Annotated in this window: 44 protein-coding genes and 1 pseudogene (1 of these 45 only partly in view); 15 read left to right on the top strand and 30 right to left on the bottom strand. The window is 69.5% G+C overall.

What is annotated here, in order from left to right:
- Positions 1-494: 494 nt before the first annotated feature.
- The 5 genes and pseudogenes from JTJ31_RS16570 to JTJ31_RS16550 form a co-directional block, all read right to left on the bottom strand.
- Positions 495-812, bottom strand: a complete 318-nt coding sequence (locus JTJ31_RS16570; protein WP_236020331.1) for a DUF2312 domain-containing protein — start codon at positions 810-812, stop codon at positions 495-497.
- A 143-nt stretch (positions 813-955) separates the two neighbouring features.
- Positions 956-1,108: pseudogene (locus JTJ31_RS16565) on the bottom strand (GapR family DNA-binding domain-containing protein); the annotation flags it as partial.
- A gap of 86 nt (positions 1,109-1,194) precedes the next feature.
- Positions 1,195-1,545, bottom strand: a complete 351-nt coding sequence (locus JTJ31_RS16560; RefSeq protein ID WP_236020329.1) for a DUF1244 domain-containing protein — start codon at positions 1,543-1,545, stop codon at positions 1,195-1,197.
- Positions 1,546-1,615: 70 nt separating this feature from the next.
- Positions 1,616-2,596, bottom strand: a complete 981-nt coding sequence (locus JTJ31_RS16555) for a tripartite tricarboxylate transporter substrate-binding protein (protein ID WP_207539831.1) — start codon at positions 2,594-2,596, stop codon at positions 1,616-1,618.
- Positions 2,597-2,627: 31 nt separating this feature from the next.
- Positions 2,628-3,701: a tartrate dehydrogenase gene (locus tag JTJ31_RS16550; protein ID WP_207539830.1), complete on the bottom strand. Its 1,074-nt coding sequence runs from the start codon at positions 3,699-3,701 to the stop codon at positions 2,628-2,630.
- Positions 3,702-3,745: 44 nt separating this feature from the next.
- Between JTJ31_RS16550 and JTJ31_RS16545 the strand changes: the two genes are divergently transcribed.
- From JTJ31_RS16545 to JTJ31_RS16515, 7 genes are all read left to right on the top strand, one after another.
- A complete protein-coding gene (locus JTJ31_RS16545) occupies positions 3,746-4,414 on the top strand; it encodes a GntR family transcriptional regulator (RefSeq protein WP_207539829.1) in 669 nt (222 codons plus the stop codon).
- Positions 4,415-4,507: 93 nt separating this feature from the next.
- Positions 4,508-5,773 (top strand): glycerate kinase type-2 family protein, encoded by a 1,266-nt coding sequence (locus JTJ31_RS16540; protein ID WP_207539828.1) that lies wholly within the window; start codon positions 4,508-4,510, stop codon positions 5,771-5,773.
- 6 nt (positions 5,774-5,779) lie between these two features.
- Positions 5,780-7,210, top strand: a complete 1,431-nt coding sequence (gene pyk, locus JTJ31_RS16535; RefSeq protein WP_207539827.1) for a pyruvate kinase — start codon at positions 5,780-5,782, stop codon at positions 7,208-7,210.
- A 7-nt stretch (positions 7,211-7,217) separates the two neighbouring features.
- Positions 7,218-7,571, top strand: a complete 354-nt coding sequence (locus JTJ31_RS16530; RefSeq protein WP_207539826.1) for a hypothetical protein — start codon at positions 7,218-7,220, stop codon at positions 7,569-7,571.
- Positions 7,572-7,698: 127 nt separating this feature from the next.
- Complete coding sequence (locus JTJ31_RS16525) at positions 7,699-8,973, top strand: O-acetylhomoserine aminocarboxypropyltransferase/cysteine synthase family protein (protein WP_207539825.1); 1,275 nt, start codon at positions 7,699-7,701, stop codon at positions 8,971-8,973.
- 116 nt (positions 8,974-9,089) lie between these two features.
- Entirely contained in the window at positions 9,090-10,100 is a 1,011-nt protein-coding gene (gene hemB, locus JTJ31_RS16520; RefSeq protein ID WP_207539824.1) for a porphobilinogen synthase, read from the top strand.
- Positions 10,101-10,102: 2 nt separating this feature from the next.
- Entirely contained in the window at positions 10,103-10,684 is a 582-nt protein-coding gene (locus tag JTJ31_RS16515; RefSeq protein ID WP_236020327.1) for a peroxidase-related enzyme, read from the top strand.
- Between the two features lie 7 nt (positions 10,685-10,691).
- On the opposite strand, the gene JTJ31_RS16510 is transcribed toward JTJ31_RS16515, so the two are convergent.
- From JTJ31_RS16510 to JTJ31_RS16500, 3 genes are all read right to left on the bottom strand, one after another.
- The gene (locus JTJ31_RS16510) at positions 10,692-11,531 is read right to left on the bottom strand and encodes an alpha/beta fold hydrolase (protein ID WP_328805760.1); all 840 of its coding nucleotides are present in this window, start codon (positions 11,529-11,531) and stop codon (positions 10,692-10,694) included.
- Positions 11,528-12,733 carry a CaiB/BaiF CoA transferase family protein gene (locus tag JTJ31_RS16505; RefSeq protein ID WP_207539822.1) on the bottom strand — a complete coding sequence of 402 codons (1,206 nt, stop codon included), beginning with the start codon at positions 12,731-12,733 and terminating at the stop codon, positions 11,528-11,530. Before JTJ31_RS16505 ends, JTJ31_RS16510 begins: the two co-directional genes overlap by 4 nt.
- Before the next feature lie 94 nt (positions 12,734-12,827).
- On the bottom strand, positions 12,828-13,325 hold the full coding sequence (locus JTJ31_RS16500) for a pyridoxamine 5'-phosphate oxidase family protein (protein WP_207539821.1): 498 nt from the start codon (positions 13,323-13,325) through the stop codon (positions 12,828-12,830).
- Between the two features lie 135 nt (positions 13,326-13,460).
- Here JTJ31_RS16500 and JTJ31_RS16495 point away from each other — a divergent pair, with 135 nt between their 5' ends.
- Positions 13,461-14,972 (top strand): aldehyde dehydrogenase family protein, encoded by a 1,512-nt coding sequence (locus tag JTJ31_RS16495; RefSeq protein WP_207539820.1) that lies wholly within the window; start codon positions 13,461-13,463, stop codon positions 14,970-14,972.
- Between the two features lie 12 nt (positions 14,973-14,984).
- Here the strand turns inward: JTJ31_RS16495 and JTJ31_RS16490 are convergent, their stop codons facing one another.
- Complete coding sequence (locus tag JTJ31_RS16490; protein ID WP_236020325.1) at positions 14,985-15,818, bottom strand: GNAT family N-acetyltransferase; 834 nt, start codon at positions 15,816-15,818, stop codon at positions 14,985-14,987.
- Between the two features lie 75 nt (positions 15,819-15,893).
- Between JTJ31_RS16490 and JTJ31_RS16485 the strand changes: the two genes are divergently transcribed.
- Positions 15,894-16,313 carry a PaaI family thioesterase gene (locus JTJ31_RS16485; RefSeq protein WP_236020323.1) on the top strand — a complete coding sequence of 140 codons (420 nt, stop codon included), beginning with the start codon at positions 15,894-15,896 and terminating at the stop codon, positions 16,311-16,313.
- On the opposite strand, the gene JTJ31_RS16480 is transcribed toward JTJ31_RS16485, so the two are convergent.
- From JTJ31_RS16480 to JTJ31_RS16380, 21 genes are all read right to left on the bottom strand, one after another.
- Positions 16,294-17,199, bottom strand: a complete 906-nt coding sequence (locus JTJ31_RS16480) for a DMT family transporter (RefSeq protein ID WP_207539818.1) — start codon at positions 17,197-17,199, stop codon at positions 16,294-16,296. The two genes, JTJ31_RS16485 and JTJ31_RS16480, sit on opposite strands and share 20 nt — an antisense overlap.
- Before the next feature lie 42 nt (positions 17,200-17,241).
- On the bottom strand, positions 17,242-17,748 hold the full coding sequence (locus JTJ31_RS16475; protein ID WP_207539817.1) for a cysteine dioxygenase family protein: 507 nt from the start codon (positions 17,746-17,748) through the stop codon (positions 17,242-17,244).
- Positions 17,745-18,428 carry a GntR family transcriptional regulator gene (locus JTJ31_RS16470; RefSeq protein WP_207539816.1) on the bottom strand — a complete coding sequence of 228 codons (684 nt, stop codon included), beginning with the start codon at positions 18,426-18,428 and terminating at the stop codon, positions 17,745-17,747. Before JTJ31_RS16470 ends, JTJ31_RS16475 begins: the two co-directional genes overlap by 4 nt.
- An 85-nt stretch (positions 18,429-18,513) precedes the next feature.
- Positions 18,514-19,509, bottom strand: coding sequence for a Bug family tripartite tricarboxylate transporter substrate binding protein (locus tag JTJ31_RS16465; RefSeq protein ID WP_236020321.1), 996 nt, complete (start codon positions 19,507-19,509; stop codon positions 18,514-18,516).
- A 401-nt stretch (positions 19,510-19,910) separates the two neighbouring features.
- Positions 19,911-20,654, bottom strand: coding sequence for a cold-shock protein (locus tag JTJ31_RS16460; protein WP_207539815.1), 744 nt, complete (start codon positions 20,652-20,654; stop codon positions 19,911-19,913).
- Between the two features lie 98 nt (positions 20,655-20,752).
- Positions 20,753-21,991 (bottom strand): NAD(P)/FAD-dependent oxidoreductase, encoded by a 1,239-nt coding sequence (locus tag JTJ31_RS16455; protein ID WP_328805759.1) that lies wholly within the window; start codon positions 21,989-21,991, stop codon positions 20,753-20,755.
- A complete protein-coding gene (gene hpxZ, locus JTJ31_RS16450; RefSeq protein ID WP_207539814.1) occupies positions 21,988-22,386 on the bottom strand; it encodes an oxalurate catabolism protein HpxZ in 399 nt (132 codons plus the stop codon). Before hpxZ ends, JTJ31_RS16455 begins: the two co-directional genes overlap by 4 nt.
- Before the next feature lie 38 nt (positions 22,387-22,424).
- Positions 22,425-23,219 (bottom strand): FAD binding domain-containing protein, encoded by a 795-nt coding sequence (locus JTJ31_RS16445; RefSeq protein WP_207539813.1) that lies wholly within the window; start codon positions 23,217-23,219, stop codon positions 22,425-22,427.
- A gap of 14 nt (positions 23,220-23,233) precedes the next feature.
- Entirely contained in the window at positions 23,234-25,606 is a 2,373-nt protein-coding gene (locus tag JTJ31_RS16440; RefSeq protein WP_207539812.1) for a xanthine dehydrogenase family protein molybdopterin-binding subunit, read from the bottom strand.
- A 57-nt stretch (positions 25,607-25,663) separates the two neighbouring features.
- Entirely contained in the window at positions 25,664-26,167 is a 504-nt protein-coding gene (locus JTJ31_RS16435) for a (2Fe-2S)-binding protein (protein WP_207539811.1), read from the bottom strand.
- A 69-nt stretch (positions 26,168-26,236) separates the two neighbouring features.
- A complete protein-coding gene (locus tag JTJ31_RS16430) occupies positions 26,237-26,545 on the bottom strand; it encodes a hypothetical protein (protein WP_207539810.1) in 309 nt (102 codons plus the stop codon).
- A complete protein-coding gene (locus JTJ31_RS16425) occupies positions 26,535-27,566 on the bottom strand; it encodes an ABC transporter ATP-binding protein (RefSeq protein WP_207539809.1) in 1,032 nt (343 codons plus the stop codon). The genes JTJ31_RS16430 and JTJ31_RS16425 overlap by 11 nt, the downstream gene beginning before the upstream one ends.
- A complete protein-coding gene (locus JTJ31_RS16420; protein ID WP_207539808.1) occupies positions 27,563-28,558 on the bottom strand; it encodes an ABC transporter ATP-binding protein in 996 nt (331 codons plus the stop codon). Before JTJ31_RS16420 ends, JTJ31_RS16425 begins: the two co-directional genes overlap by 4 nt.
- 46 nt (positions 28,559-28,604) lie before the next feature.
- On the bottom strand, positions 28,605-29,513 hold the full coding sequence (locus JTJ31_RS16415) for an ABC transporter permease (RefSeq protein ID WP_457852412.1): 909 nt from the start codon (positions 29,511-29,513) through the stop codon (positions 28,605-28,607).
- Positions 29,510-30,451: an ABC transporter permease gene (locus JTJ31_RS16410; RefSeq protein WP_207539807.1), complete on the bottom strand. Its 942-nt coding sequence runs from the start codon at positions 30,449-30,451 to the stop codon at positions 29,510-29,512. Before JTJ31_RS16410 ends, JTJ31_RS16415 begins: the two co-directional genes overlap by 4 nt.
- A gap of 22 nt (positions 30,452-30,473) precedes the next feature.
- A complete protein-coding gene (locus JTJ31_RS16405) occupies positions 30,474-32,066 on the bottom strand; it encodes an ABC transporter substrate-binding protein (RefSeq protein WP_207539806.1) in 1,593 nt (530 codons plus the stop codon).
- Between the two features lie 135 nt (positions 32,067-32,201).
- Positions 32,202-33,782, bottom strand: a complete 1,581-nt coding sequence (locus JTJ31_RS16400) for an ABC transporter substrate-binding protein (RefSeq protein ID WP_207539805.1) — start codon at positions 33,780-33,782, stop codon at positions 32,202-32,204.
- Positions 33,779-35,356 carry an ABC transporter substrate-binding protein gene (locus JTJ31_RS16395; protein ID WP_207539804.1) on the bottom strand — a complete coding sequence of 526 codons (1,578 nt, stop codon included), beginning with the start codon at positions 35,354-35,356 and terminating at the stop codon, positions 33,779-33,781. The genes JTJ31_RS16400 and JTJ31_RS16395 overlap by 4 nt, the downstream gene beginning before the upstream one ends.
- Positions 35,356-36,933, bottom strand: a complete 1,578-nt coding sequence (locus tag JTJ31_RS16390) for an ABC transporter substrate-binding protein (protein ID WP_207539803.1) — start codon at positions 36,931-36,933, stop codon at positions 35,356-35,358. The genes JTJ31_RS16395 and JTJ31_RS16390 overlap by 1 nt, the downstream gene beginning before the upstream one ends.
- Before the next feature lie 107 nt (positions 36,934-37,040).
- Positions 37,041-38,651, bottom strand: coding sequence for an ABC transporter substrate-binding protein (locus JTJ31_RS16385; protein WP_207539802.1), 1,611 nt, complete (start codon positions 38,649-38,651; stop codon positions 37,041-37,043).
- A gap of 153 nt (positions 38,652-38,804) precedes the next feature.
- Positions 38,805-39,011, bottom strand: coding sequence for a hypothetical protein (locus JTJ31_RS16380; protein WP_207539801.1), 207 nt, complete (start codon positions 39,009-39,011; stop codon positions 38,805-38,807).
- Between JTJ31_RS16380 and JTJ31_RS16375 the strand changes: the two genes are divergently transcribed.
- The 6 genes from JTJ31_RS16375 to JTJ31_RS16350 all read left to right on the top strand — a co-directional run.
- The gene (locus JTJ31_RS16375; RefSeq protein WP_207539800.1) at positions 39,012-40,367 is read left to right on the top strand and encodes a GtrA family protein; all 1,356 of its coding nucleotides are present in this window, start codon (positions 39,012-39,014) and stop codon (positions 40,365-40,367) included.
- Between the two features lie 82 nt (positions 40,368-40,449).
- On the top strand, positions 40,450-40,788 hold the full coding sequence (locus tag JTJ31_RS16370) for a hypothetical protein (protein ID WP_207539799.1): 339 nt from the start codon (positions 40,450-40,452) through the stop codon (positions 40,786-40,788).
- Entirely contained in the window at positions 40,785-42,512 is a 1,728-nt protein-coding gene (locus JTJ31_RS16365; protein ID WP_207539798.1) for a type I secretion system permease/ATPase, read from the top strand. Before JTJ31_RS16370 ends, JTJ31_RS16365 begins: the two co-directional genes overlap by 4 nt.
- Complete coding sequence (locus JTJ31_RS16360; RefSeq protein ID WP_207539797.1) at positions 42,509-43,900, top strand: HlyD family type I secretion periplasmic adaptor subunit; 1,392 nt, start codon at positions 42,509-42,511, stop codon at positions 43,898-43,900. Before JTJ31_RS16365 ends, JTJ31_RS16360 begins: the two co-directional genes overlap by 4 nt.
- Positions 43,901-43,948: 48 nt before the next feature.
- Positions 43,949-44,230, top strand: a complete 282-nt coding sequence (locus JTJ31_RS16355; protein ID WP_207539796.1) for a hypothetical protein — start codon at positions 43,949-43,951, stop codon at positions 44,228-44,230.
- Position 44,231: 1 nt separating this feature from the next.
- Positions 44,232-44,450, top strand: the 5' portion of a protein-coding gene (locus JTJ31_RS16350; protein ID WP_207539795.1) for an ankyrin repeat domain-containing protein. It continues 366 nt past the right edge of the window; the window shows 219 of its 585 coding nt (coding positions 1-219); the start codon lies at positions 44,232-44,234; its stop codon lies beyond the right edge, outside the window.

The following is a 44,450-nucleotide window of genomic DNA, read 5'->3' as shown; positions in this document are numbered from 1 at the left end:
CGATCCGTCCACTGCGGGGAATGTAGCGGCTCCCCCACGGCTCTTGCAAAGAGAGCAGCGCCTGATGATGCGCGGATGATGCCGCAAACACGACACTCCCGGCGGCAGCGGCGGTGGTCGTATCCCTTGTCGGCGTGGAGCTCGCCCGGACGACGGCGCGGGCGGCCCCGTCTTCTTGCGATGGGCCGCACCGCGTCGAAGGTCGGTGCCAGCACCCGGCTGTCGTGCCGGTTGGCCCCGCTGAGGGGCGGGCAGAGCCGGGTGGAGTTGGATAGATATCCTCGAAAGCCAAGCGCGGAAGTCTTGCGCAACGACTTTGGCAAGCTTCTCTCACGAGGCTGTGGCGCATCCCCTAAGGAGAGTGCGCCACAATTTCCGTTTCTTTTGATTGAGCCGCCGGAATTTACTTCAAGCGAGCAAATTCGTTGCATGAGCAGCTCAAACTCAGCCCCCCTCAGTGCAGGGTTATGCTGGTCCTGACAAAGAAGCTCCTGCTACATCCCCAAGGCGCGGCGGTAGAGATCCAGCAGCGTCTCCTGCTCCTCCACCTCGGCGGGTTCCTGCTTGCGGAGGCGGATGATCTGCCGCACCACCTTCACGTCGAACCCGGCCGACTTTGCCTCGGCGAAAATATCCTTGATATCGTCAGCAAGTGCTTTGCGCTCTTCCTCGAGACGCTCTACGCGCTCGATGATGGAGCGCAGCCGGTCAGCGGCAATACCACCGACATCAGATTCTGGGTCAGCCGCCTGCCGCGCGCGGCTCTCAGCGGCAGCGGCCTTGTCTGAGGTGTCAAAAGGTGCGTCAGACATCTACGCCTCAATGGTTAAATGGGTGGCAATCAGGGGGGCGTGAGCACAGGTGTAATCTCACGGGCGGCTCGCGCCTAGGGATACAGCGAAATCCGTTAACCCACCGGACCTACGTACACACTACAGTTCGACAGGGGCATCTAGAACCCGGCCGACTTCGCCTCGGCGAAGACGTGCTTGGAGTCGTCGGCGAGGGCCTGCCGCCCCTCTTCCAGGCGCTCCACACGCCCGATGATGGAACGCAGGCGGTTGGTGGTAATGTCACCGACCTCGGTGCCTTCTTTGGTCCCTGACATGGGGCTGTTTATAGAACATTTCCGGGCCAGGCGGTATCGCCCGGCGCCGGGGAAAACACATGGCGGGCCGGCGTGGCCCGGACGCATCAGCCGTGCTTGGCCACGGCCTCGGTGAAGGCGGTCTTCTGCTCGGCGCTGGCCTCCTTCTGGTGAGCCGCCTGCCAGGACTTGTAGTCCATGCCGTAGACGATCTCCCGTGCCGCCGGCGTGTCCAGTGTCGTGCCGGCGTCAGCGGCGGCCTCCTGGTACCAGCGCGACAGGCAGTTCCGGCAGAACCCCGCGAGGTTCATCATGTCGATGTTCTGCACATCCGTCCGGTCGCGCAGATGAGCGACCAGCTTGCGGAAGGCCGTGGCCTCGATGCGCTGGCGCGTCGCCTCGTCCATCGCGGCGGCGGCGCCGAGGGCGAGATCGGCTTCGGGCTGTGGGGTGGGCATCGGATCGGCTCCTCCGGTTCGGGGGCAGAGATGCCCCCGCCCGGCCAGGGCTTCAATCCTCCCCTCCGCCTCAGTCGGCGAACTGGCCCGCGGCCAGGATCAGCGGGCGCAGCCGCTCGATCTCCGAGTTGAGGAAGCGCGTGTGGTAGGCGGGGTCCGCCTCCTCCTCCCGCGCCACTGTGGTCAGCGTCTCGGCGTAGCGGGTCCGCAGCCTTTCCTCACGCAGCGCCACGCGAATGGCCTGCGACAGCCGCGCCACCACCTCCGGCGGCGTGCCAGCCGGGGCATAAAGCCCGTGCCAAGCGGACATGATGAGGTCGATCCCGGCCTCCCGGCTGGTCGGCACGTCCAGCCCGGGGACGCGCTCCGGCAGGGTGACGGCATAGCCCTTGATGCGGCCGTCGCGGATGAAGGGGGCTGCGACCGTCGCCTGCTCGCAGGAGATGTCGAGGCGGCCCGCCATCATCTCCGTCATGGCGGGGGCGCTGCCGCGGAAGACGATCTGCGTCGCCGCCCGCCCCGCCGCGTGCTGCACCAGCATCCCGCAAAGCTGGTTGGAGCCCCCCAGGCCGGAATGGCCGAGGTTCAGCTTCTCCCCTTCGTCGCGGATCGCGGCCAGGTAGGCGCGGGCATCGGCCGCCGGAAAATCCGGCCGTGCCACAAGCACCATCCCCGTGTGCGACACGACGCCGAGCGGCTGCAGCCCGCGCTGGATGTCGAAGGGTAGGCGCCGATAGAGCGTGGCGGCGCTGGCCAGCCCGATATGGTGGATCAGCAGCGTGTGCCCGTCGGGCCGCGCCTGCGCGACGCGCGCCGCGGCGATGGTGCCGCCCGCGCCCGTCACGTTCTCCGCCGCCACGGGCTGACCGAGATCCTTGGACATCCCCTCGGCGAGGAGGCGGGCGATCATGTCGGTCGGCCCGCCCGCCGCGAAGGGAATGAGCAGCGAAAGGGCGCGGTTCGGGAAGCCCTGTTGCGCCACCGCCGGCGCGGCGAGAGGAAGCAGGGGCAGCGCCAGCGCGCCGCGGCGGGTCAGCCGGTTCCGGGTCATGGGACGTTTCCTCTCGTTGTGCGTCGTTGCGCTACTGATTATCGCCACGGATAGCGGCGATGACCGCCTCCGTCACGTCCTTCGTGTTGGCTGTGCCGCCCAGATCGGGCGTCAGCACGCCCTTGGCGGTCGCCGCCTCGATGCCGCGCATCAGCCGAGCGCTCGCCGCTGCCTCGCCCAGGTGGTCCAGCATCATGCAAGCGGTCCAGAAGGTGGCGATGGGGTTCGCCACGCCCTTGCCGGTGATGTCGAAGGCCGAGCCGTGGATGGGCTCGAACATCGAGGGGAAGCGCCGCTCCGGATCCAGGTTCGCTGTCGGCGCGACGCCGAGCGAGCCGGTGAGTGCGCCCGCGAGGTCGCTCAGGATGTCGGCATGGAGGTTGGTGGCGACCACCGTATCGATGCTGCCCGGCTTGCGGACGAAGCGGGCGGCCATGGCGTCCACCAACTCCTTCTCCATCCGCACCTCCGGGAAGTCCTTCGCCACCTGCGCGGCGATCTCGTCCCAGAACACCATGCCGTGGCGTTGCGCGTTGCTCTTGGTGACGACGGTCAGCAGCTTGCGCGGGCGGGAGGCGGCGATGCGGAAGGCCGTGCGCATGATCCGCTCGACGCCGACGCGGGTGAAGATGCTGGTCTCTGTCGCGACCTCGATCTCCTGGCCGCGATGCGCGCGCCCGCCATGGCCGGCATACTCGCCCTCCGAGTTCTCGCGCACGATGACCCAGTCGATGTCGCCGGGCTTCACCTCGCGCAGCGGCGACTGGAGGCCGGGCAGGACGCGCGTCGGGCGGATATTCGCGTATTGGTCGAAGTTCTGGCAGATGTTGAGACGCAGCCCCCACAGCGTCAGGTCGTCCGGCAGGTGCGGGTCGCCCACAGCGCCGAAATAGATGGCGTCGAAGCGCTTCAGCGTCTCCAGCCCGTCCTCCGGCATCATGCGCCCGGTCTCACGGTAGAAGTCGCTGCCCCAGGGGAACTCCTCCACCTCCAGCGCGAAGTCGCCGCAGCGCTCCGCCAGAGCCCGCAGCACGGCGAGGCCGGCCGGGATGACTTCCTGTCCGATTCCGTCCCCGCCGATGGCGGCGATGCGATGTTGACGCATGGGGGTTTCTCCTTCCGAGAGGCTTGCGCCTATGCTGGCGCACGATGAATCCGAATGGGAGCAGCCGGGCCGAGGCCGTACACCGCGCGCTGCGCGGGCAGATCCTCGGCGCGGCGCTGCTGCCCGGGGCGATGGTGACCGAGCAGGAGCTGGCAGATCGGCTCGGCGTGTCCCGCACGCCGGTGCGCGAGGCGCTGCAGCGCCTGCGCGACGAGGGCTGGGTGGAGATCCGGGCGCGGCGCGGCATCCGCATCCGGCCCGTATCGCCGGACGACATGCGCGACCTCTATGCCGCGCTGATGGCGCTGGAAGGCGCGGCGGCGGCGGCCGTAGCACGCCATCCCTCCCGCGCCGAATGGGCCGAGCGCATGGAGGCCGAGACCGAGGCCATGCGAACCGCCCTGGCCCAGGATGACCTGTCCGGCTGGGCGGCGGCCGATGCGCGCTTCCATGACGCGCTGCTGGCCGCGGCCGGCAACTCCCATATCGCGCGCCTCGCCGCTGGCTTGGCCGACCATGCGCATCGTGCCCGGGTGCTGACCGTGAAGCTGCGTCCGCGCCCGACGGCGAGCCTCGCGGAGCACGACGCCGTCACCCAGGCCCTGCGCGCCGGGGATGCCGAGGGCGCGCGCGCGGCGCTGACCCGCCACCGCGAGCGCGCGGCCAGCGAGATCCTGGACGCGCTGCGGCACCTGCCCCTGCCTGACCGGTGAGCCTTGCATGCGCCGCGTTCTTGCATACCATCTTGCATACAAGCAAGAGGAGTTTCGGTTGACGCACCCCCGTCCCTGGCCTTGTGTGGCGCCGTGATCCCCGCGCCCGACCTCCTGCAGTCCCTGTTCCGCGCCGCGGTGCGTGCCGCCGACCCGCGCGCCGTGCTCGCCGCGCACCTGCCCGAGAAACCGCGCAGCGGCCGCGTCGTGGTGGTGGGCGTGGGCAAGGCCGCGGCGCCCATGGCCGCCGCGGTGGAAGAAGCTTGGCCCGACGTGGAGCTCTCCGGCCTCGTCATCGCGCCGCACGGCGCGGGGCTGAAGCTAGAGCGCATCGGGCTGCGCTTCGGCGCGCATCCGGTGCCCGATGCCTCGGGCGCCGAAGCGGCGGCGGAGATGCTGCGGCTCTGCGAGGGGCTGACGGAGAATGACCTCGTCCTGGCGCTGATCTCAGGGGGCGGCTCTTCCCTCGCCACCCTGCCGGCGCCGGGGCTCTCGCTGGACGATCTTGTCGCCACCAACCGCGCCCTGCTCGCGAGCGGCGCGAACATCCATGCCATGAACTGCGTCCGCAAGCACCTCTCCGCCTTCTCGGGCGGCCGGCTCGCGGCGGCGGCGCATCCGGCGCGTGTTGTCACCCTCGCCATCTCCGACGTGCCGGGTGACGACCCGGAGGTGATCGCGAGCGGCCCGACTGTCGCCGACCCCACCACCTTCGCCGAGGCGCGGTCTCTCGCCGCGCGCTTCACCCTCGCCCTGCCCGATGCGGTGACCCGCCACCTGGAATTGGGGGCTGAGGAAAGCCCCAAGCCCGGCGACCCACGCCTGGCACGCGCGGAGTTCCGCCTGATCGCGACGCCGATGATGGCGCTGGAGGCCATGGCGGCGGAGGCGCGGCGGCACGGGCTGGAGCCGCTGATCCTGGGCGACGCGATCGAGGGCGAGGCGCGCCATGTCGGCACCGCCCTGGCCGGCATCGCCCGCTCCGCCGCCCTGCATGGCCACCCGCTGCGCACCCCCTGCGTGCTGCTCTCCGGCGGAGAAACCACGGTCACCCTGCCCGCCGGGGCGCAAGGGCGCGGCGGGCGCAACACCGAATGCCTCCTTGCCATGGCGCTGGCGCTGGAAGGCGTTCCCGGCGCCTGGGCCCTCTGCGCCGACACGGACGGCATCGACGGCAAATCCGACGCCGCCGGGGCGTGGTGGGGGCCGGGCGTGCTCCCGCGGGGCAGCGACCCGGCCGGGGCGCTTTCCGCCCATTCCAGCTATGACGTGTTCGAAGCGGCCGGGACGCTGATTCGCACCGGTCCGACCCTCACCAACGTGAACGACATGCGCGCCATCCTGCTGGCCGGAGGCTGACCCACGATGCGTATTCCGCTGCGGCGCCACCGCCGCACCAAGATCATCGCCACGCTCGGCCCGGCCAGCAGCACAGTCGAAGTGATCGAGAAGCTGTTCCGCGCCGGAGCGGACGTATTCCGCCTCAACTTCTCGCACGGCTCGCACGAGGACCATGCGGCGCGCATCCAGATGATCCGCGAGGTGGAGAAGCGCACCGGGCGGCCCGTCGGCATCCTGGCCGACGTGCAGGGGCCGAAGCTGCGCGTGGGCAAGTTCGCCGCCGGGCGCGTCCAGCTCACCCAGGGCCAGCGCCTCCGCCTCGACCTCAACCCGACGCCGGGCACCGTTCAGCGCGTCCAGCTTCCGCACCCCGAGATCATCAACGCCGCGCGCATCGGCACCACGCTGCTGCTGGATGACGGCAAGCTGCGGCTGCGCGTGGTGCGCGCCGTCGCCGATGACCACCTGGAGACGGAGGTGCTGGTCGGCGGCCCGCTCTCCGACCGCAAGGGCGTGAACGTGCCCGACGTCGCCCTGCCCATCCCCGCCCTGACGAAGAAGGACCGCGAGGACCTCGACTTCGTGCTGCCGCTGGGCATCGAGTATGTCGGCCTGTCCTTTGTGCAGCGCCCAGAGGACGTGGCGGAGGCCAAGGCCATCGCCGATGGCCGCGCCTGGGTCATGGTGAAGATGGAGAAGCCCCAGGCGGTCGAGAACCTGGACGGCATCCTGGCGCTGACGGATTGCGTCATGGTGGCGCGCGGCGACCTGGGCGTGGAGTTGCCGCCGGAGGAGGTGCCGCTGGTGCAGAAGCGCATCGTCCGCTCCGCGAAGCAGCTGGGCAAGCCGGTGGTGGTGGCGACGCAGATGCTGGAAAGCATGATCACCGCCCCCTCCCCGACCCGCGCCGAGGCGAGCGACGTGGCGACGGCCGTGTTCGACGGCGCCGACGCGGTCATGCTCTCGGCGGAGACGGCGGCGGGGCAGTACCCGTTCGAAGCGGTGAACATCATGGATCGCATCGTGGCGCGGGTGGAGCAGGATGAGGGCTGGCGGCAGCTGACCGACGCCAACCGCCCCGCGCCCGAGCGGTCCAGCGCGGGCGCCATCGCCGCCGCCGCCCGGCAGGTGGCGCACACCATCGGCGCCGAGGTCATCGCCACCTTCACCACCACCGGCTCCACCACGCTGCGCGTGGCGCGGGAACGGCCGGTCTGTCCCATTCTGGGACTGACGCCGCAGGTCGAAAGCGCCCGGCGCCTTGCCGTGGCGTGGGGGGTGCATCCGGTCGTGGTCCCGGATATCCACTCCATGACCGAGATGGTGGGCCGCGCCACCCGGGCCGCGCAGCAGGAAGGCTTCGCCGGGCCAGGGGAGGAGGTGGTGGTCACCGCCGGCGTGCCCTTCGGCACCCCGGGCGCCACCAACGCGCTGCGGGTGGCGAGCGTGAAATGAGGATGCGATGAGACGAGTTTTCCTGGCTGCGCTGCTGGCCCTTTCCCTGGCCCTGCCGACCGCCGCGCAGCGCAGCGGCACCTACGATGTCACGGGCCGCAACCCGGATGGCACCGACTACACCGGCACGCTGATCCTCACGCAGATCGGCCTGTCCTCCTTCCGCGTGCAGTGGGTGATCGGCCAGGACGAGATCGAGGGCGTCGCGATGGTCAGCGGCCTCACTCTCGCCACCGCCTTTGCCCTGGGTGAGCAGACAGGGATGGGCATCTACCAGCTCCAGCCCGATGGCTCGCTGGTCGGCGTCTGGACCACGGCAGGCGCCTTTGCCCAGGGCGAGGAAACGGCGCGGCCGCGTTGATCCTTGGTCTGCGCAGGCGAAGCGCCGAAGCGGTGGAGCAGCTTCACGGAAGCGGCGCGCCGGCGCCCAGGCTATCGCGCGCGTAAGCCCAGTGGCATCCTCCCGGCCCGCGCACCGGGAGAAACCCATGAAGCCCGAAACCATCGCCCTGCATGGCGGCAGCCATCGCGCCGATCCCTCCACCGGTTCGGTCGCGGTGCCCATCCACCAGACGACCTCCTTCCAGTTTCAGGATACGGGCCACGCCGCCCGTCTCTTCGCCCTGCAGGAGCTGGGCAACATCTACAGCCGCATCATGAACCCCACCTGCGATGCGCTGGAAACGCGGCTTGCGGCGCTGGAGGGGGGCGTGGCGGCGCTCGCGGTCGGATCGGGCCAGGCGGCGACGACCTTCAGCGTGCTGAACCTGTGCGAGGCGGGGGACAACATCGTCTCCTCCACCGACCTGTATGGCGGCACCTGGAACCTCTTCGCCAACACGCTGAAGCAGTTCGGCGTCGAGGTGCGCTTCGTGGACCCGGCGGATCCGGAGAACTTCGCCAAGGCGTCGGATGACCGCACCCGCTGCTGGTATGCCGAGACCCTGCCCAATCCCAAGCTCCAGGTCTTCCCGATCGCGGAGGTGGCGACGCTGGGCCGCAACCTCGGCATTCCGCTGATCATGGACAACACGGCGGCGCCGATCATCTGCAAGCCCTTCCAGCATGGCGCGGCGGTGGTGATGCACTCCACCACCAAGTGGATCGGCGGCCACGGCACCTCCATCGGCGGCATGGTGATCGATGGCGGCAATTTCGACTGGGCGCGGCATGGCGACCGCTTCCCGACACTGAACCGCCCCGACCCCTCCTATCACGGCGCGGTCTGGACGGAGGCGGCGAAGCCGCTCGGCCCCGTCGCCTATATCCTGCGGATGCGCACCTGCCTCCTGCGCGACATCGGCGCGCCGATGAGCCCCTTCAACGCCTTCATGTTCCTCCAGGGGCTGGAGACGCTGCCGCTGCGCATGGAGCGCCATTGCAGCAACGCACTGCGGGTCGCCGCCTTCCTCAGCGGACATGACCAGGTGACGAGCGTCATCCACCCCTCCGTCGCCGAAGGCGAGGCGAAGCGCCGGGCCGATGAGCACCTCGCGGGCGGCTACGGCTCGCTGATCGGGTTCGAATTGAAGGGCGGCAAGGAAGCGGGGCAGCGCTTCATCGAGAAGCTAAAGCTCTTCTACCACGTCGCCAATATCGGCGATGCGCGCTCGCTGGCCATCCACCCGGCCACCACCACCCATTCCCAACTGAATGAGGAGGAGCAGGCGGCGAGCGGCGTCACGCCCGGCTATGTGCGGCTATCCATCGGCATCGAGCATATCGACGACATCCTGGCCGATCTGGAACAGGCGTTGGGATGATCCGCGCCACCGATTCAGCTCTCCGCGCCCTGCGGGCGCTTCGACCATCGGAGGCCTAGTTTGCGCCGCCGATTCAGCTCTCCGCGCCTGTCGGCGCTCCGACCATCGGAGGCGTGATGCACTTCGCCGGTTCCTTCCCCACCACGCGCATGCGCCGCAACCGGCGCGATGCGTGGAGCCGCACCTTGGCCGCCGAAAGCCGACTGACTCCGCAGGATTTCATCTGGCCAATCTTCCTCACCTCCGGCACCGGGCAGCGCGTGCCGGTCTCCTCCATGCCCGGTGTGTTCCGCGTCTCGGTGGACATGGTGGCGGAGCATGTGGCGGAGGCAGTGAGCCTCGGCATCCCGGCCGTGGCGCTGTTCCCCTACACGCCGATGGAGGAGCGCGACGAGGACGGCACCGGCGCGCTCGACCCGGAGAATCTGATGTGCCGCGCCGCGCGGGCGCTGAAGAAGGCGCATCCGGAACTCGGCCTGATCGGCGACGTGGCGCTCGACACCCACACCTCGCACGGCCATGACGGGGTGGTGCGCGACGGGCACGTCCACAACGAGGAATCGGTCGAGATCCTGTCGCGCATGGCCGTGCTCCAGGCCGAGGCGGGGATGGATTGCGTCGCCCCCTCCGACATGATGGACGGGCGCATCGGCGCGATCCGCGCTGCGCTGGATGCGCGCGGCCTGACACACACGCGCATCATGTCCTACGCGGCCAAGTATGCCTCGGGCTTCTTTGCGCCGTTCCGCGACGCGGTGGGCTCGCTGGTCGGCCCCGACCGCGCCGGGCCTTCGGACAAGAAGACCTACCAGATGGACCCGGCCAACAGCGACGAGGCGCTGCGCGAGGTCGCGCTCGACGTGGCCGAGGGCGCGGACATGGTGATGGTGAAGCCCGGCCTGCCCTATCTGGACGTGCTGTACCGCGTACGGAAGGAGTTCGGCCTGCCCACCTTCGTGTACCAGGTGAGCGGCGAGTATTCGATGCTCATGGCGGCGGTGGAGCGCGGCTGGCTCGACCATGACCGCGCGATGATGGAGGGGCTGATGGCCTTCAAGCGTGCCGGTGCGAACGGCATCCTCACCTATTTCGCGGTCTCCGCCGCGCGCCTGCTGAAGGGGGGATGAGCATGGAACGACCGATCAGCCGCTATCCCATCCCGGAAGTCGCCACGCTGCCCGAGGATTTGCGCCTGCGCATCGAGGCGGTGCAGGAGAAGGCGGGCTTCGTGCCCAATGTCTTCCTGACGCTGGCGCATCGCCCGGACGAGCTGCGCGCCTTCATGGACTATCACGACGCGCTGATCCTCCGCCCTTCCGGCATCACCAAGGGCGAGAAGGAGATGATCATCGTTGCCACCAGCGCGGCCAATCAGTGCCTCTATTGCGTGGTGGCGCATGGCGCGATCCTGCGCATCTACGAGAAGGCGCCGCAACTGGCTGACCAGTTGGCGGCGAACTGGCGCAAGGCCGACATCACGCCCCGCCAGCGCGCCATGCTCGCCTTCGCCATGAAGGTCTCGCGCGAGGCGGAGCGGGTGGAGGAGGAGGATTTTGCCGCGCTGGAGGAGCACGGCTTCACGCGCGAGGATGCCTGGGACATCGGCGCCATCTCCGCCTTCTTCGGCATGTCCAACCGATTGGCGAACATGACCTCCATGCGGCCCAATGACGAATTCTACCTGATGGGGCGCATCCCGCGCACCAAGTAGGCGCGGCTCAGGACAGGAAGTCCGCAACCAGCGCCACCTGCGACGCCTCCATCAGCGCGGGGGCGTGGCCGCAGCCGGGAATGGTCTCGACCCGGACGCGCGCGGCCATGCGCGCGGCGGTCTCGGGCAGCAGCAGATCGCTTGCCTCGCCGCGCAGCACCAGGGTGGGGCGTGCGGAGGCGGCCTCCCAGAGCGGCCAGATCTCGATATCTGCCGGAGCGCCCGCCATCATCGGCCCGCCAATCGCCGGGTCGTAATGCAGCACGGTCCGGCCTTCCGGCGTGATCCGCGCCGAACGTTGCGCCAGATGTGCCCATTCCGCGTCCGAGAGCGCGCCGAAGGGCGCATGGACACGGCGCAGATATGCCTCCAGCGCCGCGAGATCGGCGAACTCGGTCGGCGCGCCGGCCATGTAGGTCTGGATGCGGGCGATCGCCGCTGCCGGCACGAAGGGGCCGATATCGTTGACGACGAAGCGCCGCATCGTCGCGCCCGGCATCGCCGCCATTGCCATGCCGATCAGCCCGCCCATGGAGGTGCCGACCCAGTCATGTGGCCCCAGCGCCGCCATCAGCGGGGCGAGGCACTGGGCATAGACCGGCACGGCGTAAAGCTCGCGGCGTGGCAGCCAACCCGACACGCCGCGCCCCGGCACGTCCACGCACAGCACGCGCCGGCCCCGGGCGGCCAGTTCCCGCGCAAGCACGTCGAAGTCGCGCCCGTTGCGGGTCAGCCCATGGACGCAGACCACCGGGAGCCCGCTCGTCGGACCCCATTCCCACCAGCGCAGGATGACGTCGCCCTCGCCGGTGGGTGCCGCCATCTGGCCGAGGCGGGGCTCCGTCACACCACGCCCTTTTCGCGCAGCGCCGCCACTTCTTCCGCCCCCATGCCGAGCAGGCCCGAGAGCACCGCCTCGTTGTGCTCGCCCAGCACGGGCGGGGCGGAGCGCAGCGTGGGCGGGGTGGCGGAAAGCTTCACCGGGTTGGCGATCACCGTCACCTCGGCCCCGCTGCCGTGCCGCATGGTGGCGACCATCTCGCGCGCCTGCACGTGCGGATCGGCGAAGACATCCTTCAGCGTGTTGATCGGGCCGCAGCCGATCTTCTCCGCCTCCAGCGCCTCCACCCACTCCGCCGTGGTCTTGGTCTTCATCACCGGCGTCAGCGTCTCGGTGACGAGGTCGCGGTTGGCGACGCGCTTCGGGTTGGTGCTGAAGCGCTCGTCCTGCAGCAGGTGCTCCTGGCCGAAGGCTTTGCAGAAGCGCTCGAAGGTCGGGTCATTGCCCACGGCCAGGATGATGTAGCCATCCTTGGTCGGGAATTCCTGGTAGGGCGAGATATTGGGGTGCTGGTTGCCCAGGCGCGTCGGGTTCTCGCCGGTGGCCAGGAAGTTCATGCCCTGGTTCGCCAGCCACGCCACATGCGTGTCCAGCATCCCGATATCCACCTGCTGCCCCTCGCCAGTGCTGTTGCGATGATTCACCGCTGCCAGGATGCCGATGCAGCCATAGAGCCCGGCGAAGAGATCCGCCACGGGAACGCCGACCTTCTGCGGCGATCCGTTGGGCTCGCCGGTGAGGGACATGACGCCGCCCATGGCCTGGATCAGCGCGTCATAGCCGGGGCGCGGCGCATAGGGGCCGGTCTGCCCGAAGCCGGTGATGGAGCAGTAGATCAGCCGCGGGTGCTTCGCCTTCAGCTGCTCCCAGCCCAACCCGTACTTTGCCAGGGCGCCGACCTTGAAGTTCTCCACCAGGATGTCGCAATGCTCCAGCAGGCGGTGGATCACCGCCTGACCCTCGGGCTTCGCGATATCGAGCGTGACGCTTCGCTTGTTGCGGTTCACGCCAAGGAAGTAGGCGCTCTCCTCCGTGCCGGGCCAGAAGGGCGGCGCGAAGCCGCGCGTGTCGTCGCCGGCGCCGGGGCGCTCGATCTTGATGACGTCGGCGCCCATGTCGCCCAGCATCTGGGTGCAGGTCGGCCCCGCCAGCACGCGGGTCAGGTCGAGCACACGGAGGCCGGTCAGCGGGCCGGGGCGGTCGGTCATCGGTCTTGCATCCCTTGGGCGTCTTCCGCTCAGGGATTACAAGCCCGAGGAAGCCCCGGCAACCGGCCGGGGCCCCGCACGCATCACGGGCGCGTCAGAAGGAAACCTTCTTGTTCTCGCCGCCCGCCGGGCGCTCGCCCGTCGCCAGCGCCTTCACGTAGCCATAGGCGTGCAGCGCCGTGGAGGAAGGACTGTCCCAGTATTCCGCACCGGTGATGGAGACGGAGATCAGCTCCAGTTCCGGATCCTCGGCGCCCTTGGGGAACCAGACGCGGGCCCCCTCGCTCCAGATGGCCTTGGCCTTGGCGGGGTCCTTCAGCGTACGCGCCGTGCCCTTGGCCGAGACATAGTTCTGGGACGAAGGGTCGGAGGCGGCGAGCAGTACGTCGCTGTCCTGCGCGATCTCCTGCGCCTTCGGCGTGCCGGCGACGTGGTAGAACCAGACCGTGTCGCCCTCGATCTTCTGGATCGCCATGGGCCGGGCATGGTGCGAGCCGTCGGACCGCATGGTGACGAACATCACCACGCCCACCTTCTCCAGCATCTCACGCACCTTGGTGCGGGCTTCGTCGTCGTTCGTGGCGGTGGCCATGCTTCCGTCTCCTGAAACTGTCCGGGTCGGGAACGGCGGGAGGCTTGCGGGGTTGCGGGCATCCGGCGCATGGTCCGGCGACCCAGGCGGGGGCCCAGGCTTCCCGCGCCCGGAACCGAACAGGGAAATGCCCGGATGCTCGACACGCCGCACCCCACGCCCGCCGCCCCGTGCCTCGACCAGCAGAAGCTGGCCACCGCCCTCTCGGGGCTGCATTTCATTGGCGGCCGCTACGTTCCGGCCCGCTCGGGCAAGAGCTTCGCCGTGGTGAACCCTGCGACGGGCCAGGAAGTTGCCCGCGCCGCCGAGGGCGACGCGCAGGACGTGGACGCGGCGGTGCAGGACGCCGCCCGCGCCCAGAAGGAATGGGCCAAGGTGCCGGCGCGCAAGCGCGGCGCGCTGGTGCATCAATGCGCCGCCCTGCTGAAGGAGCACGCGGAAGAGCTGGCGCGGCTGATCGCCCTGGAGACGGGCAAGGCGCTCCGGACCGAAAGCCGCGTCGAGGCCAATGTGGTCGCCGACGTGTTCGAGTTCTTCGGCGGGCTGGGCGGCGAGCTGAAGGGCGAGAGCGTGCCCTTCGCGCCCAACGTGCTCTCCGTGACGGTGCGCGAGCCGCTGGGCGTGGTGGGCGCCATCATCCCCTGGAACGTGCCCATGCTGCTGATGGCGCTGAAGGTCGCGCCGGCGCTGGTGGCGGGCAACACGGTGGTGGTGAAGAGCGCGGAGGAAGCGCCCCTCGCCGTCCTGCGCATCTGCGAGCTGATGAACCGCGTCCTGCCGCCGGGCTGCTTCAACATGCTCTCCGGCATGGGGCCGGAATGCGGCGCACCGCTGGTCGAGCACAAGCTGGTGAAGAAGGTGACCTTCACCGGCTCGGTCGATACGGGCAAGATCGTGGCCAAGGCCGCGGCCGAGAAGATCGTCCCGGTGACGCTGGAACTGGGCGGCAAGTCGCCCATGATCGTCTTCGCCGATTGCGACTTCGCGAAGACCGTGCAGGGCGCGCTCACCTCCATGCGCTTCACCCGCCAGGGGCAGAGCTGCACCGCCGCCAGCCGCATCTACGTGGAGCGTCCGGTCTTCGACCGCTTCGTGGAGGAGATGCGCAAGGCCGTGGACGCCATGGTGATGGGCGACCCGCTGGACGAGAAGACCGATATCGGCACCATCATCTCGCCGGGCCAGTTCGAGAAGGTCCAGGGCTTCATCGAGGAAGGCAAGAAGACGAAGGGCGCGGTGGCGCTCGAGTGCTCCGCCCTGCCCAAGGATCCTGCTCTGAAGAAGGGGCTGTTCCTGCGTCCGGTGATCTTCACCGGGCTGACGCGCGACAGCCGCCTGGTTCAGGAAGAGATCTTCGGCCCGGTCACCGTCATCCAGCCCTTCGACGATGCCGAGGCGGTGCTGCAGGAGGCGAATGACAGCGAGTACGGCCTCGCCGCCTCGCTCTGGACCAACAATCTGAAGGTCGGGCTGGACCTCGCGCACCGGCTGGAGGCGGGGCTGGTGCAGATCAACCAGAACCTCGTGGTGCAGGCCAATCTGAGCTACGGCGGCGTGAAGTCCTCCGGACTTGGCAAGGAAGCCTCGCTGGAGGCGATGCTGGAGCACTTCACCCACAAGAAGACCATCATGGTGAACATGGGCTGAGGGGCCTCCCTCTCACCCCAGTTCGAAGCTGGTGATGCCGAACACGCCTTCCCGCCGCATCGGCGGGGGCGTGTCGGTGTACATGCGGGCCGTTTCGAACACCTTCTCCATCCCCGCCTCGCGGGCCAGCCTCACCGCCGCTTCGTGATCCTCCGCCACGTCCAGCACCAGCTTCCCCTCCGGACGCTCCGCCGCCAGGGCGGTGAGGAGGGAGCGGGCGTGGCTGGCATCCTCGGCGAAGAGGGGACCGATCTTCGACCCCTCGCGGCACGGGCGCAGCACGCCGAAGCCGCACAGCGTGCCGTCCCGGCCGCGGATCACCCGCGCCACGTGGCTTGGCGCCTCGACCCAGGCGCGCAGGAATTCCGGCCGCGCCACACCGGTATGCAGCGCGTCATAGGCCAGCAACTCGTCGCCGAATTCCGCGAGGCTCACACGGTGCTGCGCCGCTTCCAGCATCGGGCGCGCCGCCTCGTAGCGCGCATTGTTCCAGGCGAAGACGAAGCCGGACTTCCGATAATTCGCCTGCTGCGCCACCACCCCATCCAGGCCGATGCAGCGGCCGCGCAGATGCTCCATTCCCGCGCGCCACAGCGCCATGCCATGCCCCTGCCCGCGCGCTTCAGGAATGGCGATGTAGAGTCCGATGAAGCCGAATCCCTCGCCCATCCGCACTGCCGAGATGGAAGCCACGGGCTGGCCCTCTGCCTCAGCGAGGAGGAAGCCCTCGGGGTCGGCAGCGAAGAAGCACGTCGCATCCTCCTGCCCCGGATTCCACCCCTCTGCCGCCGCCCAGTCGAGGGCGCGTTCGAGGTCACGTCGCGTCATGCGGCGAATGGTGGTCAAGCGCGGTGTCTCCCTCTCGGCCGGCGGTCTTCCGCCCGGCCGGGCGGCCGCTAGCATCGCGGCGAAATGCGAGACATGTCCAGAATGACCCCCGGTCAATACGAGGCCATCATCCATCGCGGCGTGCCGCTCGCGGGCGAATGGGGCATCCGCGTCCTTTCCGCCGAAGCCGGCATCGCTCGGCTGGAATTGCCGCACGACCCGCGCCTCCTGCGGCCGGGCGACACCGTCTCCGGCCCGGCCATCATGGGCTTCGCGGACGTGGCGATGTGGGCGGCGCTGCTTTCCGTGAGCGAGGGGCGGGACGAGAGCCTCACCGCGACCATGAACATCGCCTTCCTGCGCCCCTGCGGCCCCGGCCCCCTGCAGGCCGAGGCGCGCCTCATCAAGGGCAGCGGCCGTTCGCTCTTCGGCGAGGTGGTGATCACCCGCGTGGATGACCCGCGCCCCTGCGTCCACGTCACGACCGGTTGGGTCAAGCCCTCCGCCCGGTGAACAGCACCGCCACCAGCATCGCCCCCACCGCCAGCGCTGCGCCCCCTGCCTTCACCCAGCCGATCGGCTCCCCCAGCACGAGGTAGCTGGTGGTCAGCCCGGTCGCGGGAACGAGGACGGAGAGCGTGGCCGCACGGGTGGCGCCCAGCATCTCGACGCTGCGGGCGAAGAGCAGCATGGAGACGGCGCCGAGCGCGACGCCCTGCGCCAGCAGCATCCAGCCCCAAAGGCGCCAGTCCAGGCTGAAGAAGGGCTCCGCGCGGAACAGCAGGAAGGGCGGCAGCACGAAGGGCAAGGAGGTCAGCGTCACCGCAGCGCTGGCCGGGATGGCAGCAACGCGCCAGCGACGCAGCAGCACCGTGAACACGCCCCAGGTTCCCCCGGCGCCCACAAGCAGCAGGTCGCCGCGCCAGGCGCCCGGATGCCCGCCCAGCCCGTCCCAGCCAATCAGCAGCACCCCGGTCACCATGGCAGCCAGCGCTGCCAGGCGCCCCGCCGTTGGACGCTCGTTCAGCAGCCACCACGCGGCCAGCGCACCCACCACCGGTCCGGTCATGGGCGCGATGGTGCCGCCATGGCTCGACGGGGCGAAGCGCAGCGCCGACACGAAGAGCAGAAGGTTGAAGCATCCGCCGAACAGCGTCAGCAGCAGGAGGCGTCGCAGTCCGAGTTCCGCGAGCGCCCTGCGCTCCCGCCAAGCGAGCGGCGCGAGGATCAACGCCGCAGGCAAGTAGCGGCAGAACATCATGTCGAGCACGGTGATGCCCTGGCCGGTGAGCGCCAGTCGCGCGACGACAGCATGCCCACCCCAGATTACCGAGGCCGCCGCCCCGAGCAGCAGGCCGAGCAGCAGCTTCGGGGCAAGGACCATGCCAGACACTGGCATGTTGCCTGCCGCCTGCCTATGCGCGCCGGCGCATGGGAGGGGTCAGGCCAGGATGTGGTTCAGCCCTTCCGCGAAGCGTGCGAAGGGCAGGCCATAGGCATGGATGGAAACCGACACCTCCGCCGAGCAATTGGCGAGGCGGTGGATGAGACGCGGATCGGCGCCGCCATGCGAGGTATCGCCTTCCCGCCGCAGCACCGCGTCCACCGGGCGCGGAGGCACCGTGCCCAGCTCGAAGAAATGCTCGGTCAGGATGCCGCGATGCACCCCCAGCGCGCACCAAGCGCGGTGGGCATGGACAGGCGACATCTGCATGGGCCGCCACACCAGCGCAACCACCGCGTAGCCATCGCCTTCGTCCAGCAGGTGCCGCGTGTAACGCTCGGGGCAGGAAGGGCAGTCGCGCCCCTCCAGCAAAGTCGGGTCGCGCAGGAAGGGCACCATGGCGTCGGCCACCGCCCCCGGGCGTTCGTCTTCCGGGGTGCGGGCAGCGCAACGAATGGCACCGAGCATCGCCTCGAGCGCGAGGCCAGGACGAAGGACGTTCATATCGCGATCCCCGCATCGGGCGCGGTGAGCGCGTCCAGCACCATGCGGCGGCTTTCTGCCACCTGCCCATGCATGATGCGCGCCGCCTCCTCGCCCTGGCCCAGGGCCAGCGCCTCGACCAGGGCGTGGTGCTCATGCGCCATCTCGCCGGTGCGGTCGCGGCGGGACAGGCCCATGACCAGCATGCGCGTGCTTTCGTCCAGCAGGCGATCCACCTGACGCGCGAGGCGCGCATTGCCCGACAGCTCCGCCACCGCGACGTGGAAGGCTTTGTTGGCCTGGAGGAAGCCCATGCAGCTTTCCGGATCGCCGCATTCGTAGCCGGCGGCGCAGACCGCATCGAGGCGCGACAGCATCGCCGCATCCACCCGCCCGGCCGCGCGCCGCGCCGCCTCGGGCTCCAGCATCAAGCGGAGGTCGAAGACCTCGTGGATGTCGCGGATGGTGACCAGCGACACGACCCATCCGCGCCGCGGGACGGAGGAGACCAGCCCTTCCTCGGCCAAGCGTGCCAGGGCGGCGCGGATCGGTGCCTTGCCCAGTTCCAGCCGGTCCGCCGCCATGGCCTCGCTGATCACCTCGCCCGGGGCAAGGCGCGTGGCGAGGATGTCCGCGCGCAGGCCGGCGACGGCGCGTTCCGTGAGAGAGAGCGGAGCCTCGAAAGCGGCGACCAGAGACATGGGCCTGACCTTGTCTTGACATGTCAGACCTAGCGCAGCGAAGTCCCCGCCGCAAGAAGTTTGCGCGGCGGGGGTCTGAGTGCTCTCAGTCCACCGTGGCGCCCGAGCGGCGAACCACCTCCGCCCAGCGGGCGATGTCGCGGCGCTGGATCTCGGCGAATTCCTGCGGCGTCTTCACCGGCGGTAGGCTGATCCCCTGCTCCATCACCAGCCAGCGCTGGAAGGCCGGGTCGGCGAGGACCTTGTTCACCTCCTCCGACATGCGGTTCACGATGGCCGGCGGGAGGTTGGCCGGTCCGAACAGCCCGTACCAGGTGGTGCTGACGAAGCCCGGCAGGTTGCAGGCCTCCGCCACGGTGGGGATGTCGGGCAGGCTCGGCAGGCGCTCAGCGGTGGTGACGGCGAGGCCGCGTATCTGCCCCTGGCGGATCGCGCCTATGGCGGGGCCGGTCTGGTTGAAGAAGAAATCCACATCCCCTGCCAGCAGCGCGGTCTGCGCGCCGGGCTGGCCGCGATACGGAATATGGGTCACGTCCACGTTGGCCGTGGTCGCGAATTGCGCCCCGGCCAGGTGCGTCGAGGCGCCATTGCCGGTGGAAGCATAGTTCAGCTGGCCCGGATTGGCCCGCGCCGCCTGCAGCAGCGCCTGGCAATCCGTGTATTGCGGGCGCCGTTCCGGGTTGACAGTCAGGACGTTCGGCACGTCGCCGAGATGCGCGATGGGCGTGAAGTCCCTCACCACGTCGAAGGGCAAGGTGCGGTAGAGGCTGGCGTTGATGGCGTGGGTGCCGGCCGTGCCGAAATAGAAGGTGTAGCCATCGGGCCGCGCCTTGGCGACGAAGTCCGAACCGATATTGCCGCCCGCGCCGGTGCGATTGTCCACCACGATGGTCTGGCCCAGCGCCCGCGATAGCGGCTCGGCGAGGCGGCGCTGGTAGATGTCCACCCCGGACCCGTTCGGGAAACCGCCGATCAGCGTGATCGGCCGGTTGCTAGGCCAAGCGTCCTGCGCGGTGGCAAAGCGCGGGGCGAGGGCCGGCAGGGCGAGGGGCAAGGCAAGGAGGGCGCGGCGCTGCATCATGCCCAGTAGGATAAACTCCTAGCGGGGCGAAGGGAAACCGCGTGACGGCCCGTTCATGAAAACCTGCGGGGGCGGAATGTCAGGGGCCCAGGGCGATGGGGTTGCCGCCCGTTCCCGGCAATCAGGACGTAGCGGGCCGCAATCCCAGCGGAACCCTTCGGGGCGGCCGGAAAGTTGGCCGCCGCGCTCCTGCCGGCACAGGCACAGCCGCGTCTCGAAGCAGATAGCTATGCCGTCGCGATAGGCATTGCAGACCGGAAGCTGGGCGGCGGCCGGTGTGGCGAGGAGCAGCGGCGGGAGGAGGCATCGCATGGCGCAAGGCGGCGCCGCCAATGGTGGAGAAACAGAAAAGGCCCCGGAGCCTTCGCGCCGGGGCCTCGAACCTTCCGAAGCGGAAGGGCTTACTTCATGCCGACGGCCTGACGGCCGCGCTGCCCGTCCCGCACATCCAGCGAGACCTTCTCGCCCTGCTGCAGGTCAGTGCGGCCGGCGCGGTTCAGGACGGAGGAGTGCAGAAACACGTCCTGGCCGCCATCCTCGGGCGTCACGAAGCCGAAGCCGCGCACCGAGTCGAACCACTTCACCGTGCCGTTCAACGGGTAGACGGGGCCGGTGCCCTCGTCGAAGTTGCGCCGGGGTCCGCGATCGCCGCCGCCGAAGCCACCGCCGCCGCGCGGGCCGCCGAAGCCGCCGCCGCCACCGAAGTCACGCCGGGGCGGACGGTCGCCGAAGCCACCGCCGGGGGCGCCGAAATCGCGCCGGGGCGGACGGTCGCCGAAGCCACCACCGCCGAAGCCACCGCCGCCGCCGAAGTCGCGACGCGGGGGACGGTCACCGAAGTCACGCCGGGGCGGGCGATCGCCGAAGCCGCCGCGCGCACCACCGCCGCCGCCGGGGCCACGCTTCAGCTCGGTGATGCGGGTCACGAGGCGGCGGCCCGTGCGGTCCGTGCCGATCTCGCAAACCAGGATGTCGTCGGTGTCCGGCTGGTCGATGCCGGACTCGGTCAGGGCCGAGGCGTGGAAGAACACGTCCTGCCCATCAGGGCCGAGGACGAAGCCGAATCCCTTGCGCCCGTTGTACCACTTGACCTTGGCCTCGATCAGGCCGTCGCCGCCGCCCGCAGGCGAAAAATCGTCAGACACGTTTCTCTTCAATCCACTAATCGAATGCCGGATCCGCACGATGCGGCGCCGACAGGCTCAGACTGGCATTGTCACGCAACAAATGCACGAAAAAAGATTCAGCCGAAGCGCCGTGGCGAATAGGCAACGGGTGCCGATTCGCCCTTCATCATCCCGACTACCAACTCGGCGGAGCGCGGCGCAGCCACCAGCCCGACATGGCCGTGGCCGAAACAATGCAGGATGTCGGCGCTGCGGCGGGAGGGGCCGAGCACGGGGAGGCCATCCGGCGTAGAAGGGCGGTGGCCCAGCCAGACCTTCACCTCTCCGCCTTCCAAACCGGGAAAAAGGCGGCGCAGATGGTCGCGCAAGATCTCGGCCCGGCGCCAGTCGGGTGCGGCCTCCAGTCCTGCGATCTCCACCTGCCCGGCCGCGCGCAGCCCGGTATCGGTCAGGGTGACGCCCATCTTGCCGTCGCTCGGCATCAGGGGGATGCGCGGGGCGATGTTGGGCGCCGTGACCACGGCGTGGTAGCCGCGCTCGCTTTCCAGGGGGATGCGGTCGCCCGCCTCCCGCGCCAGCCCGGCCGAGCGGATGCCGGCGGCGATCACCGCCTTGTCCGCCGCCACCTCCTCGGACTCGGTGCGGACGGCACGCAGCGCGCCATTCGCCACCCGGAAGCCTGTCGCACGGGCGACGACGCGGCGTGCACCCTGAGCCTCGGCCAGCGCCACCAGCGCGGCGACATAGGCGCCGGGATCGGTGCAATGCCCGCCCTCCTCCACCAGGATGCCGAAGCGGAAGCGACGGTCCAGCGCCGGCTCCTGCTGCCGCAGCGCGTCCTCGTCCAGTTCTCGCCAGCGCACGCCCGTCTCAGCGCGCAGCTTCCAGGCCAGGGCCTCCGTCTCGAAGGCGGCGCGATCGGGAAAGACGTAGAGCAGCCCGGTGCGGCGGATCAGCCCGCCTACCCCGGCACGCTCCGCCAGCGTCGCGTGGCGGCGCGGCGCATTCTCCAGCAAGGCCCGCAGCGCATGCGCGGTGCCACGCACCTTCTCCTCGGTCCAGCCGGCCCAGAGGTAACGCAGCAGCCAGGGCGTCGCGGCAGGCAGCCGGGCCGGCCGGATGGCGAGCGGGCCGAGCGGATCGCGCAGGAACTTGGGCAGCTTGCGCCAGAGCCCCGGGATCGAGGGCGGGATGACGCTGGCGGGGCTGAGCCAGCACCCATTGCCATAGCTCGCCGCCTGCTCGCCGCCCGGTTGCTCCGGCTCGATCAGCGTGACCTGGAATCCCGCCGCCTGCGCCTCCAGCGCGAGGCAGGCGCCCATGATGCCGCCGCCGATGACAGCGAGGCGCGTCACTTCCGCAACGTCTCCGGGTCGGGCTGCAGCAGCGACACATGCGCCGAGACGACGCGCCAGCCAATGCCGGGCAGCCGCGCCATGATCTTCGTTTCGCGCCCGATCGCGCCGCTTCCCAGCCGCTCATACTCTAGGTGGGTGCAGGCGAAGTCGCGGCCGAAGCTGGTGATATGGATCTTGCGGGCGCGCCGCGCGGCATAGGACTGGACGCTGGCGCGGAAGGCGCGGATCGCGTCGTGCCCGTAGAGGATCTCGCTGGTGCCGAAGCGCACGGTGCGCGGGTCGGCCCAGAAAATTTCGTCCAGCACCTCGGTGCGGTTATTGGCAATCGCGTCCTCGTAGCGGTCGAAGACGGCGCGGACTTCGGCAATGACGCCGGGATCGTCGAGTTCCATGGCGGGAAGAATGCCCCCCGCCATGGATCATGGGAAGGTCAGCCCGCGGCCTGGACGGCCCGCTTCGCCATCACGGAAACCAGATGCGCGCGATACTCGGCGCTGCCGTGGATGTCGCTGTTCAGCCCATCCGCCGATTGCTTGATGCCGGCCACCGCTTCGGGCGACCAATTGGCAGCCAGGGCCGCTTCCATCGCGGCTTGGCGGAACACGCAGGGACCGGCGCCGTTGATGGCGACGCGCACGCCCATCTTGCCCTTGGACACGAAGGCCCCGGCCATGACGTAGCGGCTCGCCGGGTTGCGCATCTTGGCGTAGCCCGCCTTCTCCGGGATCGGGAAGGCGATGGCGGTCAGGATCTCGTCCGGTTCCAGGGCGGTGGTGAACATGCCCAGGAAGAACTCGTCAGCTGGGATCTCGCGCCGGCTGGTCCGCACCGTGGCGCCGAGGCCGAGCACCGCCGCCGGGTAATCCGCCGCCGGGTCGTTGTTGGCCACGCTGCCGCCGATCGTGCCGCGGTTCCGGACCTGGGTGTCGCCGATGTGCTGCGCCAGATGGACCAGCGCCGGGATGGCCGACTTCACCTCGGAAGACCGGGCCACCGCTTCGTGCCGCGTCAGCGCGCCGATCACCAGCGAATCGCCCTCGCGTCGGATGCCCCGCATCTCGGCGATGCCGGACAGGTCCACGAGGGAGGAAGGACGGTTCAGCCGGTGCTTCAGCGCGGGCAGCAGGGTGTGGCCGCCGGCGATGGCCTTCGCGTCCGGATCGGCGGCCAGGAGCCGCGCGGCCTCCGCGAGGCTGGAGGGCTTGTGGTAGGCGAAGTCGTACATGGAGCGGGACTCCCTCAGCTCTGCTGGCGGTGGAGGATGGACCAGATCTTCTGCGGCGTCGCGGGCATCTCCACATGCTCGACGCCGTAATCGCGCAGCGCGTCCACCACCGCATTGATCACGGCGGGGGGCGAGCCGATCGCCCCCACCTCCCCGCAGCCCTTTACCCCGAGCGGGTTGTGGGTGCAGAGCGTGGTGTGCGTGGCGACGGAAACCGGCGCCAGATCCTCGGCGCGCGGCAGGCAGTAATCCATCATGGAGGCGGAAACGAGCTGCCCCGCCTCGTCATAGACGCAGGCTTCCAGCAGCGCCTGGCCGACGCCTTGCGCGACCCCGCCCTGCACCTGCCCCTCGACGATCATCGGGTTGATGACGCGGCCCACATCGTCCACGGCGGTGAAGTTCACCAGCTGCACGCGGCCCGTCTCCGGCTCGATCTCCACCTCGGCGATGTGGCAGCCGCCTGGGTAGGTGAAGTTCTTCGGATCGTAGAAGGCAGTTTCCTCCAGGCCCGGCTCCAGCTCCTCGATCGGGTAGTTGTGCGGCACATAGGCGGCGAGGCTGACCTCGGCGAGGGCCTTGGTCTTGTCCGTGCCGGCGACGCGAAAGGTGCCGCGCTCGAACTCCACGTCCTCGACGCTGGCTTCCATCAGGTGCGCGGCGATGCGCTTGCCCTTGGCGATGATCTTGTCCATCGCCTTGTCCATGGCCGAGCCGCCCACGGCAAGCGACCGTGAGCCATAGGTGCCCATGCCGAAGGGCACCTTGGCCGTGTCGCCATGCACGATGTCCACATTCGCGACCGGCACGCCCAGCTTGTCGGCCACGAGCTGCGCGAAGGTCGTCTCGTGCCCCTGCCCGTGCGAATGCGCGCCCGTCAGCACGGTGACGCTGCCCGTCGGATGGACGCGGATCGTCCCCACCTCGTAGAGCCCCGCCCGTGCGCCGAGCGAGCCGACCACGGCGGAGGGCGCGATGCCGCACGCCTCCAGATAGGTCGAGATGCCAATGCCGCGCAGCTTGCCGCGCGCCTTGGCCTCGGCGCGGCGCGCCTCGAACCCGGCCCAGTCAGCGGATTGCAGCGCCTGGTCCAGCGTCGAGAAATAGTCGCCGCTGTCATACTGGAGTGCCACGGGCGTCTGGTACGGGAAGGCGTCCGTCGCGATGAAGTTCTTCCGCCGCAGCTCCACCCGGTCGAAGCCGCATTGCTTCGCCGCCACATCGACCAGCCGCTCCAGTAGGTAGGTCGCCTCCGGCCGCCCGGCGCCGCGATAGGCATCCACCGGGACGGTGTGGGTGAAGACCGCCTTCACCTCCGCATAGATGGCGGGGGTGCTGTAAACCCCGGCCAGCAGCGTGGCGTAGAGATAGGTCGGCACGCAGGGCGCGAAGGTGGACAGGTAGGCGCCCATATTAGCCTGGGTCTGCACGTGAAGCGCAAGGAACTTGCCGTCCTTGTCGAGCGCCAGCTCCGCCCGCGTCACGTGGTCGCGCCCATGCGCATCCGACATGAAGGCCTCGGTCCTGTCGGAGGTCCACTTCACCGGGCGTTCCAGCTTGTGCGCCGCCCAGGTGACGATCGCCTCCTCGGCATAGTGGTAGATCTTGGAGCCGAAGCCCCCGCCCACGTCGGGCGCCACCACGCGCAGCTTCGCCTCCGGCAGGTTGAGCACGAAGGCGCCCATCAGGAGCCGGATAACGTGCGGGTTCTGGCTGGTGGTCCAGAGCGTGTGCTCGCCCGTCGTGGCGTCATAGTCGCCGATGGCGGAGCGCGGCTCCATCGCGTTGGGGACGAGGCGATTGTTGGTCGTCTCGAACACCACGCGATGCGCAGCCTGGGCGAAGGCCGCATCCACCGCCGCCTTCTCGCCGATGTGCCAGTCGTAGCAGAGATTGGCTGGCAGATCGTCGTGCACCGCGGGCGCGCCTGGTGCCTGTGCCTGGGCGAGGGTCGCTGCGGCGGGCAGCACGTCGTACTCGACCTCGATCGCCTCGGCGGCGTCGCGCGCTTGCTGGCGCGTGGCGGCGATCACCACCGCCACCGGGTCGCCCACGTGGCGCACCTTGCCCTCGGCCAGGACGGGGTGCTTCGGCTCCGCCATTGGCGTGCCGTCCTTGTTGTGGATCTGCCAGCCGCAGGGGAGCCCACCGATCCCTGCCATGTCGGCGCTGGTGTAGATCGCCTCCACCCCCGGCATGGCGCGCGCCGCCGTCGTGTCGATGGCGCCGATCCGCGCATGGGCATGGGGCGAGCGGAGGATATGGGCGTAGAGCTGGCCGGGGCGGTTGATGTCGTCGGTGTACTGGCCGCGCCCGGAAAGGAAGCGACGGTCTTCCTTCCGCCGGACGCTGGCCCCGATTCCTTCGAACGGATGCACCACGTTCATGGCTGAACCCTCCCTGTCTGCTTGACGCGGGGCGGCGTTGGCCGCCGCTCCCGACCCTTATTCTGCTGCGGCGGCGAGGCTCTCCCGGCGGCCGTGCATCACGTCCTGCGCGGCCGCGATGGCCTTCACGATGTTGTGATAGCCGGTGCAACGGCAGAGATTGCCTTCCAGCCCCTCGCGGATCTCCTGCTCGGACAGGCCCTGCGGGTTCTTCTGCACGAGGTCTACGGCCGACATCACCATGCCGGGGGTGCAGAAGCCGCATTGCAGGGCGTGGTACTCACGGAACGCTTCCTGCATCGGGTGCAGCGTGCCGTCTGTCTTGGCGAGACCCTCGATGGTCGTGACCTGCGCGCCGTCGCACATCACCGCGAGGGTCGTGCAGGACTTCACCGATTCGCCGTTCATGTGGACGACGCAGGCGCCGCACTGGCTGGTGTCGCAGCCCACATGCGTGCCGGTCAGGCGCAGCTTCTCGCGCAGCAACTCGACCAGCAGGGTCCGGCCTTCGACCTCCACCGTGTGTGACTTTCCGTTCACGCTGAGCGTCACTTGCGGCATCGCGCCCTCCCTGGAATTGCTGCGGGAAAGGTCGCGTTTCGTCCGCCCGGCGTCAAGCATGCCGGCGCCTCAGCGCGGCGGCGCCTCCAGCACCATGCGCCGCCCGCGGGTCAGCCACATCAGCAGCCCCAGGACCACCGTCCCGAGGGGCCAGAGCAGGAAGACCCCCATGCCCAGCAGGGTGGCGAACATCCCCGCCCCCATCGCTACCTCGGGGTCCTCGCTGCCCAGATAGGGCAGCACTAGCGAACAATTGCCCAGCGCCGCCGCCAGCATGAGGATCTGGAAGATCCAGAACGCCCATTTCACCGCCTGCCCGAAGGTGCTGCGTGGCGCGCGGGCGGTGAAGCGGACGGTCTGCGGCGGGTCAGGCGGCACGGAAAGCCGTGGGCGGTGCCTTGTTCAGCAGCGGGTTCGCCGCCGCGGGCCGCTCGTTCAGGTGACAGGCCGCCAGATGGCCCCCGCCCGTGTCGGCGAGCGGCGGCTCCTCCACCCGGCAGCGGTCGAAGGCATAGGGGCAGCGCGTGTGGAAGCGGCAGCCCGGCGGCGGGCGGATCGGGCTGGGGACGTCGCCTTGGAGCACGACGCGCTCCCGTGCCGCGCCGGGCACGGGGACCGGCACGGCGGAGAGCAGCGCCTCGGTGTAGGGGTGGCGCGGCTGGCCGAACAGGGTGCGGCGATCCGCCACCTCGACGATCTTGCCGAGATACATGACCGCGACCCGGTGCGTCATGTGCTCCACGATGGCGAGGTCGTGCGAGATGAACAGCATGGCGAGGCCGAGTTCCGTCTGCAGGTCCTGCAGCAGGTTCACGATCTGCGCCTTCACCGACACGTCGAGGGCGGAGACCGCCTCGTCACACACGATCAGGTCGGGCTCGGCCGCCAGGGCGCGGGCGATGCCGACGCGCTGGCGCTGTCCGCCGGAGAATTCATGTGGCCAGCGATTCACCGCGTCGCGCGGCAGGCGCACCTTGTCCATCAGCTCCGCCACGCGGCGGTCCAGGTCAGCACCATCCTTGGCGAGGCCGAAATTGCGGATCGGCTCGGCCAGGATCTCCTTCACCCGCATGCGGGGGTTCAGGCTGCTGAACGGGTCCTGGAACACCACCTGCATCTGTCGGCGCAGCGGCCGCAGCGTGCCGGAGGGCATGTCGTCGATGCGCGTTCCGTTCAGCACCACTTGGCCCGAGGTCAGCGGGAAGAGGCGCAGCACTGCCTTGCCCACGGTGGACTTGCCGCAGCCGGACTCGCCGACCAGCGACAGCGTCTCGCCCTTGTCGATGTGGAAGCTCACCCCGTCCACGGCATACACATTGCCGACGGTCGTGCCGAACAGACCGCCACGGATGGGGAAGTGCTTCTTGAGGTCAGTGACCTGGAGGATGCGCTGGCTCATGCCGCTTCCTTTTCCGCGTAGTGGCAGGCGGCGACGTGGGCGGGCGCCTTGAGCTCCAGCCCCGGCGCGACGGCGACGCAGAAATCCGTCGCCTTGGGGCAGCGCGAGGCGAAGACGCAGCCGGGGATCTTCTGCTTCAGGCTCGGCACGAGGCCGGGGATCTCCGCGAGGCGCGATGTTTCCCCGGTGAGCGAAGAGCCGAGGCGCGGCACGGAGCCGAGCAGCCCCTGGGTGTAGGGGTGCTTGGGGCGACGGAACAACTCGCCGACTGGAGCCTCCTCCACCTTCTTGCCGGCGTACATGACCACCACCCGCTCCGCCACCTCGGCCACCACGCCGAGGTCGTGGGTGATGAGGACGATGGCCGCGCCGACGCTGGTCTTGAGGTCGCGCATCAGGTCGAGGATCTGCGCCTGGATGGTCACGTCCAGCGCCGTGGTCGGCTCGTCCGCGATCAGCAGCTTCGGGTTGCAGGCCAGGGCGATGGCGATCATCACGCGCTGGCGCATGCCACCCGAAAGCTGGTGCGGGTATTCGCGCACCCGCCGCCCCGGCTCCGGGATGCCGACGAGGCGCAGCATCTCCACCGCGCGCTCCTCCGCCTTGGCCGCGCTCATGCCTTGGTGCAGCCGCAGCGTCTCGCCGATCTGGCGGCCCACGGTGAGCACCGGGTTCAGCGAGGTCATCGGCTCCTGGAAGATCATGCTGATCTCGTTGCCGCGGATCTGCCGCATCTCCCGGTCGGAGAGCTTCAGCAGGTCGCGCCCGCCGAAGCGGATGGAGCCAGCGATCTTGCCCGGAGGCTCCGGGATCAGCCGCAGGATGGACATGGCGGTGACCGACTTGCCGCAGCCGGACTCGCCGACCACGGCCAGGGTCTCGCCTGAGCGGACGGAGAAGGACACCCCGTCCACGGCGCGGTTCACGCCATCCATGGTGCGGAAATGCGTCTGGAGGTTGTCGATCTCCAGCAGCACAGGGCGGTTGTCCATGGAGGCTCCTTCGCCGGGCGGGGCCAGGGTCTCGCTTGCGCTCATCTCAGAGCCTCTTCGCCAGGCGCGGATCGATCGCGTCGCGCAGCCCGTCACCGACCAGGTTCACGGCCAGCACGGTGAGGGACAGGAACACGGCCGGAAAGAACACGATGTAGGGCTTCACCTGCCACAGCGCGCGGCCCTCGGCCATGATGTTGCCCCAGGAGGGGATGATGGGCGGCGTGCCGGCGCCGATGAAGCTCAGGATCGCTTCCGTGATCATCGCCGCCGCGCAGATATAGGTGGCCTGCACGGTCAGCGGTGCGAGCGTGTTCGGCAGGATGTGCTTGAAGATGATTGCCGGCGTGCGCGTGCCAGAGGCCACTGCCGCCTCCACATAGGGCTGCTCGCGCAGGGACAGCACGACGCCGCGCACGAGGCGGGAGACGCGCGGGATCTCCGCGATGGTGATGGCGACGATGACGTTCTGCACCGAGCCGCGGGTCAGCGCCATGAGGGCGATGGCGAGCAGGATGGAGGGGATGCTCATCATCCCGTCCATGATGCGCATGACGATGCTGTCGGCGATGCGGTTGAAGCCCGATGTCAGCCCGATGAACAAGCCGATCACCGAGGCCAGGATGGCCACCGAGAAGCCCACCATCAGCGACACGCGCGCGCCGTAGAGTACGCGCGAATACACGTCGCGCCCCAGCATGTCGGAGCCGAACCAGAACTGCGCCGAAGGTTCCCGCGTCCGCAGGGCCGGGGCGAGCGCGGTCGGGTCGCGCGTCCAGAGATAGGGGGCGAAGATCGCCACGCACAGCATCAGGATCAGCAGCACGCCGCCGATGGCGATGGTGGGGTGGCGCCGGAGGAACCCCGTGAAGCCGCGCTTCGGCTTCACGTTGGGCAGGATGTCCGGCATCGGCGGCGCGACCGCCGTGCCAGGGGGGATGGCCGTCGCGCTCAATAGCGGATCCTCGGGTCGAAGAGGGTGTAGAGGAGGTCGATCAGCAGGTTCACCAGCACGTAGACGAAGGAGAAGAGCAGCACGACGCCCTGGATCACCGGGTAGTCACGCCGCAGGATAGCGTCCACCGTCAGCCGGCCGAGGCCGGGGATGGCGAAGACGCTCTCCGTCACCACCGCCCCGCCGATCAGCAGCGCCATGCCGATGCCCACCACGGTGACGATGGGCACCGCGGCGTTCTTTAGCGCGTGGAGGAACAGGATGGAGCGCTGGTTGGCCCCCTTGGCACGGGCGGTGCGGATGTAGTCTTGGCTCAACACCTCCAGCATGGTGGCGCGGGTGATGCGGGCGATCAGGGCGATATAGACGCCGCCCAGCGCGATGGCCGGTAGGACCAGGTTCTCCAGCCAGGGAAGCACGCCCTCGCTGAAGGGGGTGTAGCCCTGCACCGGGAACCAATCGAGTTCCAGCGCGAAGACATAGGCGAGCAGGTAGCCCACCACGAAGACCGGCACGGAGAAGCCGAGCACGGCGAAGCCCATCACCGCCCGGTCGACCAGCGTGCCCTGCTTCCAGGCCGCCACCACGCCCAGCGGCACGGCGACCGAGACGGCGAGGACCAGCGTGATGAGGCAGAGCGACAGCGTCGGCTCCACCCGCTGCGCGATCATGGTGCTGACGGGCAGGTTGGTGAAGATGGAGATACCGAGGTCCCCACGGGCAATGTTCCACACCCATTCGCCGAAGCGGACGAGATATGGCCGGTCGAGGCCAAGCGAGGCGCGGATGCGTTCCACGTCCTCCGGCGTCGCCTGGTCGCCCGCGATGACCGCGGCCGGGTCGCCCGGCGCGAGGTAGAGGAGCGAGAACACGAATAGGGCCACCACCGCCATGACGGGGATGGTGGCCAGGATGCGTCGGACGATGTAGGCCCACATGGCGGCGACTATCCCTGAGCCGTCACGACTTGGAAACACCCCAGACGAAGGGAATCGGTCCCTTCACCACGCCGGAGACATTGCGCCTCCAGGCCTGGTAGCCCAGGAAGAAGCCCGAGGGGACGTAGACCACGTTCTCGAGCGCCACGCGGTTCAGCTGGCCGATCACGCGCTTTTCCTCCTCAAGGCTTGGGGCGTCGAACCATTCGGCGACCTTCTGCTCCACTGCGGGAATGTTGGGCCAGCCGAACCAGGCGCCGTCGCCATTGGCGCGGATGCCGTTATAGGCGGCGGGATTCGTGCAATCCGCCCCCGCGTGCCAGGAGAAGAAGATGTTCCAGCCGCCCTGGCCCGGCGGGTTCTTCATGGCGCGGCGCTGTCCCACCGTGCCCCAATCCGTCGCCACGAAGTCGAGGTTCATGCCAAGCCGCCGCAGGAGGTCGGCCGTCACGTCGCCCTGCGCCTTGGTGATGGCCTGGTCCTGCGCCGCCAGCACGGTGATGGGCTGGCCGGAATAGCCGCTCTCCTGCAGGAGGCGCTTCGCCGCGTCCAGGTTGCGCGGACCCTTGAGGATCTCGCCCCCCTCCTCGGTGTAGAGGGGCGTGTCGGGGGTGAAGTAGCCGGGCAGGCGCTTCCACAGCGCATCGTCGTTGCCGACGATGGCGCGCATGTAGTCCTCCTGGTTCATCGCCATGAGGAGGGCACGGCGCGCTCGGACGTCGTTGAAGGGCGGGTGGAGGTGGTTCAGACGGAAGGAGCCGATGTTGCCCAGCGGGTCGGCGATGTCCACCTGGACGTTGCGGTTGCGCCGCAGCAGCGGCACGAGGTCGGTGATTGGGTTCTCCCACCAATCCACCTCGCCATTCTGCAGGGCGGAGGCGGCGGTGGCCGCATCGGGCATGATGTGCCACTCGACGCGCTCCACCATCATGCGCTTGCCGCCCGTCATCCAGTTCGCCGCTTCCTGGCGCGGCTGGTAGCCGGCGAAGCGCTCGAAGGCGGCGCGGGCGCCGGGCACCCATTCATTGCGGAGGAAGCGGCAGGGGCCCGAGCCGATATATTCGCTGATCTGCTGGAACGGGTCGGTGCGCGCGATGCGCTCCGGCATGATGAAGCAGATCGGCGTGTTGGTCTTGCCCAGCGCGTAGATCAGCTTCGGATAGGGCTTGCTCAGCACCCAGCGGAAGGAGCGATCATCCACCGCAACCAGCTCTTCCTGGATGGCGCGGATCATCAGCCCCATCGGGTCGCGCGCCATCCAGCGCGTGATGCTCGCCACCACGTCGCGGGCGCGCACCGGCTCGTTGTCGTGGAAGCGCAGCCCCTCACGCAGGCGGAAATTCCAGGTGAGGCCGTCGCTGCTCGCCTCCTCCGCCTCGATCATCTGGCGCTGCGGCTCGAGCTTGTCGTTCAGCCCGTAGAGCGTGTCCCACACCAGGACGGAGGCGTTGCGGACGACGTATTGCGTGCCCCAGATCGGGTCGAAATTGGCGAGGTTCGCCTGCGGCACGAAGCGCAGCGTGCGGGCATTGGCCCCCTGGCTCAGCGCGGGGGCAGCAAAGCCCGCGCTGGCCGCAGTGGCGGCGGTGGCCTGGAGGAAGGTCCTGCGGTCCATCGTTGAAGCACTCCCGTTATCGTGCCCGGAGTTTAATCCGGATTTCGTTTATCATGCCGGATTTGTGGGCAGCTTCGCATGGCGAAGCGCCCAATCTCCGGCTCTGGCGTGCTGCGTTGCAGCATCCGTGCCAGTTCACGCGCGGCGCACACCCCAGAACAAGGCGGGGCCACCCTTGACCACCCCGGTCAGGTGGCGGCGATAGGCTTGGCGCGGCAGAACGAGGCCGAGGGGGATGAAGGGCACCTCCTCCATGGCCACACGCTGGATGCGCGCCGCGATCGCCTTTTCCGCTTCCTGGTCCGGTGCGTCGAACCATTCCTCGCGCAGCGCCTCCAACCGCGGCATGGTGGGCCAGCCCGACCAGGCCTGCGCCCCATGCCCGCGCAAGGGCTGGTGGGAACCGGGGACGGACACGTCCAGACCCTCCCAGGTGGTGCAGAAGACGGACCAGCCGCCCTGCTCGACCGGGCCGCGATTGGTGCGGCGCTGGATCTGCGTGCCCCAGTCCATCGCCGGCATGTCCACGTTGAAGCCGATGCGACGCAGGAGGTCCGACGCCACTTCCGACAGGTTCTGCAGGATCGGCAGGTCGGTGGCGGACATCATCACGATGCGCTCACCGCGATAGCCGGACTCACGCAAGGCCCGCTGCGCGGCGGCGAGGTCGCGCAGGCCGGTCAGCGGTTCCAAACCTTCGGTCGTGGCCAGCGGCGTGCCAGGAGTGAAGACCCCGGCCGGGACGCGCGACAGGGAACGGTCGGTGCCGATCGCCGCGTCCATGAAGGCGCGCTGGTCCAGCGCGGGCAAGATGGCGCGCCGCACCTCCACCTTGTCGAAGGGCGGATGGAGGAAGTTGAAGCGCAGCACGCCCAGATTGCCGGCCTGGTTGACCAGATCCACCACGATGTCGCGGTCGCGCTGCAGGCGCGGCAGCAGATCGGCGAGCGGCGCTTCCCACCAATCCACCTCGTTGCGCTGGAGCGCACCATAGGCGGTGGAGGGATCCGGCAGGATGCGCCACTCGACACGGTCAAAATGCACCTGCTTGCCGCCGGCAAGGAAATCCGGCGCCTCGTCGCGCGGGCGGTAGCCGTCGAAGCGTTCATAGATCGCCACGTCGCCGGGGCGGAACAGATCCTGCCGGAAGCGGAAGGGGCCGGAGCCGATGGCCTCGCCCACCTGCGCGAAGGGATCGGTGGCGGCGAGCCGCGCCGGCATGATGGCGCAGATATTGGCCGAGGGCTTGCCCATCGCCCAGGCAAGGCCGGGCCAGGGCTTCTTGAGCCGGATGACGATGTCACGATCGCCGCGCGCCGCGATCTCGTCGGCAAGCGCGTCCAGACGCTGGCCCAGCACGTCACGCTTGCTCCAGCGCCGGATGGAGGCGACGCAGTCCCCCGGCGTGACGGGCGCGCCATCGTGGAAGCGCAGCCCCTCGCGCAGCCGGATGGTCCAGGTGAGGCCGTCGCTGCTGATCTCGTGCCCCTCGGCCATCTGCGGCTGGGCGCGGAATTGCGAGTCGAGGCCGTAGAGCGTGTCCCACACCATCAGCCCGTGGTTGCGGACGAGGACTGCGGTGGACCAGACCGGATCGAGACTGGCGAGGTTGCTTTGCGGCACGAAGCGCAGGAGGCGCTGCGCCCCCTGCCCCGTCGCCACACTTGGAAGTGCCAGCGCCGCTCCGGCGCCGAGGGCTGTGCGTCGTGTGATCATGCGTTCTTCCCGATATTCCAGAACACCGTCGCCGGGGTACGGAAAACCCCCGTGACGCGGCGGTTCCAGGCCGAAGGCTGCCAGTAATAGCCGAGCGGCACGTAGGGCAGGCTCTTCATCGCCTGGGCGTTGAGCTGCCGCGCCAGAGCCTGCTGCGCCGCCTCGTCCTCGGCGTCGAGGAAGGCGAGGCGCATCCGCTCGATCTCCGGGTCGTCGGGCCAGCCGAACCAGGCGCTCTGGCCGTTGGCGCGCAGGAACAGGTGCACGGGCGGCAGGGCGAGCGCGTCACCGGTCGCCGTGGTGTGGAAGATGTTCCAGCCGCCGCGATCCGGCGGCTCGCGCGAGTTGCGGCGCTGCACCAGCGTGCCCCAATCCGTCGCCACCAACTCGACGTTCATGCCGATGCGGCGCAGCAGGTCGTGGGTGACGAGGCCGAGCGCGTTGATCTGCGGGTAGTCGGACGGCGTGATCAGCACCACGCGCTCGTTGTTGTAGCCCGCCTCGCGCAGCGCTGCGCGGGCGCGATCGAGGTTGCGGGTCTTGAGGATCTCGCTCCCCTCCTCCGTCTCCATCGGCGTGCCGCAGGTGAAGACGCCCTCGCAGGTGGCCCAGCCATTCGGGTCGTCGCCGGCCACGGCGCGCAGATAGTCGCGCTGGTCCACGGCCATGGCGACGGCGCGGCGGATGCCAACATTGTTGAAGGGCGGATGCAGGTGGTTGAAGCGCAGGCAGCCATAGGTGCCGAAGAGCAGGCGCTGCTCCACCACCACGTCACGCGAGCGGCGCAGCAGCGGCAGGAGGTCGTGCAGCGGGTATTCCCAATAATCCTGCTCGTTCTGGGTCATGGCACTGGCGGCGGTGGCGGCGTCGGAGATGACCGTCCACTCCACCCGCTCCACCCGCGCATGCTTGCCGCCCGCCAGCCCGTCCGGCTGCTCCTGGCGTGGGCGGTAGCCGTCGAACCGCGCCCAGACAGCGCGCTGCCCGGGATTCCATTGGTCGGCGAGGAAACGGAAGGGGCCGGAGCCGGTGGCGTCGCGCACCTGGGTCGCGCTATCTGTGCTGGCCAGGCGCTCCGGCATGATGAAGGCCGGGCCCTGGGCGCGCCCCAGTGCCAGCGCCAGCAGCGGGAAGGGCCGCTTCAGCTTGATCTCAAAGCGGCGGTCGTCCAGCGCCCGCATCTCGTCGATGGCGGTGCCGACGATCTGGCCGAAGGTCTCGCGCGTGGACCAGCGGCGGATGGAGGCGATGCAGTCCTGCGACCGCACCGGCTCGTTGTCATGGAAGCGTAGCCCCTCGCGCAGGGTGAAGGTCCAGCTCCGGCGGTCGTCGGAGATCTGCCAACCCTCGACCATCTGGGGCCGCACCGTCCCGCGCGAATCCTCGGCGGTCAGCGCGTCATAGACCAGGAAGCCGTGGTTTCGGGTGACGACCGCCGTGGTCCAGATCGGATCCAGGCTGGTGAGGTTGGCCTGCGGGATCACGCGCAGCGTGCGCGCTGCCTGGGCGTGCACGTCGTGAACCGCCAGCGGGGCGGCGAGCGCCCCCAGCATCAAGGGGCGCCGCGAGATCATCAGGTCCTCCTGAGGTTCCAGAAGATGGCGAAGCCAGGTACGCGATCCGCGAGGTTGCGGCGATGCGCGGTGACGGAGCGGTAGGCGCCGACGGGAATGAAGGGCACCTCATCCATGGCAACGCGCTGCATCTCCTGCGCCAGACGCTGCTGCGAGGGGAGGTCGGGCGCGTCGAACCAGGCGTCGCGCAATTCCTCGAGGCGCGGGACGGTGGGCCAGCCGGGCCAGGAGGACAGGCCATTGCCGCGCAGCGGGAAATGCCCCGCCGGATCCATGAAGTCGGTGGAGGAGAAGGAGGTGAGGAAGATGCTCCAACCGCCGCGCTCCAGCGGCTCGCGCGAGGCACGGCGCTGCACCACCGTGCCCCAGTCGGTGATGACGATGTCGGCATTCACCTCCAGGCGACGCAGGAGGTCGGCGGCGACCTGCGTCATCGCGGCGGGCGCCAGGATGTCGGTCGGGCCGATCAGCCGCATGGGCTGGTTGTTGTAGCCTGCGTCGCGCAGCGCGGCCTTCGCGGCGTCGAGCGAGCGCGGGGTGCGGAGCGGCTCCAGCCCCGCATCGTTTGCCAGCGGGGTGCCGGGCGTGAAGATGCCGACATTGGACAGATACAGGCTGGAATCCGTGCCGACCACGGCCTGCATGAAATCCTCCTGGTTGATGGCCGGGAGGAAGGCCTGCCGCATCTTCTTGTCGTTGAAGGGTGGGTGCAGGTGGTTGAAGCGCAGGATGCCGGTGAGCGGCAGCGGGTCGATCGCCTCGATCGTCACGTTGCGGTTGCGGCGGAGGAGCTGCTGGATCTCCGGCGGCGGCTGCTCGTACCAGTCGATCTCGCCCGTCTGCAGCGCGCCGGCGGCGGTGGAGGCATCCACGATGATGTGCCACTCGATGCGCTCGAATTGCGGGCGCTTCGGACCGGCCGTGAAGGAGGAAGTGCCGTTCGGGTTGGGCACGTAGTCCGGATTGCGCTCATAGACGACGAGGCTGCCCGAGTTGAACTCGCGCGGGACGAAGCGGAAGGGGCCGGAGCCGATGCTCTCGCGGATCTGCTGGAAGGGGTCCGTGCGCGCCAGCCGCTCCGGCATCATGAAGCAGACCGGGTTCACCGGGCTGGCGAGAGCATTGAACAGCAGTGGGAAGGGCTTCTTCAGTCGGAAGCGCAGGCGCTTGTCGTCCAGCGCCACCAGCTCCTCCAGCGCGCGCTCCAGCTGCTGGCCCGAAGGGTTGCGCTTCATCCAGCGGCCGAGCGAGGCGACGCAATCGGCGGCGCGCACCGCCTCGCCATCATGCCACTTCAACCCATCGCGTAAGGTGATGGTGACGGTGAGCTTGTCGTCGCTGACCTCGTGGCCCGACGCCATCTGCGGCTGCGGGTTGAACCGCGCATCCATGCCGTAGAGCGTGTCATAGACCATGAAGCCGTGGTTGCGGGTGACATTGGCCGTGGTCCAGATCGGATCGAGGCTCGTCAGATTGGCCTGGGGCACGAAGCGCAGCGGCCGCGCAGCCTGCCCATGTCCCAGGCGCGGCGCCGCCAGCGTGGCGGCAGAGGCGACGAGAAGCGATCGTCGGAACATTGGCTGTGGCTCCCGGACATTGAACGGCGGCGCGGAGCCTGACATGGCAGGTTACAGCGCCGCAAGGGGGCAGCGCATCCCCGCGCCGGGGACGCGCCGCCAGGAATTCAGCCGCGCCGCAGGTTCCAGAACAGCGGCGGCTGACCCTTCAGCATGCCGGACAGGTTCCGGCGATACGCGGTGGGCTGGTAGTACATCCCCACAGGCATGTAGGGCACCTCCTCGAAGGCGATGCGTTGCATCTCCGTCGTGGCCGCCTTGGCCGAGGCCTCGTCCGACGCGTCGAACCAGGCGTTGCGCTGCTGCTCCATGGCCGGGATGTTGGGCCAGCCGGGCCAGGCATTGTCGCCGTGACCGCGGATGGCGGCGTGGCTCGCCGGGTTCCAGTGGTCCACGCCGCTCCAGAAGGTGAAGAAGCCGCTCCAGCCGCCCTGGTCCAGCGGGTTCTTGCTCGCACGGCGGGCCACCACCGTGCCCCAGTCCGTCGAGGCTAGGTCCACGTTGAAGCCCATGCGGCGGAACAGGTCGGCGCCAACCAGCGTGGCAGCATTGATGGAGGACAGGTCGGTGGCGTTCATCAGCACCATGCGCGCGCCCATGGCGCCCGCCGCCTCCAGTTCCCGCCGCGCCGCCGCTACATCTTTCTTGAGCTTGTCGAGGCCCACATTCGAGGCCGATGGCGAGTCCGGCGCGAAATAGCCGATCCCCTCGCGGCGAAGGTCGTTGTAGCCCTCGACGCCGGAGGAGCCGATTACCGCCGTCATGAAGTCCATCTGGTTCACGGCGGTCAGCACGGCGCGGCGTACGGCCGGGTTGTTGAAGGGCGCGACGAGGTGGTTCGGGCGGAAGATGCCGATCAGCCCGGAATTGTTGATGACCTCGACCTTGATGTTGCGCGCCCCTGCGCCGCGCAGGAAGAGCGGGAAGAGGTCGGCGGTCGGCTGCTCCCACCAGTCGATCTCGCCCGATTGCAGCGCGGCGGAGGCGGTGGCGGCATCCGGCATGATGTGCCACTCGACGCGGTCGAAATGCGCCACCTTGGGGCCGGAAGTCATGGATGGCGTGCCGTTCGGGCGCGGCACGTAGTCGGGGTTGCGCGTGTAGGCGAGGCGCGAGCCGGGCACCCATTCATTCTGCACGAAGCGGAAGGGGCCGGAGCCCACCGCCTCGGTGATGTTGGTGAAGGGATCCACGTTCGCCAGCCGCTCGGGCATGATGAACAGGCAGCTCGTCGTCACCTTGGAGAAGGCTTCGAGCATCCTCGGGAAGGGGCGGTTCAGCCGGATCGAGAAGACCCGGTCACTTTCCTCCTTCATGTCGGCGACGCGGGCGAGGAGCTCCTGCCCAAAGGCGTCGCGGCGGCCCCAGCGGCGGATGGAGGCGACGCAGTCGCGTCCGCGCACCGGCGTTCCGTCGTGGAACTTCAAATTCTCGCGCAGGGTGAAGCGCCAGAGCTTGCCCTCATCCTCGGTGACGTGGCCCTCGGCCATCTGCGGCTGAGGCTCGAAGCGCTCATTCATGCCGTAGAGCTGGTCATAGACCAAGAAGGCGTGGTCGCGCGCCACGAAGGCGGTGTTGGTGAAGGGGTCGATATTCGGCAGGTTGGCGTGCGGCACGTAGCGCAACACGCGCGAGCCGGCCGGCTGGGCCAGGGCCGGCGCGGCGAAGGCGGCCGGCAGCGCGGCAGCGCCCCCGAGCAGGGTGCGGCGTTGGATCATTCCCTCGAATCTCCCAGCGGAAGTTTATCGCGGGCCGAGGCTAGCAGGGGATTCGCGCCGGATTCCACAATCTCCCGGTTGCGGCGCGGCGGGTGGGAACGAAAAAAAGCCCCGGGTTTCCCCGGGACCTCCATTCAGTGCGCTCGTTGCAGCTCAGGCCGCCGCGGCGACGGTCCCGTAGAGGCGCGCCGCCACCTCGGCGAGGCGCTGGCGCGTCGCGGCGGGAAGCTGGCGCTGCGAGGTGGCGCGCGGCAGGTCGAGCTCACGCACCGGCGTGCCGTCGTGGAAGGCCTCAAGCTCGGCCCAGTTGTCGAAGGCGCCGCGTTCGGCATCGTCGAGGAAGGTCTCGGCCGGCGTCACATGCGGAGCTTCGTCCAGCTGGAAAGGGCGCCGAGCCGGGGCCCGAAGCGACCGCGCCGCATCCCCCATACCCATCTCGGCCAGTTGCTCAATGAGTTCGAGCTGGGCGCCGACGCACTGGCCGCGCTGGAAGCGATCCGCGACCTGCCGCCGGCGGAGCGGGCAGAGGGTGCCATGGCGGTGCTGCGCCGCTTCCCCGGCTCCACCGCCGCGGCCATCGCCCTGATGGTGGCGCTGCGCCAGGCGGGGCAGCTCGACGGACGGCGCGAGGCGGTGGGTCCCTCCCCCATCCCGCGCCGCATCGCGCAGTTCTGGGACGCGAAGGAGCCGCCGGCCGATCTGCGCCCGCTCATGGCCAGCTGGGCAAAGCAGAACCCGGACCACGAAGTCCTGCTCTTCGACGACGAGGCGGCACGTGGCTTCCTGGCCCGACACCTGAGCGCGGAGGTGCTGGACGCCTATGAGCGCGCGCCAAGCCCGACCCAGAAATCCGACGTGTTCCGCCTCGCCTGGCTCTACGCCTCCGGGGGCTGGTATGCCGATTGCGACGATCGCTGCCACGCTCCGCTCGCGACGATCGCACCGCCCGGCGCCACGCTCGTGGCGCATCAGGAGGAGCTGGGCTCGCTGTGCAACAACCTCGTGGGCGCGGTGCCGCAGCACGAGGTGATTGGACGCGCGCTGCGCGACGCAGTGGCAGCCGCCCGGACGGGCGATAGCGACTATCTCTGGTTGGCGACCGGCCCCGGCTGCCTGACCCGCGCGGCGGCCGAGACGCTGGCTGACCCAATCCTCGCCCCGCGGCGCGGCTGGGCAGCATGGCCGTGCTGGGGCAGCGCGAGCTGTTCCAGGCTGTGGCGGTTCATTGCGGTGCCAGCTACAAGGCTGCGGGCCGGCACTGGCTGCAGCTGGCCTTCGGGCAGGGCGGGGCCTGAGCCGCCGGTCCTTTCTCAGCCGGGACAAGACATAAGACAGATGATCAGCCAGTTCCTGCGCTTCGGGGTGGTGGGAGGCGTCGGCTTCCTGGTGGATGCGGGGGTGCTGATGGCCGCCCTGGCCCTCGGCATGGACAAGTATTCTGGCCGGGCCCTGTCCTATCTCGCCGCCGTCTCCACCACCTTCGCGCTCAACCGCGCCTGGACCTTCCGAGACCGGAAGGGCGGCGGCCGGGTGGCGACACAATGGGGGCGCTTCGCCGCGCTGAACCTGGTGGGCTTTACGGCCAATTACGGCACTTACGCGCTGCTGGTCGGACTGGCCGGGGTGCATCCCCTGCCCGCCGTCGCCGCGGGTTCCCTGGCTGGGATGGGTTTCAACTTCTTCTTGTCCCGCCGCTACGTCTTCCGGGAAGCTTAGCAGGAGGTCTGCCCGGCAAGTGGGCCGGTTAAGCAATTTGCCGCAGCATACATCGGGTGCCGAAAGGATTAATTCCGTCCGCATGAAAAATCCAAGCGGAGGCCTGGACAGGCTGGAGCGCCTCGTGGCAGAGGCCCTGGCGCGCGAGGCGGGCACCGAGCCCAGCCCCGCTCACGCCGACATGGCGCGCCGGCTGCTGGCCGAACACGCCTTCCTCCATCTCCACAACCGCGTCGCAGAGATCCGGCGCGAGGCGGTGGACGAACATCTGAGCCGGCTGCGGTCACCGCTCGGCTTCTGGGGCGCCGTCGGCGCCACGCTTCTGGCCCTGGCCCTGGCGGGCGGGCTGGCCCTGTTTCTCGCGTCGCAGCCGGCCCTGCTGGATTGGCTGCGCCTCCTCCCCGGGAGTCTGAGCCTTTGATCCCCCCCCAAGCCACCTCCTCGCGCGAAACCCCGCTCGCCCGCGCCATCGCCGCCTGCAAGGGCCAGTTCACCTTGGTCGGCGCCTTCTCCGGCGTGGTGAACCTGCTCCAGCTCACCGTCTCCATCTACATGATGCAGGTGTTCGACCGGGTCCTGGCCACCCGCAACACCGACACGCTGGTGCATCTGACGCTGATCGCCTTCTTCGCCCTGCTGGTGCTGGCGGCGCTGGAGGCGTGCCGCTCCATCGTCATGCAGCGCATCGCCGCCTGGATCGAGACGCGCGTGGCGCCCGAGGGCTTCGACCGCGCGATCGAGGCGCAGCTTCGCGGCCGCACCTACCGGATGGAGGCCCTGCGCGACCTCGCGGTCTGCCGCTCCTTCCTCGGCTCGCCCGGGATGCTTGCCCTCTATGACGTGCCCTGGGTGCCGATCTACCTCGCCGTGATCTTCATGCTGCATCCGCTGATGGGCTGGCTCGCCGTCGCGGGCGCGCTGCTGCTGCTCGGCCTCACCATTGCCAATGAGCTCATCACCTCCGGCCTCATGAAGGAGGCTGGGGTGGCGGCGATGCACAGTCAGCGCCGCGCCGACGCCATTGCCCGCAATGCCGAGGTGATCGACAGCATGGGCATGGGCCCTGCCGTCATGGCCCATTGGCGCCAGGGCGTGGCGAAGATGCTGCCGCCGCAGCAGCGCGCCGCCGACCGCGCCGCCATGGTGCTGTCCCTGACCAAGTTCTTCCGCCTCGCCGTCCAGCTGGGCATCCTCGGCCTCGGCTGCTGGCTCGTGTTGCGGCAGGAGTTGACGGCGGGCGCCTCCATCGCCGGCTCCATCATCATGGGCCGGGCCCTCGCGCCGGTGGAGCAGGTGATCGGCGGCTGGAAGGCGCTCGTGCAGGCGCGCCAGTCCTTCCGGCGCCTCCAGGCCTTCCTCGCCATGCCGCGTACCCGCCCCCCCGGCATGCCCCTGCCCGCGCCCGAAGGCCACCTCCATGTGGAGCGCGTCTCCTTCGGCTTCCCCGGCCAAGGCGTCGCGCTGATCAAGGGCGTGAACTTCAACCTCGTCCCCGGCGAGAGCCTCGCCGTGATCGGGCCCTCTGCCGCGGGCAAGACCACGCTGATCCGCATGATCATCGGCACACTGCCGCCTTCCGCCGGCACGGTGCGGCTCGACGGGGCCGACGTGTACACCTGGCAGCGCGAGGATTTCGGCCGCCATGTCGGCTACCTGCCGCAGGACGTCGAGCTGTTCGACGGCACCGTGATCCAGAACATTGCCCGCATGGGCGAGCCGAATGCCGATGCGGTCTTCGAGGCCGCCAAGCTTGCCGGCTGCCATGACCTGATCCTGCGCCTGCCGCAGGGCTACGACACGGAGATCGGCGAGGGCGGGCAGCACCTGTCCGGCGGGCAGCGCCAGATGATCGGTCTCGCCCGCGCCCTCTACGGCGCCCCGCGCCTCGTGGTGCTGGACGAGCCGAACTCCAACCTCGACGGCGACAGCGAGGCCAATCTGGTCCGTGCGCTGGAGCGGCTGAAGGCCGACGGGACCACCGTGGTCCTGGTCAGCCACCGTCCCACCCTGGTTCAGGGCGTGGACAAGGTCTTGTTGTTGAAGGACGGCGCGATCGAGATGTTCGGTCCGCGCGCCGAGGTGCTGAAGCGGCTCATGGCGCCCCCGCGCCCGGCCGAACGCATCGCGCAGGGAGCCAGCGCATGAGCGACACCACCAACGCCCTCGAGGTGCTGGAGCGCCCGGCGCTCCCTGCCCGCCGCGCCCTGCCGCCCCTCGCGGTCCCGCCCGCCGACCCGGTGCTGGATGCCCAGCGCCCACGCACCTTCTGGCCGGCCCTGCTGGGCCTCGTGGTCATGGTCGTGTTCTTCGGCGGCTTCATGGCCTGGGCCGTCACCGCCCCGCTCGCCGAGGCGGCCATCGCCCCCGGCGTCATCAAGGTCGAAGGGCAGCGCCGCACGGTGCAGCATTTCGAGGGCGGCATCGTGCGCGAGATCCTGGTGCGCGACGGCGACCGGGTGCGCCAGGGCCAGCCGCTGATGCGGCTGGACGACGTGCAGTCCGGCGCCAATCTGGAAGCGCTGCGCGCCCAGCGCTTCGGCCTCGTCGCACAGGCGGCGCGCCTCGCCGCCGAGATGGAGCGGGCGGGGGAGATCACCTTCCCGGCCGAGCTGCTGGAAAGCCAGGATCCCCGCGCGGCCGAGGCGGTCTCCGGGCAGCGCGCCCTGTTCGACGCGCGCATGGCCAGCCTCGCCAGCCAGCTCCTGGTTCTGGAAACGCGGCGCGACCAGGCGCGCGCCACCATCAGCTCCGCCGAGGGTCAGCTCAACGCCGCCATCCAGCAGCTGGAGCTGATCCGGCAGGAGGAGGTGATGCGCCGCACCCTGACCAACCAGGGCCTCGCGCGCCTGCCGGAGCTTCTGGCCGTGCAGCGGGCGCGGGCCGGGCTGGAAGGGCAGATCGTGGACCTGCGCGGCCAGATCACCCGCTCCCGCGGCGCGATCGGGGAGGCGGAGAGCCAGATCCGCGCCACGCTCGACCAGCGCCGCCAGGAAGTCGGCACGGAGGCGCGCGAGGTCGCCGGCCGACGCGCCGAGGCAGAGGAGCGCATCCGCGCCGCCGAGGACGTCTCGACCCGGCGCGAGATCCTGGCGCCGGAGGACGGCACCGTGGTCAACCTGCGCCTGTTCAACGTGGGCGCGGTGCTGCGGCCCGGCGACCCGGTGGTGGACCTCGTCCCCACACAGGACCGGCTGGTGGCCGAGGTGAACGTGCAGCCCACCGACATCGACGTGGTGTATCCGGGGCTGCAGGCCGAGATCCGCCTGCCCGCCTTCAAGCAGCGCCTCGTCCCTTACCTGCACGGCCACGTCACCTTCGTGGCGGCGGACGTCACCATCGACCAGGCAACGCGGCAGAGCCACTTCCGCGCCCATGTGCTGATCGACCGGGAGCAGTTGGAGCGCCTGCCCTCCATCTTCCTGACGCCGGGCATGCCGGTGGAGGCGCATATCCAGATCGGCCAGCGCACCTTCTGGCGCTACGTGACCCAGCCGATCCGCGACAGCCTGCAGCGCGCCTTCACGGAGCAGTAGCCGTGGGGGGCGCCGCCGGGTAAGGGTGCATGGTCAAGGGAGTTCTGCATGGTGACGACGCCGGTGATCTTCGCGGATGGGGTGATGGAAGCTTCGGTCCATCATGGCGTGGTGCGGCTGGTGCTGGCGCAGTTGCAGAATGACGGGAAGCCTGCCCCGGCCGGGACGATCTGCGTGCCGCTGGTGCAGCTTCCCGCTGTCGCCCAGGCGCTGACCACCGTGCTGCGGCAGGTGGAGGCGCGGGCGCGCGAGGCGCAAGCGCAGAAATCCGCCGCCGGTGCCGAGGCGCCACCCACCCTGCCGGGCGCCTTCACCTTCGGGGAGCGTTGAGATGCGACTGTTCTTCGCCGTGGCGGCCCTGCTGGCCGCCCTTCCCGCCGCCGCCCAGGCCCAGGGCGCGCTGATGGGCCGCGGCCCGCTCACCCCGCAAGCCACCCCGACGCCGCAGCGCGAGGCGCCGCAGGGCCTGCCCGGCGTGGCGGCGCGGCGCGGCCAGCGCCCGATCCCGGCGGAGGCCGACCCGTCCGGGATGAACCCGAATGACGCGCTG

Source organism: Sabulicella rubraurantiaca, assembly GCF_017355885.1.
Classification (GTDB): Bacteria; Pseudomonadota; Alphaproteobacteria; order Acetobacterales; family Acetobacteraceae; genus Roseococcus; species Roseococcus rubraurantiacus.
Note: the sequence above shows the minus strand (reverse complement) of the source record. Positions and strands in the feature narration are given on the sequence as shown.

Bases quoted from the DNA above. Each gene is read 5' to 3' on its own strand.
- JTJ31_RS16570 (WP_236020331.1), bottom strand. From the start codon at position 812: ATGTCTGACGCACCTTTTGACACCTCAGACAAGGCCGCTGCCGCTGAG.
- JTJ31_RS16485 (WP_236020323.1), top strand. From the start codon at position 15,894: ATGTCCAGAATGACCCCCGGTCAATACGAGGCCATCATCCATCGCGGC.
- JTJ31_RS16555 (WP_207539831.1), bottom strand. From the start codon at position 2,596: ATGACCCGGAACCGGCTGACCCGCCGCGGCGCGCTGGCGCTGCCCCTG.
- JTJ31_RS16465 (WP_236020321.1), bottom strand. From the start codon at position 19,509: ATGATGCAGCGCCGCGCCCTCCTTGCCTTGCCCCTCGCCCTGCCGGCC.
- JTJ31_RS16500 (WP_207539821.1), bottom strand. From the start codon at position 13,325: ATGGCCACCGCCACGAACGACGACGAAGCCCGCACCAAGGTGCGTGAG.
- JTJ31_RS16560 (WP_236020329.1), bottom strand. From the start codon at position 1,545: ATGCCCACCCCACAGCCCGAAGCCGATCTCGCCCTCGGCGCCGCCGCC.
- hpxZ (WP_207539814.1), bottom strand. From the start codon at position 22,386: ATGGAACTCGACGATCCCGGCGTCATTGCCGAAGTCCGCGCCGTCTTC.
- JTJ31_RS16370 (WP_207539799.1), top strand. From the start codon at position 40,450: ATGAAAAATCCAAGCGGAGGCCTGGACAGGCTGGAGCGCCTCGTGGCA.
- pyk (WP_207539827.1), top strand. From the start codon at position 5,780: ATGCGTATTCCGCTGCGGCGCCACCGCCGCACCAAGATCATCGCCACG.
- JTJ31_RS16405 (WP_207539806.1), bottom strand. From the start codon at position 32,066: ATGGACCGCAGGACCTTCCTCCAGGCCACCGCCGCCACTGCGGCCAGC.
- JTJ31_RS16470 (WP_207539816.1), bottom strand. From the start codon at position 18,428: ATGTCTCTGGTCGCCGCTTTCGAGGCTCCGCTCTCTCTCACGGAACGC.
- JTJ31_RS16355 (WP_207539796.1), top strand. From the start codon at position 43,949: ATGGTGACGACGCCGGTGATCTTCGCGGATGGGGTGATGGAAGCTTCG.
- JTJ31_RS16530 (WP_207539826.1), top strand. From the start codon at position 7,218: ATGAGACGAGTTTTCCTGGCTGCGCTGCTGGCCCTTTCCCTGGCCCTG.
- JTJ31_RS16390 (WP_207539803.1), bottom strand. From the start codon at position 36,933: ATGTTCCGACGATCGCTTCTCGTCGCCTCTGCCGCCACGCTGGCGGCG.
- JTJ31_RS16445 (WP_207539813.1), bottom strand. From the start codon at position 23,219: ATGTACGACTTCGCCTACCACAAGCCCTCCAGCCTCGCGGAGGCCGCG.
- JTJ31_RS16515 (WP_236020327.1), top strand. From the start codon at position 10,103: ATGGAACGACCGATCAGCCGCTATCCCATCCCGGAAGTCGCCACGCTG.
- JTJ31_RS16375 (WP_207539800.1), top strand. From the start codon at position 39,012: ATGCGGAGCTTCGTCCAGCTGGAAAGGGCGCCGAGCCGGGGCCCGAAG.
- JTJ31_RS16420 (WP_207539808.1), bottom strand. From the start codon at position 28,558: ATGGACAACCGCCCTGTGCTGCTGGAGATCGACAACCTCCAGACGCAT.
- JTJ31_RS16410 (WP_207539807.1), bottom strand. From the start codon at position 30,451: ATGTGGGCCTACATCGTCCGACGCATCCTGGCCACCATCCCCGTCATG.
- JTJ31_RS16505 (WP_207539822.1), bottom strand. From the start codon at position 12,733: ATGACCGACCGCCCCGGCCCGCTGACCGGCCTCCGTGTGCTCGACCTG.
- JTJ31_RS16440 (WP_207539812.1), bottom strand. From the start codon at position 25,606: ATGAACGTGGTGCATCCGTTCGAAGGAATCGGGGCCAGCGTCCGGCGG.
- JTJ31_RS16385 (WP_207539802.1), bottom strand. From the start codon at position 38,651: ATGATCCAACGCCGCACCCTGCTCGGGGGCGCTGCCGCGCTGCCGGCC.
- JTJ31_RS16400 (WP_207539805.1), bottom strand. From the start codon at position 33,782: ATGATCACACGACGCACAGCCCTCGGCGCCGGAGCGGCGCTGGCACTT.
- JTJ31_RS16550 (WP_207539830.1), bottom strand. From the start codon at position 3,701: ATGCGTCAACATCGCATCGCCGCCATCGGCGGGGACGGAATCGGACAG.
- JTJ31_RS16435 (WP_207539811.1), bottom strand. From the start codon at position 26,167: ATGCCGCAAGTGACGCTCAGCGTGAACGGAAAGTCACACACGGTGGAG.
- JTJ31_RS16495 (WP_207539820.1), top strand. From the start codon at position 13,461: ATGCTCGACACGCCGCACCCCACGCCCGCCGCCCCGTGCCTCGACCAG.
- JTJ31_RS16360 (WP_207539797.1), top strand. From the start codon at position 42,509: ATGAGCGACACCACCAACGCCCTCGAGGTGCTGGAGCGCCCGGCGCTC.
- hemB (WP_207539824.1), top strand. From the start codon at position 9,090: ATGCACTTCGCCGGTTCCTTCCCCACCACGCGCATGCGCCGCAACCGG.
- JTJ31_RS16525 (WP_207539825.1), top strand. From the start codon at position 7,699: ATGAAGCCCGAAACCATCGCCCTGCATGGCGGCAGCCATCGCGCCGAT.
- JTJ31_RS16480 (WP_207539818.1), bottom strand. From the start codon at position 17,199: ATGCCAGTGTCTGGCATGGTCCTTGCCCCGAAGCTGCTGCTCGGCCTG.
- JTJ31_RS16425 (WP_207539809.1), bottom strand. From the start codon at position 27,566: ATGAGCCAGCGCATCCTCCAGGTCACTGACCTCAAGAAGCACTTCCCC.
- JTJ31_RS16395 (WP_207539804.1), bottom strand. From the start codon at position 35,356: ATGATCTCGCGGCGCCCCTTGATGCTGGGGGCGCTCGCCGCCCCGCTG.
- JTJ31_RS16475 (WP_207539817.1), bottom strand. From the start codon at position 17,748: ATGAACGTCCTTCGTCCTGGCCTCGCGCTCGAGGCGATGCTCGGTGCC.
- JTJ31_RS16545 (WP_207539829.1), top strand. From the start codon at position 3,746: ATGAATCCGAATGGGAGCAGCCGGGCCGAGGCCGTACACCGCGCGCTG.